This window comes from Veillonella denticariosi JCM 15641 (assembly GCF_002959855.1).
Classification (GTDB): Bacteria; Bacillota; Negativicutes; order Veillonellales; family Veillonellaceae; genus Veillonella; species Veillonella denticariosi.
Genome location: NZ_PPDB01000003.1, coordinates 112904 through 170574, shown reverse-complemented (window position 1 = coordinate 170574; position 57671 = coordinate 112904). Strand labels below are relative to the sequence as shown.

Genomic DNA, 57671 nt, shown 5'->3' with positions numbered 1-57671 from the left:
TGCGCTCCAAGGTTTCGATTTCCTCCGCCGTGATGCGTTCCGCCGCAAGACCCGCCGCGAGTTCTTCCAGGGCGGATCGAATTTCAAAAACCTGCGTAATATCCTTTAAGGAGATGTTCGCCACATAGGTGCCGCGGCGCGGTATCATAACGACGAAGCCTTCCAGTTCGAGTTTGCGGATGGCTTCGCGAATCGGTGTACGGCTGACGCCCAGTTCCTCTGCCAGAGGAATTTCCATGAGCCGTTCACCGGGCTTTAAAATGCCTTCCTGGATGGCCTGTCGTAATGTTTCACTTACAACTTCCCGTAGCGGTTTGTACGCATCGAGGCGTATGGGTTGCAACCGTTTTGTCATGGTAAATCCTCCTCTGTGCATGTTTTTGTAATGAGTGAGAGCCAGTCGTGGCCCGCTTTTGAGATTTCGTCCTGCAGGTGCAAGGCATCTGTCGCTTTCTCGAGCAGTACGACCATCGTCGGACCGCTGCCGGTCATGATGGTCGGATATCCGCGGGATATAAAGAACTCCTTACATTGGGCCAATTCCTCGTGTTCGGGGAACAATAGTTCTTCGAAGGTGTTGATACTGCTGGTGAAAGCCGCATACATATCGTTGTTTTCGATGTGTTTCCGCACCGTATCAATCGTTTCGGATGTGGCCTTTGAGTTACCTTTGAATTGATTATATGCAGCTGCCGTTGAAACAGATGTTGTCGGTTTAACCAATAGGAGCCAATGCGGTTGTGGAGACCTACCGTAGGTAAGGATCTCTCCGCGACCCGTGCCGCGTGCCGTACCGCCGTGTAATAGAAAAGGAATGTCGGAGCCTAATTGAGATCCTAATGTCAATAATTCATCTTGCGTCAGACGCAGGTCCCAAAATTTGTTTAATCCTTTTAACATCGCCGCCGCATCGGCGCTGCCGCCGCCTAGGCCGGCCTGAACGGGCACGCGTTTTAACAGGTGAATGGCGGCACCCGCCTTACATCCCGTATAGGCCTGGATGGCGCGTAACGCCTTAAGGGCGAGATTGCTTTCACCATATGTGACGAGGTTCTGCATATAATCGGGCAGCTCCGGAGCCCCTCCGGAAAATACGACGGAATGGTGTTTGGCAAAGTAGATGGAATCACTGAGACGGATGGATTGAAAGATGGAATCGATATCGTGATAACCGTCATCGCGCTTACCCGTGATGGCGAGTCCTATATTAATTTTACTGCAACCGAGTTGCTCGAAACTTTTACTCATGAAATCCTCGTTAGTATATGTATATAGTTAGATTCTGAAATATGCTTTAATATGCTTTGCAACAGGATTGTAACCCTTATCGACAAAGCCTTGAATGGATATGTGATATATGCATTTCATATGTTTATTCTATACTGTTATAAAGTGATTGAAAATAACCATTAAGTGGTTTATGATGAATCTGTATACGCTAGTTGTATTATTCTTAAACGTATTGTAAATGCGTATGTTTTAGATACTCCATTATAGAATATTTATAGGGAAATGGCAATTTGGAGGGGTTATGTTAACCAAGTATAAAGCCGATATATACCAGGTTGTGATGGTCGCCGTCGGGTGTGCTGTTTTCGGCGCCGGGCTTGATGCATTCGTTCTGCCGCATAAGCTGGTGAGTACCGGTCTCAGCGGTTTGGGGCTTATATTATATTATCTTACGGGGCTATCCATCGGGACATGGAATATTATTTTGAATATACCTATATGTTGGGCCGCCTGGCACTGGTTGGGAAAACGTGTCGTAGTCAATACGATATACGGTACGTTGATGTTGTCCTGGATGATTGATCAGTTTGATTTTCTGCAATATAACATGATTATTCAGGATCCTCTGTTGAGCTCTATGATGGCCGGTGTTACGACCGGTGTGGGACTCGGTATAGTATATCGGGTTGGCGGAAATACGGGCGGCCTTGACCCTATCGCCCTTATCGTGCGGAAATATTACGGATTGCAGATGGGGTCCATTAACAGCATCATTAACTGCGTTATCCTCGCAGTGGCTGTCGCCGTTGTAGGTCTTGAGGCGGTAGCGGTGACACTTGTCAGCGTTTATGTATATACGATCATTACGAATAAAGTAGTCATCGGGTTTAACCAGAGAAAGGTTGCTTTCATCATCACCTATCGGACCGATGAAGTTTGTGAATGCATCATCAATAAGGTCGGTCGCGGTGCGACCATCATCAACGGTATCGGTGCCTATACGCGGACCCCGCGACAAATCGTCATGGTGGCGGTAAATCTGTTGCAGGTGAATAAACTGAAAGAAGTCATTCAAGAGGCGGACGAACATGCGTTTATCCTCATTACCGATGCGCAGGAGGTTATCGGAGAAGGTTTTACACGACCTACGATACCGGCTTCGGTGGAAATGCTGGCGAAAGAATGTCAGGAAAATGCACATTATGTGACAAATAAGTAAGTGCGTGGTCATGTTAGGCTAATTAATAGATTATATTATTATTTCACAGAGTATGATTTTATGGACTATGTAGACATCTATCGTTATGTAAACTGAGCAGATGTTCATTATTATTAAGATAGGTACATGTACGGTTTTATGCATGTTCGCCGTACATGTAATTGGGAGGTTCCTATGGCTCATGAGTTAGCAGGCAAGCCTGTACAAGAACAAGATATTATTGATTTAGAGGCCTTGATAGAGGCGTATTCTGACAATACACCGGATATGAATGATCCGACGCAACTGGTGTCTTTCGGCACGTCAGGACACCGCGGTACGTCGCTTAACGGGACTTTTACGGATCTTCATGTGGCGGCTATTACACAGGCTATCTGTGATGGACGTGGACAGTTCGGCGCTACCGGTCCTATATTCGTAGGTCAGGATACACATGCTTTATCACAACCGGCATTGGTGACGGTTCTTGAGGTGCTGGCCGGCAACGGTATCGTTGCAATGGTTGACAGCGATATGGACTTTGTACCGACGCCGTCTATTTCCCGTGCTATTATTCGTTATAATGAAAGCCATGATGATAAGGCTGACGGAATTGTCATCACGCCGTCTCATAATCCTCCGGATAACGGCGGCATTAAGTATAATACCGTTAACGGCGGGCCGGCGGATACATTGGTGACGAAGTGGATTGAAACCAGAGCGAATGAATATTTGCGCGCTTATTGCGAGATGGATGGATTTAAACGCATCAGTTTGGACAATATAGAACCGTCGCAACAGGAACCGTATGATTACAAAGGGCTTTATGTGGAAGAACTATCTTCCATTATTAATATGGAGGCCATTCAAAGTGCGAAACTGAAGGTCCTCGTCAATGCTCTTGGCGGTAGCGGCAGCAGTTACTGGCGCGCTATTAATGAACGATATCATTTGAATATGGACATCATCAATGATGATTACGACCCTACGTTCAGCTTTATGACCTATGACCATGACGGCAAGGTTCGTATGGACTGCTCGTCCGAGTATGCCATGGCGGATGTTATCAAGCAAATCGGGAATTATGATTTGGCTGTCGGTAATGATCCTGATTATGACCGCTACGGTGTGGTAAGTCCGGAAGGGCTGGCATCGCCGAATGCCTTTTTGGCGACTGCGGCGGACTATCTCTTTACGACGCGCGGATGGAAGGATAAAGGCGTCGGAAAGACCGTAGTATGTACTACTATGATCGATAAATGGGCTGCAAAGAAAGGCATTGAGGTCTATGAAGTACCGGTGGGCTTTAAATATTTCAGTCCTCTTTTATTCGACGGAACTATCGGTATCGGCGGCGAAGAATCAGCCGGAGCATCGTTCCTCAAGAAGGATGGCACCGTTTGGACCACGGATAAGGACGGCATGATTATGGCCTTGTTGTCCATTGAAATGCTGGCTGTTATGGGTGCTACCGTTGAAAAATTATATAAGGGTATCATTGAAGATTGCGGGGAACCTCGATTCGGCCGCATCGACGCGCCTTGCTCCAAGGCGGCAAAGGTAAAATTGAAAGCCCTTGATGCGGGTGCGATTACGGCTGTTGAGGTGGATGGTGATCCGATTACTGCGATTCGCACTACATCACTTTATAAAGATATGCCCATTGACGGGGTTCGTGTAGAAACTGAGACAGGCTGGTTTGTAGCGCGTCCGTCAGGCACGGAGGACCTGTATAAAATTTATGGTGAAAGCTATAAAGGTGACCGCGGTCTCGTGGCATTGTTGACGGCCGGTGAAGAAATTGTAACCGCTGCACTTTCAGAAGATGCATAACTATTTATAGTTTTGTGTAATCTCATGAAGAATTCACCGAAAAAAAGCGATAAATTATGATATAATATATTAATATAGTTTATCGAATGACCGTATACGGTTAGATGGTTTGTAGTCCATAGAAAAGGTGATATTATGAAATTAGTTGTTACCGTTGTCGGCGTCGACCGCGTTGGTATCATTGCGGGGGTCAGTACAGTTTTGGCTGATCATGGAGTCAATATTCTGTCAATTAATCAGACTATTTTGGATGGTCTGTTCAATATGATTATGATGTGCGAGACTGAATCCGAAGACGTAAAGGATTTGACGTCTATTCAGGATGCATTGACAGCATTAGGAACGAAACTCGGCGTGGAAATTCGCGCTCAACATGCGGATATTTTCTTGAGCATGCACCGCGTAGGATAGGGGGCACCATGTTATCTATCGATAATATTCTAGAAACGAATCAGATGATTCACGATAATAAGCTTGATGTTCGTACGATTACGATGGGTATCAGTTTGTTAGAATGTGCTTCCAGTTCCGGTAAAGAGTTATGCGACCGCATTTATGATCGCATTACAAAGGAAGCGGAACATTTGGTATCTACCGGTGAAGATATCGAGCGAGAGTTCGGTATCCCTATCATCAATAAACGTGTTTCCGTGACACCTATCTCCCTCGTGGCGGGCGGTACTGATTTAACGTCTTATGTACCTGTCGCGGAGGCCATGGATAGAGCGGCAAAGACCGTAGGTGTTAATTTTATCGGCGGTTTCTCAGCTCTCGTTACGAAGGGGGCGACACGTGCGGATCGTATCCTGATTGAATCGATTCCGGAAGCATTGGCGATGACGGATATCGTGTGCAGCTCCGTAGGTGTAGGTTCTACTAAGACCGGTATCAATATGGATGCGGTGCGGGAAATGGGCCTCATCGTAAAGAGAACGGCGGAACTCACCGAGGATAATGATGCTCTTGGCTGTGCAAAGCTCGTTATATTCTGTAATCCTGTTGAGGATAATCCGTTTATGGCGGGGGCCTTCTTCGGCGTTACGGAACGGGATAGTGCTATTTCCGTTGGGGTATCCGGTCCTGGCGTTGTGAAACATGCATTGGAGTCCGTTCGCGGTGAGCCCTTTGATGTAGTGGCTGAAACGATTAAACGGACGGCTTTCAAAATCACTCGCGTCGGCCAGCTGGTGGCACAAGAGGCGTCCCGTCGTCTCGGTAAACCGTTCGGCATCATCGATTTATCGTTGGCTCCGACACCGGCCGTAGGCGACTCTGTGGCACATGTATTGGAGGAAATGGGTTTATCTTCCTGCGGATGTCATGGTACGACGGCTGCGTTGGCACTGCTCAATGATGCGGTGAAAAAAGGCGGCCTTATGGCCTCTTCGCATGTAGGCGGCCTCAGCGGCGCATTTATCCCTGTATCGGAAGATGCGGGCATGATCGATGCCGTGGCTTGCGGCAGTCTTTCCCTAGATAAGTTGGAAGCCATGACTTGTGTGTGCTCCGTAGGGCTTGATATGATCGCTATCCCGGGGGACACGACGGCAGATACGATTTCCGCTATCATCGCTGATGAAGCGGCGATTGGCATGATTAATAATAAGACGACAGCGGTTCGCGTCATTCCTGTACCGGGTAAAACGGTCGGTGAAGTCGTTAAGTTTGGTGGACTGTTAGGCTATGCCCCTATTATTGAGGTGAGTCCTTATAGTGCGGCAGAGTTTATTGCGCGTGGCGGTCGTATTCCGGCACCTATCCGCAGTTTGACGAACTAATTCAGTGAATGTGACCCGGTTGTTGGAGGTGTCTTATGAGAGAGTTCATGCCTGATTATGTGTGGGCCTTTGTGTTGGCGCTCATCATAACATATGCATTGACGCCCCTGGTGAAACGCTTTGCGGTCGCCGTCGGGGCAATAGATAAGCCGGATGCTCGTAAGGTGCATCACGGTGCGATTCCACGACTCGGTGGATTGGCGATTTTTCTCGGTTATATGGGATCTGTTCTGCTTAACGGTTCAATCCCTCATGACCATAAATTATTCGGTTTTGTGCTCGGTACGGTCATTCTCGTTATCGTCGGTATTTGGGATGATATCAAGCAGATTGAACCTAAGACAAAGCTGATGGGGCAGATTATTGCGGCGGCTATTCTCGTGGCCTATGATATTCGAGTGGACTTTATCAACCTTCCTTGGGGCGGTGTAATCTACCTCAAATATTGGGCGATTCCGTTGACTATATTTTGGATTGTAGGCTTTACGAATATCGTAAACCTCATCGACGGTCTTGACGGGTTAGCTGCGGGTATATCCTTTATCGCCTGTATCGCCGTGTGTGCGATGACCTTACAGCTCGGTCAAATCGATCTGGCTTGTATTGCGCTTGCTTTGGCGGGTGCTACGGTAGGCTTTTTGCGATATAACTTTAATCCGGCTAAAATATTCATGGGTGATACGGGTTCTATGTTGTTAGGCTACACGTTGGCGGCTATTTCCGTTATGGGTGCCGTCAAGACGGCGGCCATGATCGCTTTAGTAGTGCCGGCTATCGTGTTAGGATTGCCGATTTTGGATACCTTATTCGCCATTGTGCGCCGCAAAATCAGCGGACGTCCGATTTTTAAACCCGATAAAGGTCATGTGCATCATCGTTTATTAGCTCAGGGCCTGTCTCAAAAGCAGGCGGTCCTCATGATGTATGCCGTAACAGCTCTTTTCGGTGGCGTATCCGTTATCGTTGCGGAGGTTAACGCCTGGGTCGGAGCGACCTTGGTCTTAGTGATTTTCTTGTGCAGTATCTATATTGCCCGCCGTCTTGGTGTTATCATGCATAGCGATGCGGCAGGGCATCCGTTACCACGTCCTACAATTGAACGCAGCGATTCGGATGATACCATATCCTTCGATCGTGATGAATTGGCCAAAGCTTTGGAGAATCCGGATGATTCTCATAAGGAATAACCATATGTGGGGCGCTTGCGCCCCTTTTTTTCTACCTTATTATATTGGAGGCAACTATGTTAAAAGTTATGACAATCTTCGGTACAAGACCTGAGGCGATTAAGATGGCCCCTCTTGTGAAAGCATTGCAGGCGGCTCCGGATATGGAGCCCATTGTAACGGTAACGGCTCAGCATAGAGATATGCTCGATCAAGTACTGCATCTATTTAACATTACGCCGGATTATGATTTGAATATTATGAGTCAGGGGCAAACGTTGTATGACGTAACAAATCGTGCGTTGTTGGGCCTCAAGGATGTGTTGGAAAAAGCGAAACCCGATGTCGTTCTCGTTCACGGCGATACGACGACAACCTTTGCGGGGGCTTTGGCGTCCTTTTATCAGGAAATTCCCGTGGGACATGTGGAGGCGGGACTTCGGACGGGAGATATCTACTCGCCGTTTCCTGAGGAGATGAACCGTAAACTCACAGGCTCTATTGCAACTTATCATTTTGCGCCTACGTCCAGCTCTGAAAGCAATCTGAAAAAGGAAAATATCAATGATGCTCATCTATATGTAACGGGCAATACAGTTATCGATGCTCTCGATACGACGGTACAGGATAATTATGTCTTTGAGGACGAAGCGATTAATGCACTGGATCCCGCTAAAAGAACAATCCTCGTAACGACTCATCGCAGAGAGAATTTGGGCGAGCCTATGCGCCATGTGTATCAGGCTATCCGCGATTTGATTGCTGAGTTTGACGATATTCAAGTGGTATTTCCTGTTCATAAGAATCCGAAGGTGCGTCAAGTGGTGCAGGAGGAACTGGGCTCCGTTGAGCGCGTGACCCTTATCGATCCTCTCGATTATGAACCGTTTGCAAATTTGATGGCTAAATCCTATCTGATTCTCACAGATTCCGGTGGTATTCAGGAGGAGGCTCCTGCGCTTGGAAAGCCGGTTCTCGTATTGCGTGATACGACGGAACGCCCCGAAGCCGTTGAAGCGGGTACGGTACGTCTCGTAGGCACGGATAAGGATGCTGTACATGGTGCGGCCTATGAATTATTAAGTAACGAAAAAGCCTATAAATTGATGTCGAACTCCGTGAACCCTTACGGTGACGGCAAAGCATCGGAACGTATCATTCAGGCGCTTCGTCATGAATTCTTGGGCGATGCGAAACGTCCGGAACGGTTCGGTAAATAAGATGGATAAGGATACTGTGAAAGCCATGGCTATGGCCACATCCGCAGGGATGACACTAGCTGCCTGTATCGGCGGCTTTGTTTGGATCGGATATAAACTGGACGGTTGGTTAGAAACCAGTCCGCTATGCATGATAATATTGGGTCTGATCGGAGCCGTCACAGGATTCTATATGTTGTACAAACAGGTTATGTAGTGAGGTGTATATGAATCAATATGTAAAATTCATAGTGCGCGTGCTACTGACTTGTTTTTTTATTGCCTTTTTAGGTGTAATAATACAGGTTGCATGCGGATTACAACACTATGTATGGGGCTGGTTGTGGGGCGTTTTCATAATGGTACTCTACTTGCTTAGCCTTGCATTACATGGTCAAGCAATTATATTAGATGATCCTTATAAGGCTGTTCGTAAGGCGCGCAGACAGATGATATGGCGTCTCTTATTAGTAGGCTCTTTAGTGGTCTTAGGATTGAAAATCCAAGGAATAGAGGCTATTAGTATGTTTATTGGTATTGCACTGATACAACCTGTATTATATGTAGTGTACTGGTTGCTTAGTCGACATTTCTAATCTCATGATTATATGTATTAAATGATATGTGTATTCCAATAATGCATTATGCACAAAATATTTATGAGTAATTGGAATTGTTTACCCCTCAAGTGTTGATTATATATCTATAACGATGTATGATGATACATATATATTATATTTATATTAATGTAAATATATTAGGTTTTATTATGTTTATGGAAGGGGTTGAGAACGTGGAATTACATGCGGGACACCATGAGGTCGTGCAGTGGTTGGGGTTGACATTTAATATGGATACTTTAATTGCTACATGGGTTACTATGGCTATTGTAATACTGATAACAGTATTAGCCACCCGGGGACGTAAATTGGTGCCTGTAGGCTTGCAGAATATAGTGGAATCTATATTAGAAGGCTTAGAGGGGCAATTAGCTCCGAATTTGGGTCGCCATTGGCCGATGGTGAGTTCCTTGTTATTTACGTTTTTCTTATTTATTTTTGTAGGAAATGAGTTAGGATTAATGCCAACATTCAAGGCTTTAACATCACCAACATCCGATATTAACACTACAATTGCTTTAGCTTTATGTAGTACATTAGTGGTATGGGTTATGGGGGTTAAAGTTAAAGGCTTATCTTATTTTAAGCATTTTGTACGACCTTATAAGGCTTTGTTAATACTCAATATTTTTGAAGAAATTGCTAGACCTGTTACACTTGCTTTCCGTCTATTCGGTAATATCGTAGCTGGTGAAATTTTGTTAGAAGTATTATATAACTTGCCTTGGTTTGTGCCGGTACCATGGGTTTGGATTGCTTTTAGCTTATTTATTGGTATTATTCAAGCCTTTATTTTTACTGTTCTTACTGCATCCTATTTGGGGATGGGGCTTAGTGAGGAACATTAATTAATTTATATGGAGGATATATTATGGAAGCTCAAGGTTTATTCGCGTTAGCAGCGGCAATCGCAGTAGGTTGTGGTGCCATTGGTGCAGGTATCGGTGATGGTCTTGTATCTAGCAAAGTTATTGAAGGTATTACACGCCAACCTGAACTGCGCGGTCAATTGATGTCTACTATGTTCGTAGCGATTGGCTTGATCGAAGCGATGCCTATTATCGGTGTAGTAGTAGCATTTATTTTGTTATTCAGATAATAACGAGGAGGAATAACCTTGGTTGACTTAAGCCTTGGAACGATTCTTGCTCAAATGTTGAACTTTTTTATATTAGTTTGGCTATTGGCTCGTTTTGCATATAAACCATTATTGGCTATAATGACAGAACGTAAAGAACGAATTGCTAAAGACTTAGAAGATGCAGAACAAGCTCGCGCAGAAGCAGAAGGGTTTAAAGCTGATTATGCAGCTCAAATTGCTAATGCTCGTGTAGAGGCACAACAAATTGTGGAAAAAGCAGTTCAAGAAGCAGAAAATACAACACGTGAACAATTGTCAAGAGCACGCGAGCAAATTGAACAAGAAAAAAATCGTGCTCGCCAAGATATTGCTATTGAACGCGATCGTGCTATGAATAGCTTGCGTAACGAAGTGGTATCTTTATCTGTAGCTATGGCTGGGAAAGTTGTTGCTAAAGATATGAACAGCGAAACTAATACAAAATTGATCGAAGACGCTATTCGTCAACTTGATAGTAAAACGATAGGGTTGTGATACGATGAGCATAGAAATTGTAGCAGATAAATATGGTTCGGCTATGTTTGAATTAGTTCAAGAACAAAATAATTTGGAACTCATGGAGGAGCAATTAGGTTATGTAGCGTCCGTTATGGCGGAAGAGTCTGAACTTCGTTCATTCCTTGAAAATCCAATCGTTACAGAAGATGCAAAGATTAAGTTAGTTGGTTCTATCTTTGAATCTAGTATCGACAAAGTTGCTTTACACTTTATCTATGTGATGATTAAACGCGGGCGCCATCGTTATATTGCACAGGCCATTGCAGCGTTTATTCAAAAATCACGAGAGGCTCGTGGCATTTTGGACGCTACTGTGACTGTAGCAGAACCAATCACAGCTGATGTAGAAGCATCTGTACAAGCTAAATTACGAGAAGTAACAGGGAAAGATGTTATTTTATCTGTGCGCCAAGATCCATCCATTATGGGCGGTATCGTTATCCAATTAGGGGATAAGCGTATAGACGGATCCGTATCTCGCCGGTTACAGGAATTAGAAAAATCTTTATTGCGAACGAACTCTATTAGATAGGGGTGAATGGGTATATATGAAAATGAAGCCTGAAGAAATCACTGCTATAATCAAACAGCAAATTCAGGACTATGATGTTGATCTCAATGTCGATGACGTGGGTACAGTTCTCGACATAGGGGACGGCATCGCCCATATTTATGGTCTTGAAAGAGCCATGGCCGGTGAGTTGTTGGAATTACCTCACGGTGTTTATGGCTTGGTTTTGAACTTGGAATTGGATAATGTCGGTGCCGTACTTTTAGGTGATGACTTCCTGATTAAAGAAGGCGATGAAGTGCGTCGTACCGGTAAAATTATGGATGTTCCGGCAGGGGATGCCTTGATTGGTCGCGTTGTGAATCCATTGGGACAACCGCTTGACGGCAAGGGCACCATCCATGCTACGGAACGTCGTCCTATCGAGCATCCTGCACCGGGTATTGCGGATCGTCAGTCCGTAAATGAACCGTTGCAAACGGGGCTTAAAGCCATTGATTCGATGGTACCGATCGGCCGTGGACAACGTGAACTTATCATCGGTGACCGCGGTACCGGTAAAACGGCAATCGCCTTGGATACAATCTTGAACCAAAAGGGCAAGGACGTTATCTGTATTTATGTAGCCATCGGGCAAAAGGAATCCACCGTTGCGCGCGTGGTTCAGAAATTAGAAGAAGCCGGTGCGATGGATTACACTATCGTAGTATCCGCAAGTGCATCCACAGGTGCGCCGCTTCAATATATCGCACCATATGCGGGTGTTGCCATGGGTGAATACTTCATGTATCAAGGCAAACACGTATTGTGCGTATATGATGACTTAACAAAACAGGCGGCTGCATATCGTGCTATGTCGCTATTATTGCGCCGTCCACCGGGGCGTGAGGCATATCCGGGTGACGTATTCTACTTACATAGCCGTCTGTTGGAACGTGCGGCGAAGCTTTCACCAGAACTCGGCGGCGGTTCCATTACGGCATTGCCGATTATTGAAACGCAGGCCGGCGACGTATCCGCGTATATTCCGACAAACGTAATTTCCATTACGGACGGTCAGATATTCTTGGGAACCGATATGTTCTACTCAGGTGTTCGTCCTGCCGTTGACGTAGGTTTGTCCGTATCCCGTGTAGGCGGCAGTGCACAGACTAAAGCGATGAAACAGGTAGCGGGTCAATTGCGTTTGGACCTTGCTCAATATCGTGAACTTGCGGCATTTGCCCAGTTCGGTTCCGATCTTGATGCGGCGACTCGTGCTCAGCTCGATCGCGGAGAACGGTTGACGGAGATGTTGAAACAGGGTCAATACGAACCGATGAGCGTTGCTGAAATGGTTATCTGTTTATATGCAGGTACAAAGGGATATTTATCATCTATTCAGGTTGATGATGTATTGGCGTTCGAGGCGGAATTATTGCGCTATGTGAAAGCTAATTATCCTGAAATTATCAGCAATATCGATACGTCTAAGAAATTAGAGGAAGAAACAGAAAACCTATTGAAGCAAGCAATTCCGGAATGTGTGGAAGCATTTGGCTCTACTCATATGTTAGTGTCTCATAAGGAGGCGTAATGTATGGCTAGTGCACAAGATTTGCGAAAGCGCATAAAAAGTGTTACCAATACGCAACAAATTACAAAAGCGATGAAGATGGTAGCGTCAGCTCGACTCCGTAAGGCTCAGACAAAGGCGGAAGCAACCCGTCCCTATGCGGAGAAGGTTGGGCAAATCTTGCGTCATATGTCGAATAGTGACTTGGAAGGTTTTGAAAGCCCTCTCTTGGAGGTACGCTCCGTAGAGAGAACCTGTTATATTGTAGTAGGCGCCGATAAAGGCCTTGCCGGAGCGTTCTCGTCGAATGTGTTGAAGTTTGCTATGGAGCAGCTTCACGGTAAAAGCCCGGAAGCGTACCGTGTCATCACGGTGGGGCGAAAACCTCGGGACAGCATGAAATCCAGAAGTATCCATATCGATAAATCCTTTAGCGGATTTTCCGACAAGCCATCCTATGAACATGCGCGCGCTATTATGAATGAGGCGCTTTCACTATACGAACGTCATGAAGTAGACGAAGTCATCATGATTTATACACGGTTTGTAAATTCTATGACGCAAATTGCACAGGCTGAACGTTTGTTGCCGATTGAGCAGCCGCAAGACGAGGTACAGGGCGAGGAATATGATTTTATGCCGTCCGCTGTATCCGTTTTGGAAGCGCTATTGCCGAAGTATTTAGAAATTACCGTATATAATGGATTGTTGCAATCCGCTGCCAGTGAACTGGGCGCTCGTATGACGGCCATGACATCCGCAACGGATAATGCGGGGGAACTCATTGATTCCCTAGGGCTTGAATATAATAAGTTACGTCAATCCAGTATTACAAATGAAATTTCTGAAATTGTTGGCGGCGCTAACGCCTTGCAATAGATAAGGAGACATCTGTCGATGAGTAATAATATTGGTAAAGTTGTGCAGGTCATCGGACCGGTTGTAGACGTGCGTTTTGAAGCGGGTCATTTACCAGCCATTTATAACGCTATTTACATCTACCATGATCATAAAGCACACGATAGACAAAAAATTGTAGTAGAGGTTATGCAGCATTTGGGGGACGATACCGTTCGCTGTGTTGCCATGAGTTCTACTGACGGTATGACCCGTAATATGGAGGCTGAGGATACTGGTGCACCTATTTCTGTTCCTGTAGGGGATGGCGTATTAGGTCGTATCTTTAACGTCCTCGGTGAAACGGTGGACCATGATCCGGCGCCTGTGGTAGCTGATGCAAAATGGCCGATTCACCGTCCGGCACCTAAATTTGATGACCTTTCTCCGGACACACAAATTCTGGAAACCGGTATCAAGGTCGTTGATCTCATCGCCCCATATGTAAAAGGCGGTAAAATCGGTCTTTTCGGTGGTGCCGGTGTAGGTAAAACCGTATTGATTATGGAACTGATCCACAACGTTGCGACTGAGCACGGCGGCTATTCCGTATTCTCCGGCGTAGGGGAACGTACCCGTGAAGGTAATGACTTGTGGAATGAAATGAAAGAGTCCGGCGTTATCAATAAAACGGCCCTCGTATACGGCCAGATGAATGAACCGCCAGGAGCTCGTATGCGTGTAGGTCTTACAGGGCTTACAATGGCTGAATACTTCCGTGATGTGAAGAAACAAGACGTGCTCTTGTTCATCGATAACATCTTCCGCTTTATCCAGGCGGGTTCCGAAGTATCCGCCCTCTTGGGCCGTATGCCGTCTGCCGTAGGCTATCAACCTACATTGGCTAATGACGTAGGGGCGTTACAGGAACGTATCACATCTACAAAAGAAGGTTCCATTACCTCCGTACAAGCTGTATACGTACCTGCCGATGACTTGACTGACCCGGCACCGGCTGCAACATTCGCTCACTTGGATGCGACAACTGTATTGTCCCGTTCCATTGCGGAATTAGGTATTTATCCGGCGGTGGATCCGTTGGATTCTACAAGTCGTATTCTTGATCCTCATGTGCTTGGTGAAGAACATTATGCGGTAGCTCGCGGCGTACAGGAAGTATTGCAAAAATATCGGGATCTTCAAGATATCATCGCAATTCTCGGCATGGAAGAATTATCTGACGAAGATAAGCTTACCGTATCCCGCGCACGTAAGATTCAACGTTTCTTGAGTCAACCGTTCTTCGTAGCCGAAGTATTTACCGGTTCTCCCGGCAAATACGTACCATTGTCCGAAACATTGAGAGGCTTCAGAGAAATCCTGGACGGTAAGCATGATGATTTGCCGGAAGGCGCTTTCTACATGGTCGGTACCATTGATGAAGCCGTTCAAAAAGCAAAGGAAATGCAAGAGAAGGGGGAATAATCCATGGCGGAACCTATGACCCTACAGATTATTACGCCTGATTCGGTTGTATATGATGGACAGTCTACATTCTTTGTGGGCCGTGCTATCGACGGAAGCTTCGGGATATTACCCAATCATGCACCCATGATTATCGCTTTAGATGTGGCCCCGTTACGCATTGATGAGCCCGGCGGTACATCAAAGGAATATGCCGTATTCGGCGGTTTCTGTGAAATCGAACATAACAAGGTGAATATCGTAACGCCTGATTGTCAAGATCCGGACGTGATTGATATTGAACGTGCTCGGCGTGCGAAAGAGCGTGCCGAAGGTCGTCTGTCCCATCCGACACCGGATATTGATGTGGAACGGGCGCAGGCTGCTCTGAAACGGGCGCTGTTGCGACTACATGTAACAAAACAAATATAATAAAAGAGGGCTTATAGGACAGAACGTGTTGTTTTGTCCTATAACTCTAAAAGGGCTAACCAATCGGTTAGCCCTTTGTTATGTATTATGCGATTTTATAATACGCTGACCCCTTTGAGGGAATATGCCGTATTTTTAGGTTGTTCAACTTGAAAGTCCAGCACTACCGGTGATTCCGCATTGACGCCGGGCGCCTGATAGCGGTCTTGGTCCGTCGGGATTCGCTTGTATGGTAATTGATCGAGCAACATGGATACAACCTTGTTCCAAATCATTTTATGCGTTGGCATAGTCAATGTGTCGTCCGTTTGATTGAAGCCGCTACGTACCGTATGAACTATTTTGTCATTTATATCATAGTAGTATAAAAGCCCGCTTACCTTTGCAGTGATGTAGATTTCATCGTTATCGGCTGGGGGAATTTTATTGATGGAGTTTAACTGGACATATGTATCCTGAATCGGAACCGGCATGATTACGATATTGGAATTTTGCGCCGCCGCAATTTGAGTTAAATCGGTAGCCGAAATATTTGCAGTCGGCGTATTTGTGCTGACGATGGTCGTATCATAATATGGATATTTTAATAGGCTTGATACGCGTTCCGTCATATATTGACCGAATTGAGCGGTTTTTTCATTTTTCAATGTGGCGGGAACAACGATGGTCACCTTTCGGCTCGGGAAATTTTTTAGGTGACCGTCATAATTTGCTGTGGAATCGTTGATAGTCGCTTTGTCCTGTGCACTGGCATTACCGGCAGCAGTTGGTATCTGGTTTATTACATTCGCATCATACGGTGCTATAGAAGCCTTTTGAGTTGAAGCGGACAGTATAGGGTGTTGTTCCCTTGCTTGAACTGATGTTTCAGATTGGATTGTTGCCGCCTGGGCAATGCTCGCAGCTGAAATAACTGCCACAGCGCCTAGGATGAGTAATGGATGAATAAAGCCTTTAAATCTATGTGTCATGATTCCTCCACGAATTTAAATAACAATATGAAAGGTTGATATTAATAACTATTATATCATAGTGTAATAAAAAAGAAGCAAGCCTTGAGCTTGCTTCTTTAGCTGGTGGACGATGACAGGATCGAACTGCCGACATCCTGCTTGTAAGGCAGGCGCTCTCCCAGCTGAGCTAATCGTCCATGTTGGTGACCCGTCCGGGAATCGAACCCGGGATACCGCCGTGAAAGGGCGGTGTCTTAACCGCTTGACCAACGGGCCAAAAGTGGCTCCCCGAGTAGGACTCGAACCTACGACCGATCGGTTAACAGCCGATTGCTCTACCGACTGAGCTATCGAGGAATGGTACGTTTGTTATTATATGTTAGATTTATTATAAAAGCAAGCATTTTTTTCGGCTAAAGTCGCCAAATTTCGTGTTAAATGATATGACTAAAAGACATAACATTATGAATTATATAACTCATAACAAAAAAGTGATGAGTTAATTAGTAATTTTTATAAAACTTATTAAGAGGAGAACATACAGTTATTTACTGGGATTGTCGGTGTTTTATAATAGGAATATAGGTAAGAGTTAGCAATATATCTATATTGAAGATAATCGGTATAGATATGCAAGATTAAAAAGTTTAATCAAAGTTGTTGAAAGATAATATCAATTAATATAATTAGTGTATTTATCTTATTAGATATAGACTGCTTTCACAAGGTTTTTAGAAGATATTGTATAGGTTTTAAAAATTTTATATAAAGCATTCTATAGAGCGGGAAGACTGCTGTATATGTATGACTTTTATCACACCTATAAAATAGAATGATTATGGAATAAATCATGAAAAAATACTCGCAGAAGGGCCTTAATATATGTAGAATTATGCGTGAAAATAATTCTCAAAACATTGAAAAGCATTGAGAAAACTGTATAGGTGGGGCGTTGAATCCCCCTATATTGTGTGCTACGATTTATGTATAGAGTTAATCTCAATCGGTTTGAGATGGATATTCTCTCATATGCTTGAGAAATGTAATTCATCTCATCGGTATTAGAATTAATATTCAACTATTTTCCTGAGGAGGGATTATCTTGCGCGAGATTCAAGTATCTGAAATCACAAAAACAGTCCGTCAAATGTGTATGGACGCAGCTTACCACTTGCCAAAAGACATCTATGAAGGTTTGAAAAAAGGCCGTGAAACAGAAGAGTCTCCGGTAGGTTGTATCGTTCTCGATCAAATCATCAAAAATGCAGAAATTGCCGATGCTGAAGATCGTCCTTACTGCCAAGATACCGGTATGACAATGGTATTCTTAAAAGTTGGTCAAGACGTACATTTTGTTGGCGGAGATCTTACAGAAGCTATCAATGCCGGTGTTGCAGCCGGTTATGTTGAAGGTTACCTTCGTAAATCCGTTGTAGCTGAACCGTTGTTCAACCGCAAAAATACACAAAATAACACACCTGCTATTATCTACACTGAAATCGTTCCTGGCGATAAAGTAGATATTCAAATAGAGTTAAAAGGTTTCGGTTCTGAAAATAAATCCGATGTAGCTATGCTCGTACCTGCTGATGGCGTGGAAGGCGTTAAAAATGCAGTTCTTGAAATCGTAAAACATGCAGGTCCTAACCCATGCCCTCCAATCGTACTCGGTATAGGTATTGGCGGTACTATGGACCAGGCAGCTGTTATGTCCAAAAAAGCATTGCTTCGTGACATTAGCGTACCTCATAAAGATGCAGACTATGCGAAATTGGAAAAAGAAATCATGGAAATGGTTAACAAGACCGGTATCGGACCACAATTGGGCGGCACTACAACTTGTATCGGTGTAAACATCGAATGGGGCGCAACTCATATCGCAGGTCTTCCTGTTGCAGTTACTATCATGTGCCATGCTGCTCGTCATGCTCACGTAGTACTTTAATCGATAGGAGGTAAAAACAATGGCTGAATCAATTCGCATTAATACTGAAGAATATAATGAAGAGTTTTCCCGCAAATTAAAAGTTGGTGATAGCGTTCTTATCACCGGTAAAATTTACTCCGCTCGTGATGCTGCTCATAAAGTTATGACTGAAGCTTTAGCGCGTGGTGAAAAATTGCCAATCGACTGGACGAATAAATTCGTTTATTATCTTGGACCAACACCTGCAAAACCTGGTGATCCAATCGGTTCCGCTGGTCCTACAACTTCCGGTCGTATGGATGCTTACACACCGACCATGCTTGATCAAGGTATCAAAGGCATGATCGGTAAAGGTTCCCGTAAACCGGAAGTAGTTGAATCTATGAAGAAAAACGGTTGCACATACTTCGCAGCAGTGGGTGGCGCTGCAGCATTGATTGCAAAATCCATCAAAAAATACGAAGTACTTGCTTATGGTGAACTTGGTCCAGAAGCTTTGGCTGAATTGACTGTTGAAGATTTCCCTTGCATCGTAGTCGGCGATACTGAAGGTAACAACTTCTACGAATTAGGTCAAAAACCTTACAGAAAAATCTAATCGTCGCCACTGAGCGATTGAAAGAGGCTTGCTTTAGCGAGCCTCTTTTTTGTTGCCTTTAAATGTCTCCGGCGGTTTAGGGCGATACTTTCAAGATTTATACGGTATTATCATGCGATGTTCACCTCAAATGTGTAGAGTATAGTCTATCGAATCTATCGATTTTGTGATAACATACATTATAGATTTTATATATTCATTATCGAGTGAGGCGATGATATGAGTTCCTTAGAAGATATCCGTCAGTCTGTCCGTGTGGCGATGATTGAGTTATTAGATTTAGCAAAAATTCATGCGGGGCAATTATTTGTTGTCGGTTGCTCCACCAGTGAAATTATGGGTAAAAAAATAGGCACTGATTCCCACGTCGATGTGGCTCATGCCGTATTTGATGAAATATATGATGCCGTTAAGGCTCGTGGGCTTAATTTAGCGGTTCAATGTTGTGAGCATATTAATCGCGCTCTGGTGATGGAGCGTGGAGCCGTTACATGGGAGGAAGAGGTGAATGTGGTTCCTCAGCTGCATGCCGGCGGTGCTATGGCGGTAAGGGCCTATGAACAGTTCACAAATCCTGTGGTGGTCGAGTTTATTAACGCCGATGCCGGTATAGATATTGGCGATACTTTTATCGGTATGCATATGAAACATGTGACAGTGCCGGTGCGTCTCAGTATTAAGGAGATCGGTTCCGCTCATGTGACCGCGTGTCGTGTTCGTCCTAAGAGCATTGGGGGCGGACGTGCTGTATATAATGAAACGTTGATGTAGGGGGAGAGTTATGTCAAGCGTAGTACCTTATTTTGTTTTGACCATTGTGGCATTGGGCTTTTTTGCGGTTTGTTACGCCGTATTTAATCGTGGTGATGGTAAAAGTCAAACACGTGATACGAAGCGCGACACACGTGTTCGTCATACGCGGCATAATACGGATACAGGTCATGGCAGTAATGCATATCCGGAAATACCATTTTTAAATAAGGAACCCGGTGCGGATTCTTATCAGCGTGAACCTCAGTATGATATTCCGCTTCAAAATAATGGTTCCGGTGTAGATACGTATCAACATGAGTCTTTGCAGGATACGTCGTTTCATAGCGACAGTCATAATGCAGACGGATATCAAGATGAGTATTCTCGCGTTCCGTCCCCTCAAAATCAACAATTTAATGTAGACGACAATCAAGAGGCGTTGGCTCAGGATACACAACCTCAAAATGAATATGCTCTTGCCCTTGTGGATTCTCGTGAAAGCGATTTGATTCCTGATGAGTATGTCGCTTATAAAACATCATTAAAACTAGGTGATCCGGAGCGTGAGGATACATCGGCTACATCAGATGTGCCTGATACACAGGATGCAGCTGATTCCCCGGAACAGTCGGTTGTACCGAATTTGCAGGCTACATCAGATACAATTATTCTTGATGCTGTTACGGATGAAATGCGTCAGCAATCTGAAGGTGTTGAGGATACGATTGCCATGGGTGAATCCCTGGAAGCCCTTGCGGCGGATAAAGAGGAAGCTATTGACTCCACACAGATGATCGGCGGCGTTATAAAAGAAAAGCGGAATGATCAGGAACAGGCCGCACCTCAGGCGTTATCCGCCTTGGAAGAAACACGCCTCTTTGATGCTGCGGAAATCAATGAGCAGCTGGCTGCTACTGAACGGTTACATGAAGAGTCATCCTCTCATGCTGTACCGCAAATAGATTACGAAGATAAGTATCTTGAAATGGCGATGGCTCCTTTTACTCATGCCTTTGGTGTTTTGTCGGGTGACACGCATCAGTATGTTGAATCTATCACACGGGATGCATTGGCGGCTCTCAACGTTACAACTGTGGCGGAGGTCAATGTATTATTGGATAATATCGTCATTCAAGAGGCGTTGATGAGTATGCAGAAAGCCTATGCGGGTACGACGACGGAGTGGATGAAATCCGCCGCATTGGGTGCGTTCCTCGATGTGGTACAGTCTCCGAAGTCTAGCACACCTTATTTAGTGGCATTTGATGCGTTGCGCGTGTTACCGCATATGACATTGGGGCACTTTCAGGTGATGGCCTTAACTTTGCTGTTACAGTATTCTCGTAATTCAAATAACTATGGGCTCATTCACTTTCAACATTATGTGGAAAAATATATTGAGCCGTTTATTTCCGATTTGCCTCAAAATCCGTCGTTTTATCGTCAGCTGGAGTATCTCCGCTGTACGCAGGAGGAACGTGAACCGATTACATTGGCTCAGGTGTTGTCGAACTCGTATCCGTTTGTATTTAACTATCGCGGTTTTACCAAGGAGGAATTGTTCCGAGCTACGGACGGGCATGGTGTTGATCCGCGGTATGTGGTGCGCAGCTTGAATTCCAATCTGTATAAATTGGCCCTTGTTGATGAAGCGATGGCACCGCGATTCTTTAGAGAAACGCGTATTTCTAACTTCATGGTACAGCGCGATCTGATCGCTCTTATGAAGAGTAAGCCTACCGCATTTGCAGGGCAGGAAGCGCGCGATATCATGGATGATATTTCACCGGTACTTCTCGATTTGGCGGATGTATTTGATAATACTCCGATGTCGTCCATCAGCTTGACTTTATTAGGTCTTTATTTGGGACGCGCTCATGTGAAAGCAACTATCGGTGAAGAATTTGATTTGTCTCATTGGTTCTGACAGATTTTGGATTGTAAAGAAAAGCCTCACCCGGTCGATATGACGGGTGAGGCTTTATCGATTATAATCCGTTAAATCCGAACTCTTCGATTTCATCGATGTCTTTTAAGGTTACATTGCGGCCTGTAATATCTATGATGCCTTCATTACGCAGGCGACCCAGTTCACGGCTGAGAGCAGTACGGGATACGTTGAGAACCTCCGCCATCTGTTCGCGATTATGAGGCAGGTGGATTGTCGTAGACTGCTGACGGTTATACAGATCTGTGAAATACGCGAATATTTTTTCTCGCATTCCCTTTAATGTGAGATAGTGAACCTTTCTTGTGAGAAGGATTGCTTTTTCAGATAAGTCCTGTAACAGGTTTGACAGGATTTTCGTCTGACACTGGTGACAGTCCGGCAAGGTTTCGATGAATGTTTCTAACGGAATAAACATGATTTTTGTTGCTTTCACAGCCTTGATCGTAGCAGGCCAGAGCGGATGTTTGCTGAATAGCAGAGCCTCGCCGAAGATGGCGGATTCGTCGAGGTTCGCCATGATGACACGTTGGCCCATCACGTTTTCCCGTGTTAAGAGCGTACTGCCTTCGAGAATAACGCCGATACCCTCCATCGGATCGCCGGAGAGGGCGACAAATTCATTTTTCTTGTAGCTGTGTACGATAACCTTTGCGTTGTTCAAGTAGCTGCGCAATTCCGTTTCCCCTAAGTTGTTGAAGAGTGGACATTGTGTGAGGATAGGCATGTATTGGTTGATAATATCGTTTGAAAGTATTTGTTTCATAAGCGCCTCCTGTGTGATAAATCGTATATGTAATCCTAAATAGGTTTTGTATAATCATAATATGGGGACTGATGTCCGACCTGTTCCGTAAGGGGAGTCAGGTAAATTTTTTCAAAAAAGTTTTTATTTGTTGCTCAAGCTACAGAAATTGTATCACCTTTAGGATATACTTTGCAATGTAATCAATCGGATATCCGATAATTATCGGTATATCGTACAGGTTTTATAGATTTTAAGCTTGACCGCGAGAAAGTCTCGCAAAGGAGGATTTTCAATGAGTATGTTCTGTTATCAATGTGAACAATCAGCAGCACCGGGTGGCTGTACAGTACAAGGTGTATGTGGTAAAACTGCACCGGTTGCAAACAAACAAGACGAATTAACTGCAGCTTTGGTGGGCTTGGCTCGTGCGTTAGACGTAAAAGGTCACACTAAAGAAGGTATCGATTATATTATGCGCGGTTTGTTCATGTGCGTAACAAACGTGAACTTCTCTGAAGACCGCGTTCAAGAATTCATTGACGAAGTGAATGCTTATCATGCGAAAGTGGACAGCGTTCAACAAAATTTCGATTGGGAACAATTGTGGAAGGGTGAAGAAGACATCGTATCCCTTCGCTCCACATTATTGTTAGGTATGCGCGGTATGGCTGCATACGCATGGCATGCTGCTCGCCTTGGCTTCCACGATGCTGATGTTGACGCTTGGTTCGTTAAAGGCATGGTGGAATTCGCTAAAGATCACAGCGCTGAAGAATGGCTTGATCTTTTGATGGAATTCGGTCATATCAACTTGAAATGTATGGCTGTTCTTGATAAAGCTAATACTGAAACATATGGTACACCTGTACCGACTACAGTTCCTTTGACTGTAGAACCGGGTCCTTTCATCGTTGTAACCGGTCATGACCTTCATGATTTGAAACAATTATTGGAACAAACTGACGGTAAAGGTGTGAATATCTATACTCACGGTGAAATGTTGCCTTGCCACGCTTATCCTGAATTGAAGAAACATCCTCAATTGAAAGGTAATTTCGGTACAGCATGGCAAAATCAACAAAAAGAATTTGTTGACGTTCCTGGCGCATTCTTGTTCACTACAAACTGCATTATGCCACCAAAAGAAAACTACAAAGCTAATATCTTCACTACAGATATGGTAGGTTTCGACGGCTGTGCACACGTGGAAGAAAAAGAAGACGGCACTAAAGACTTCTCCGCAGTTATCAACCGCGCTATCGAATTGGGCGGCTACAAAGAAGCTCAACACTTCACAGGAATCAACGGCGGTCATGAAGTAACCACTGGTTTCGGTCATGGTACAGTATTGGGGATTGCTGATAAAGTAATCGATGCTGTAAAAGCCGGTGCTATTAAACACTTCTTCTTGGTAGGTGGTTGTGACGGTGCTAAAGTTGGCCGTAACTACTACACTGAATTCGTAAAACAGACTCCAGATGATACTGTAGTATTGACATTGGCTTGTGGTAAATTCCGTTTCAACGACCTTAACATCGGTGAAATCGGAGGTATCCCTCGTATCCTTGATATGGGTCAATGTAACGATGCTTACTCCGCTATTCAAGTAGCAGTAGCCTTGGCCGGTGCATTTGAATGTGACGTAAACGACTTGCCATTAACTTTGGTATTGTCCTGGTACGAACAAAAAGCGGTATGTATCTTGTTGACATTGTTGGCATTGGGTATCCGTAACATTTACATCGGACCTTCTTTGCCTAAATTCTTCTCCAGCAATGTATTGAACATTTTGGTAGAAAAATTCCAATTGCATCCAATTACAACTCCGGAAGCTGATATGAAAGCTATCTTGGGCTAATCGGATCTATTAACTAGGTAACTGCAGTCCTATTTCCCCTCTCTTTTATGATTTAGGACTGTTGTTATATATATGGCGCACCCTAGGCCTCTCTCCCGGGGTGTGTTTTTTTATTCCTGTGAAAGTTATCTGTTAGTGGTATGTATATTGATGGGGCCCAGATTTCACTACTACATTTTAATTAAAAAGGAAGGACTATACTTCTTTGCTCCTCGTGACCTGATGTCGCTGCATAAGTATAGTCCTTCCTTTTTATAACTGTAGATGTGAAGGTGTCCCATCAATATATGATCCTTCCAAGATAACTTTCACAAGAATAAAGAGAGTCTATTGAAGACATACAAATATGCCGTCGATGTACATATAGACAGTCCTGTAATTTCATTGTTATACTATAGATGAATAAGGATAATTGCTGTTAATTCCTGTGTTTTCGTGGAATTATAGATGACGTTTTCATTCATGGTTATATGAAAATGGTACGACATGGTAATTATCGTTGTACATTGTTTTGTATATCTACTATAGAGGCGATTATGAATAGTATTTTTGATATTATAGGGCCCGTGATGATCGGGCCGTCCAGTTCGCATACGGCAGGGGCTGCGCGGCTGGGGAAGATGGCGCGCTGCATATTCAGGTCTACGCCGAAGCGGGTGGCCCTCACATTATACGGTTCCTTCGCTAAGACGTACAAGGGGCATGGTACGGATAAGGCGCTCTTAGGCGGCTTATTGGGCTTTAAGGAGGATGATACGAATATTCGCATTGCCGATACAATGGCGCAGCAGGAGGGCATGGAGTATAAGTTTATTGAGTCTCCGCTTGATGTGGGGCATCCGAATGTGGTGCGATTTGATATGTATGATGAGCATAATCGTCATATGGCTGTTGTGGGACGCTCGCTCGGTGGCGGTCAAATCATGATTACCGAAGTGGATGGCAATGATATGTCCATTACGGGGGATGAATTTACGCTCGTCGTATTTCATGAGGATCGTCCCGGTGCTATTTCTCTTGTCAGCCAGGCGCTTAGCGAATCGGATATCAATATTGCGACGATGCGCGTATTCCGCAAGGGCAGGCATAAGGATGCGGTTATGGTTATTACTACGGACACCGTGGTCAATCCCATTACGGTTCAGTTTATGCGCGAGTGCCCCGGTATTCAGGATGTTATGACCTTTGAGGCGTTATAGGAGGGCGAATTATGAGTTATGCATATGATACAGTTGCAGATATTATTCGCCTGGCGGAGGGGAATAAGATTTCCTTTGGTGAAGTGGTACTGCGTAATGAATTGGAAAATTACGACCGCACAGAGTCGGATGTGTTCAATGAAATTGAACGTCGCCTGGATATTTTTGAAGAATCTATTCAAGCCGGATTATCTTATACCGAAAAAACGACATCCGGAATGTCCGGTGGTCAGGCGGCTCATCTGAATGGACAAAGGCCCCGCTTTATGAGCGAGATTGCGTATAAGGCGATGACCTATGCCATTGCCGTTAACGAGGCGAATGCGAAAATGTTTCGCATTGTCGCGTGTCCTACGGCCGGATCCTGCGGCGTTATGCCCGGTGCGGTGAAAGCCATAGTTGAGCACTATAAATTGGATAAGGTTACGGTGATAAAGGGCTTTTTAGCGGCGTCAGGCATCGGAAATGTGGTGGCAAACCGCGCCTGTGTGGCCGGTGCCGTTGGCGGATGTCAGGCGGAAATCGGTACTGCTGCGTGTATGGCGGCCGGTGCCATCGTGGAAATGATGGGCGGTACACCGCGTCAAGTGGGGGATGCGGTTGCTTTGTGCATGAAAAATTTATTGGGCCTTGCCTGTGACCCTGTAGCGGGACTTGTAGAGGTGCCGTGCGTAAAACGTAACGGTTTCTATGCGGTCCATGCTATTACCGCTGCGGAAATGGCTTTAGCAGGTATTGAAAGCCAGATTCCGCCGGATGAAGTTATCGAAACAATGAATAATATCGGTCGTGCTATGCCTGTAGCATTGCGAGAAACGAGCGATGGCGGTCTTGCGATAACACCGACGGGACTGGCAATTACAAAACGGGTGCAATCCTTATAAGGGTTGCATCTTTTTTCATGCCTCCATTTGTAGTAAAATAAAGGTTAGACTAGCGTGGAAAGGAGGGCGTCAGATGGAACAGGCGAAACGCATATTGTCCATATTGGAAGATGCCGGCTATGAAGCTTATATCATAGGCGGTGCTGTTCGCGATGTATTGTTACATCGTGAACCTCATGATATAGACATTGTTACATCTGCACGCCCCGATGCGGTTATCGATACATTGCGCAGTCATGATGTGCAGACGACAGACCTCGTAGGAAAGTCTTTTGGGGTCGTCGTGGCCACTGTCGGTGAGGCGCATTATGAAATTGCGACATTCAGAAAAGAGCGATACGGTACAGACAGTCATCGACCCGAGGAAATCACCTATGCGAATACCCTTGAAGAAGATGTGGCACGGCGTGATTTTACGGTGAACGGTATGGCCATGAACCGGCATGGTGAAATCATTGACCTTGTCGGAGGCCGTCGAGACATTAAACATAAAACATTGCGTACCATCGGCAATCCTGTGGAGCGGTTCGAAGAAGATGCGTTACGACTTTTTCGGGCCTGCCGTTTCGTGGCAAAGCTCGATTTTCTGCCGACCAAGGAGTTACTGGATGCAATGCCGAAGGCGTTTCATCGTGTGTCGGGGTTATCACTGGACCGGGTCCGAGGTGAACTGGACCGACTCATGCTGGAGCCGGCTGTGGCGAAGGGCTTGGATGTGCTCGTTCAATCACGTCTTGCCGAATGCTCGTGTCGCGTTGTGGAAAATGGTGTGGCGAGAGAAGTACCGATTTTGCCTGAATTGTATCACTTGGTGAATCTTCCTCAAGAAAAGGACTTTCACGAGTTCGACGGTTGGTATCATACATTGGCCGTTGTTGCCCATACGGAGCCGGATTTAACGGTCCGTTGGGGGGCCTTGCTGCATGATGTGGCAAAGGGAATGCCTATGATTCGCGCCGTTCATAATGGGCGGCTCACAGATCGCGGTCATGATACATTAGGTGCCGAGATGACGGAGACCATATTAACCCGGTTGGGTTATTCTAAAAATTTTGTGCGTCGTGTTGCGTGGATTGTAAAGAATCACATGCGCTTTCACTATTTTGCTCAGAACGGTGATGCGGATGAACGAAAGTGGATCCGCAAGGAAGCGCGAAGCGGTGAATTTAGGGATAGTCAAATTATGCGTGAGGCCTGGGAACAGCTGGCCAAGGTGTGCGCCGCTGATGTATTGGGCTGCGGAAAGCCTAATGCGGCGACGGACGGCACATTGGCGTTTGGTGAATGCATGGCGGATTTGAGCTTATCCATGCCTGTACATACTAAGGACCTGAATTATGATGAACGGGTGATTGAATTGGCGGGAAAGCGGGCCGGAGAAGGCTTGCAGTATCTGTTGCAACAGGTGCAGAACGGTGTTATTCCGAATGAGCCTGATGCTCTATATAACGCCTTGGATCGTAAACTGCGCCGTCCATTGGAGAAATGATGAATATAGTAGAAAAAATATTGAAACGAATGAGTGGCTGGAACAGAACGACATGTTGTCTGGCGATTCTCATGGGGGTGGCCTTCGCACTCGTAGGCCGACTGGCACAACTACAAATTTTTGATACCTTTGATTTGCAGGCAAAGAATTTGTCGCAGGTACAGGTGGATAGAAAACTGCAATCGCCGCGTGGCACCATTTATGATCGCAATGGCAAACCGCTGGCCATGAGCGTGGTGACAAAATCCTTATATGCGGATCCGAAAATGATCAAGCAATCGCCGCAGGAAATCGCGGAACTGATTGCGCCGCATGTGATGATGTCCGAATCGGATATTGTAAAAGCATTGCAGGAGGATTCCGCATTCGTCTGGCTTGACCGGATGATGGAACCGGAGCACTCCAAGGCGGTGGCGAAGATCATTAAGGATAACAATATTGTGGGGCTCAACTTTGTAGAAGAGTCCAAACGATATTATCCGAACGGTATCCTGGCGGCTCAGATTCTCGGCTTTGTCGGTACTGATGATAAAGGTCTGGACGGCCTTGAAATGGTGCTGGACGATGAACTGAAGGGCGGAGTTCAGCAGGAAATCGTTGCAACGGATAACAAGGGAAACGCTATTTTCGGCTCCGTATTATCCAAGTTTTTACCTGATAAGGGTAAAAGTATAACATTGACGATTGATGCTACGATTCAGTTTATGGCGGAACGAGCTTTGGATAAGGCCATGGCCGATACGGGGGCGAAGCACACCAGCGTCATCGTTATGGATCCGAAGACCGGTGAAATTCTAGCCATGGCAAACCGTCCGACCTATGATCCTAATCATTACAATCAGGGAACGGAAGAAGACTTTAAAAATATCGCCGTTACGAACTTGTATGAACCGGGTTCCACGTTTAAGCCGATTATCGCGTCTGCCGCATTGGCTTCCGGTAAATGGGAGCTCGATAAGGTGTACAACGATAAAGGTGCCTTTTTAGCCAATGGACATATCATTCGCAACTGGAATGGTGAAGGCTATGGTCAGGTACGCCTTTTGGATATCCTGAAATATTCCATCAATACGGGGATGGCGGAAGTCGGTACGACAACCGGTGCCGAAATCCTCTCAAAATATGTTCGCGATTATGGGTTCGGTTCCACTACAGGCATTGAATTGCCCGGAGAAGGGGAAGGTATTTTATATGATCCTCAGGATATGAGTAAACTCGACGTGGCGACGATGTCTATCGGTCAAGGTGTAGCGGTAACGCCGCTTCAAATGGTGCGTGCCTTCGGGGCCATTTCCAACGGGGGCACCATGATGAAACCTCACATCATCAAGTCCTACAGCAATGCTCAGGGCGAGGTGACGAGTACGACGGAGCCCACTACCGTAGGTCAACCGATTCCGACTGAAACGGCGAAAACCATCGTGGATATCCTGGAAAAAGAAGTCTCCGAAGGGGGCGGTACGAAAGCGATGGTTGAAGGGTATCATTTCGGCGGTAAGACGGGGACTGCCGAAAAACTGGATACGAAAAACGGCGGTTATCTGGATGGACAATATATTGCGTCCTTTATCGGCTTCGGTCCTGTAGAAGATCCTAAATTCGTAGTCCTCGTAGCCATTGATGATCCGAAAAAAGGTTCTATTTACGGCGGGCAAATTGCGGCGCCGGTATTTAAGAACATCATGGCGCAGCTCGTGCGATATTATCAGATCAGTCCTTATGTCAAGGATGGTGCTGAAGTAGCATCCGCACCGAGCATTTCGTTGCCGCCGGTGAATCCGTCTGGTGATGGTTCTATGGTATTGCCTAATTTCGGGGGCTTTACATATGGCGAAGTGCGCGACTGGCTCCATAAGGCCGGACTTGCATTTAAGCCGGACGGTACGGGTATCGCGGTTTCTCAGGATGAAAGTCCCGGTTCTACCGTCAAAGCGGGCGATGCTATTACAGTTCATTTTAGTCGCTAATAGTTTAGCGGTAATTTTGTTAGAGCCTTTGAAATGGAGATAGTTATGATTGAATTACGCGGTAAGTCGGTGGCCGATGCCCATAAGACGGCATTGCAGAATAAAATCGCAGCGGTTGGTGATGCGGTGATTACCATGGCGGTATTACTTGTCGGAAATGATCACGGTGCTCACATGTATGCCACATTCATGGAAAAAACGGCGAAGAATTTCGGATACGGATTTGTGCTGAGAGAATTACCCGAAACAGCCTCTCATGATGAAGTGGTGACGGCATTACGGGAACTGAATGATGATGACACCGTTCACGGCATTTTGCCGTTGATGCCGATGCCGAAACATATTGATACGGAAGCGCTCATCGATGCGCTTGACCCTAAAAAGGATATCGACGGCCTCACTACGTATAATATCGGACTCGTAACGGCCGGCAAGGGCGGTTTTGCACCGTGTACCGCAAAGGCGTGTATGGCGATTCTGGATCACTATGATATTTCTGTAGAAGGAAAACATGTGGTCGTTGTAGGACGCAGCCAGGTTATCGGTAAGCCCGTAGCGTTCATGACCCTCGCGGCACACGGCACCGTCACGATTTGCCATTCCAGGACTCCGGATCTGGCAAATTATGTAAAACAAGGTGATATCGTTATTGCTGCGGCCGGTCGACCTCATATGATTACTGCGGATATGATTAAGCCTGGAGCCGTAGTTATCGATGTAGGTATCAATGAATTGAACGGGAAAACGGTGGGCGATGTGGATTATGATGCGGTGAAGGATATTGCTTCGGCCATCACTCCGGTGCCGGGCGGTGTCGGATCCGTTACGACAACGATAATGCTCGAGGCTGTATACGAGGCATATCATGCATGAAATGTCCATAGCTGAAGGCATCCTCGATATTGCCCTTGATACATTGCGACAGCATGAGGCGAAAGTCGTTCATTCTGTGCAACTTGATCTAGGCCTTATGAGCGGTGTCGAGCCGGATGCATTGCTGTTCTGTTGGGATGCGGTAACGAAAAATACCCCTGCAGAAGGGTCTCGTATTGAAATTAATACCATTCCTATTGAAGGAAGGTGTTTGGATTGTGACCGTCACTTTCACGTGGCGGATTATAAATTTATCTGTCCCTATTGTGACAGTCATTTTGTACAAACCGTAGGAGGTCGTGAATTACAGGTGACCTCTATGGATATAGATTGAGAGAAAGGAAGGCCATGCAAGTTCAAGTTAAAACGGATGTACTGGCGAAAAATGATGCCATTGCAGAGTCCTTACAACAGCTGTTTAAGGAAAAGAACATATTTGTATTTAATCTGCTGGGCTCTCCGGGGTCGGGCAAGACCTCTCTTTTAGAGGCGACGTTACAGGACCTTGCTAAAGATTATCGTCTTGCCGTTATTGAAGGCGATCTGTTCACCGCTAAAGATGCGGAACGAATCCACGCACTGGGTGTACCGGTTATTCAAATTAATACGGTAGGCGGTTGTCATCTGGATGCGAAAATGATTCAAGATGCATTGGGGGACTTGAATCTGGATGACCTCGATATGATTATCATAGAAAATGTAGGTAATCTTGTGTGCCCGGCGGAATTTGATATCGGTGAAAGTATGAAGGTCACTGTTCTATCCGTTACGGAAGGAGAGGATAAACCTCTCAAATATCCGTTGATTTTTAAAGAGTCGAAAGCGATTTTACTGAATAAGATTGATTTGTTGCCGTATATACCGTTTAAAAAGGATAAGGCTTTACAGGATATACGGAACTTGAATCCCGCAGGGGAAATTTTTGAAGTGAGTTGCACTGCTCGCGATGGGCTAGAACCATGGCTCTCGTGGTTGCGTGCACAGTTGGAGAATAATCGATGAACCATTCTATGAAGCGTCGCATTGCGGCAACACTTTTGATAGGACTATCTGCAACCGGCATCGGATATGCGGAGGAACCTGCTGCTACAAAGACTATGCCCGTGGCAACTACGAAAAGTCCGGAACAGTCCAAAACGGGCTGGCTTGCGGAACAGATGGCCGTTACAGATTTCGGTGATTCTATTCAGTATTGGCAGGCGGCCAGTGAAAATGAGGGGCCTTTGCCGAGTGTGACAAAGAATAACCTGGCTGACATCGGTAAGTCCTATACGGCTAATAATTTACCGGCTCTCGGCGATACGGCGGATGATTATGCGATTGAAGGATACCGTTTGGGTGATCACTTTACAGCTCCTAAAGATGTAGAACGCACTTCCGTGCGGGATAATTTCACCACCTATTTCATGAAGGATTTTGATGTTACCGTTTATACGGGTCCTGCAAAGGAACGATTGGTAGACAATCAGTTGCGGGGACAAGGGGCTAATTACTTCTTTGAACCGAATACCATTACTAATATTCATAGTACGAAAAAGGGCATCGCTACTGTACGCGATATCGGTCCGGGCAGCACGCGTATGGAACTCGTTTTTGCTTATGGCAGTCCCAATGCGATGTGGCGTGACCAAAAGAATGAGACCTATATTTTCCTATATGAAGGTCATGAGGAAAATTCATGGGACCAAAAAAAGGAGTTTACCACCTCTGTAGAGAATACAAATAATAATAGCCAAAAAAAATCCATGTTAGATGATCGTAAAAACTATATCGCTTTTACCATCAAAAACAATACGGTGGAGGCTGTCGATTTTATTTCCGGACAGGTATGGCCTCGTTTCGGATTACCTAAAGCGCCTGTATATAATTTCGAGGCGGGAAAATTGACGGCTGATGACTTTGTACTGCGCGGCTTTCAGTTGAACGATCATTTCGTCAATGATCCGAATAATGAATGGAAGACGCAAGGTATGTTGTTCGGTTCCACCTTTATCGGCTATAACGAATACGGTGTCAGCGTTGATAAAAATTCCTTGATCAATCGGGTGTTACTCAATATTTATACGCCTACTCGTCGCGGTATCGCGATGGGGGATACAAAATATCTATTGCTCTTTGTTTACGGGATGCCGACACGTATCGTTGAATCTACAACGAATACAGGCACTGCTACCGTATACGAATATAAAAATCCGGCGGCAAGCAATTCTTACCTACAGTTTGCCCTAGATGATAAAAACCAATATATCAAATCCGTTATGTTATCTGACCGTCCTGTTAAATAGAGACGGTCACAGCGAGGAGGCAAGGGATATGGTTACTGTTCAAGATGTAAAGGAACGATGGGAACAAATTCAAGGTGACGATGAACGCATACTGTTTATCGTCGGGGGCCCCGGATCCGGTAAAAGTTTGCTAATTCGTGAGTTATCTGAACAAAAGGGTTGGAAATATCTGGAAGCGAAACAATTGATCGAAGAGGAATTTCTGTTGGTTCCTCGTGATGAACGTCCGAAGCTTGCCGAGGAGGCCGTTCGTCGCGCCCTCAGCCGCAGCGATACTGAGGTCGTATTATTGGACGGAATTAATGTGTTCTTCGCACCGATTTTAAACTTACAACCTTTTGAACTATTGAAAACTATCAGTAAAACATATCCTATTGTTGTCGGTTGGAGAGGTCATCTTGAAGGCGACAAATTGTATTTGGAACATAATAATGATCCGAAACATGCTTCCGTAACGGTTACACATCCGAGTCATGTCTTGGAAATCGATTAATCGGACCAGAATTGATCATAAATTATGTAATCGGAATCAATTTTAATCTGTATTATATTTAATTATGATAGAGAAGCACTTTTGTTGAATTTTAGCGATTCTTTCAACAGAAGTGCTTTTTCAATAATTTTTGATAAAATGCTTGCATAGGTCATGGTTTCATGATATTATGATTAAGCACAAAGAGGCACCTTGGTAAACAGGATTAATTTATCAAAAAAATCTTGACACTGAGTGCGACGGATGATAGAATACATCTTGTCGTGAAAATGCTGGCGTAGCTCAATAGGTAGAGCAGCTGACTTGTAATCAGCAGGTTGTGGGTTCAATTCCTATCGCCAGCTCCATTTTATTTCGGAGGGATTCCCGAGCGGCCAAAGGGAGCAGACTGTAAATCTGCCGTCTTCGACTTCGAAGGTTCGAATCCTTCTCCCTCCACCAGTTATAGCGGGGTGGAGCAGTTGGTAGCTCGTCGGGCTCATAACCCGAAGGTCGCAGGTTCAAGTCCTGTCCCCGCAACCATGTTTTTACAGTGACGTGAACGTTCATTGTGCTGGTGTAGCTCAGTCGGCAGAGCGTATCCTTGGTAAGGATAAGGTCACCGGTTCAATCCCGGTCACTAGCTCCACATATGGCGGCATAGCTCAGTTGGCTAGAGCAATCGGTTCATACCCGGTGTGTCCGCGGTTCAAATCCGTGTGCCGCCACCATATACCCTCACCTGGTGAGGATTTTTTTATATCCCAATTTAATACATCTATGCTTTTGCCTGTGATGAGTGAATCAGGTGAAAGCATTTTTTGTTTATCAAGCTTTATAGATTATGATATAATACTTTGTAAGGATGTTAATTCCGTTGATTAAATTAGTTTAATATATTATATTAATATTAGAATGTAATTTGTTTTTGTGAAGGAGGATACAATCCTAAATGGCAAAAGAAAAATTTGAACGTACGAAACCGCATGTTAATATCGGTACAATCGGTCACGTTGACCATGGTAAAACTACTTTGACTGCTGCAATCACTAAAGTATTGGCTGAAAAAGGCCAAGCTGACTTCCAGGATTACAGCATGATCGATAAAGCTCCTGAAGAACGTGAACGCGGTATCACAATCAACACTGCACACGTTGAGTATGAAACTGAAAATCGTCACTATGCACACGTTGACTGCCCGGGCCATGCTGACTATGTTAAAAACATGATCACCGGCGCAGCGCAAATGGACGGTGCTATCTTGGTTGTATCCGCAGCTGACGGCCCTATGCCTCAAACTCGCGAACACATCTTGTTGGCTCGTCAGGTTGGCGTTCCTGCAATCGTAGTATTCTTGAACAAAGCCGATATGGTTGATGACGAAGAATTGATCGAATTGGTTGAAATGGAAGTTCGTGAACTTCTTTCTTCCTACGAATTCCCTGGCGACGAAGTGCCTATTATCGTAGGTTCCGCATTGAAAGCTTTGGAAGGCGATGCTCAATACGTAGCAAAAATCGACGAATTGATGGCGGCTGTAGACTCCTACATCCCAACTCCTGTTCGTGATACTGATAAACCTTTCTTGATGCCTGTGGAAGACGTTTTCACAATCACCGGTCGTGGTACAGTAGCAACTGGCCGTGTTGAACGTGGTGAAGTGAACGTTGGTGACACTGTAGAAGTAGTAGGCTTGAAAGAAAAAGCTGAACAATATGTTGTTACAGGTCTTGAAATGTTCCGTAAAACATTGGATTCCGCAGTAGCAGGTGACAATGTGGGCGCATTGCTTCGCGGCGTTGACCGTAAAGACATCGAACGTGGTCAAGTATTGGCTAAACCGGGTTCCATCAACCCACACACTAAATTCAAAGCAGAAGTATACGTTTTGACTAAAGAAGAAGGTGGCCGTCATACGCCATTCTTCTCCAACTACCGTCCACAATTCTACTTCCGTACAACTGACGTAACAGGTGTTGTAAACCTTCCTGAAGGTGTAGAAATGTGTATGCCTGGCGATAACGTAACAATGGAAATCGAATTGATCACTCCAATCGCTATCGAAGAAGGTCTTCGTTTCGCGATCCGCGAAGGTGGCCACACAGTAGGTGCCGGTGTAGTAACACAAATCGAAGGTTAATATACCTTTTATGCTCATCGCGGTGATGCGCTGAGTACGATAACTGAATCATAGATTCTATAAAGGGACCCGTCGGGTCCCTTTTATATTTGTCTTATGTATTGATTGAAAAAACAGGATTGAATGGCCGAATATATAATCTTGATAGATATAGATATAGATATAGATATAGATATAGATATAGATATAATATATCCGATACCCTGTAATATTCTAAATGTTTTATGTTGAACATTGATCCGGTTATAATGAGATGGTACGTGGAATTTATTTGTAATGATTTGTAGTGAGAAAAATTTTTAATACATTGTAACTTAGGATACAGCTTTATCAATGGATTTAGTGTATAGTATATACGAGGAGGGCATAGGCCCTCTTTTGTGCTTTTATAGAAAAGGAGGTAATGTGATGGGTGAATACAAAAAGTATTGGATAGCCGTGGTAGCAGTTCTTGTTATCGGATTTTCGATTCTCGGTTATCTGGGTACTGATGTGTATCATCAAGCACCGCCGGTGCCGATAGCGTATGTTTCTCGGGATGGACAGGTCTTATTTACTAAAGAGGATATTCTGCATGGTCAATCGGCTTGGCAATCTACAGGCGGTCAATCCGTAGGGACCGTATTGGGGCATGGTGCATATCAGGCGCCTGACTGGACAGCTGACTGGCTGCACAAAGAGGTGTCCGTTATGCTCGACATCAAGTCTCAACAGGCTTTTGGTGTTCTTTATGAACAGTTAGGTCCTGCTCAGCAGGCTGCTGTTAAAGAAGTCGTTAAAGCGGAGTATTTCAAGAGCGCGGTTCGCGAAGACGGAACTGTAGTGCTTTCACCAGAACGTATTGCAGCGATGAATATAACGGGGCAATATTTTGTTGAACTTTACGGAGACAACCCGAAATTATCAGAAACGCGTGATCATTTCGCGATGAAGGATAATACGTTGCCGGAATTACAGGACCGTATCGATATGGCGCGGTTTTTCTTCTGGACTACGTGGATGGCATCCGCTCAACGTCCGGGGACAGATGCGACATATACGAACAACTGGCCGCATGAACCGTTGTTAGATCACAACCCGACACCGGAAAGTATTGCATGGTCCGTTGTGAGTGTTATTATTTTACTTTGCGGTATCGGTATCGTTGTATGGATGTGGGCGTTCGGTCGCAAACAGGATGACCATGAATTGACACCTCCTGCGGAAGATCCGATTTCCAAATTAAATCTCACCCCGTCTCAGCGGTCTTTGGGAAAATATTTGTTTACGATTTTGGCATTATTTTTACTACAGCTCGGCATGGGCGGTATCATTGCGCATTACACCGTAGAGGGGCAGGCCTTCTATGGGATTCCGTTGGCGCAATACTTTCCGTATTCTATTGCCCGTACATGGCATATTCAGGCGTCCTTATTCTGGATTGCAATGTCCTTTTTGAGTGCCGGTTTATTCTTGGCGCCGATTATTAACGGCGGTAAGGATCCGAAATTCCAAAAACTTGGGGTGGATATTTTATTCTGGGCGCTCGTCGTTCTCGTAGTGGGTTCGTTTGCGGGCACATACTTGGGTGTCGCTCATGAAATCCCGGCGGCTTTGAACTTCTATCTGGGACACCAGGGATATGAGTATATCGAGCTGGGCCGCGTATGGCAATGGATTGAATATATCGGCATTCTGTTCTGGCTTGTGCTCATGGTGCGCAGCATCATCGGAGCTTTCAAAAACAAGGGGGATAAAAACCTCATAGCCGCGTTTATTTTCTCGGTTGTCATGGTCGGTATTTTCTATGGGCCCGGTCTTTTTTACGGGGAACATAGCCACTTGGCAATCATGGAATACTGGCGCTGGTGGGTGATTCATCTCTGGGTAGAAGGTTTCTTTGAAGTATTCTCCACTACTTTGATGGCATTTATCTTTGTAACCCTCGGGCTTGTATCGTATCGTGCCGGTACGATTGCGGCGATTTCGTCCGGTGCTATTTACCTCATCGGCGGTATTCCGGGAACCTTCCATCACCTTTACTTTACTGGCGTTACATCGACTGTGGTGGCCACAGGGGCATCGTTCTCCGCATTGGAAGTGGTACCTCTCGTTCTTTTGGGGTATGAAGCGTTTGAAAACTATACGCGCCTTCACAGTGCGCCTTGGATGCACCGCTTAAAATGGCCTGTATACTGTTTCATTGCAGTATCTTTTTGGAATTTGGTGGGTGCAGGTATCTTCGGTTTCCTTATCAATATGCCGGTTTCCCTGTTCTATATTCAAGGTTTAAATACGACAGCCGTTCATGCTCATACGGCGTTATTCGGTGTATACGGGTTCCTTAGTCTGGGCTTTGTATTCCTCATCGCCCGTTACATTCGACCTGAGGTGGAATTCAACGACAAATTGATGAAATTCGGCTTCTGGGCGTTGAACTGGGGACTTGCGTTAATGGTTCTTATCAGCTTGCTGCCGATCGGCTTGATTCAAGGCTGGGCAAGCGTTACACAAGGCTTGTGGCTCGCTCGCAGCGAAGACTTCATGCAACAGCCGCTGTTACAAAATCTGCGTTGGCTTCGTATGGTAGGCGATACCATCATGATATTGGGGGCTGTGGCCTTCTTCTGGCAGATTGTGAAAGTCATCTTTATTAAGAAAATCAAACGATAAGATTTAGGTTATCTAATAAACAGAGCTCCTTACCCGGACTTGGGTAAGGAGCTCTGTTTTCATTATAGCTATTTGACTACAATAATTTCGTATCGCTAGAAAATTGCTGTCACGGCTGCCGCTAAGCTAAACCGAAAAATATGGTAAACTGAAAAAATGTGATATGTAATATGTACACCGATGTGATATGTAATATGTACACCGATATGACCTGTGCATTCTCTTCTTGATATAAAGTATAGACATGAGGTGTTATAATTTGTTATACTTACTTTGTCAGGCACACGTGCCTGGCTTTTTTGAGTTGCTTAAATTCTTGACATCACTAGACTCATATGATATAGTTTTTTAGTATGTAGTCGAGCGATTTCGAGTGCAAAAGACAGATTAGTAAATATAAAGCGAGGTGTATCCGGATGCGTAATGCCATTACTTTAGCTTGCACAGATTGCAAACAACGTAATTATCAGACGAACAAGAATAAGAAAAATAATCCTGATCGTATTGAAATGATGAAATATTGCAAATTCTGCGGTAAACATACATTACACCGTGAAACAAAATAATTCTTATCATTCATTACCTGTTGATTTGAGGATGTGAAACAATGGCAAAGTCTAACTCAGCGGTGCAGCAGCGTGGTGGATTTGGAAAATTCTTCCGCGGTGTGAAAGCTGAACTAAAAAAAGTAGTCTGGCCAACAAAAAAAGAACTCATCAATTACACAATTGTAGTATTCTTAGTGACCATTTTTATTGCTGTGCTCATTTATGTATTTGATGCGATTTTTGCCCAACTTTTTAATACGTTGTTGCACTTTGTTGGATAGGGGGCCATTACATGGAAGCAGATAAGAAGTGGTATGTAATTCATACCTATTCAGGCTACGAAAATAAAGTAAAAACCACTCTTGAACTTAAGGTTCAGTCTATGGGTTTACAGGATGTTATCAGTCGTATTCTGGTGCCTCTTGAAGACGAAATAGATGAAAAAGACGGGGTTAAAAAAGTAGTAAAACGCAAAATCTTTCCTGGGTATGTGTTGGTGGAGATGGAGGTTAACGACCGTTCCTGGTATGTTGTGCGTAACACGCCGGGCGTAACGGGTTTCGTCGGATCCGCCACAAAACCAGTTCCACTTTCTGATTCCGAAGTAGAACATATACTTAAGTCTCAGGGCTTGAATAAGAAGCCGACCGTCAATATTGATATTGAAGTCGGTGAAACGGTACGCATTACATCCGGGGCCTTTGAAGATAGACTTGGTGTTATTACAGAAATTAACCCTGAAAAGGAAACATTGAAGCTCAATGTGGAAATGTTCAATCGAGATACCGAAGTAGAGGTAGAGTTCTCTCAAGTTGAGAAAACTCTTTAATATATACATATAACTCTAAAAGCGCAATCGATTTTGGTTGCCAGTGGGAGGATGTACATCCGTTACCACCACAGTATAAGCATAGGAGGTTTAATTACCCATGGCTAAGAAATTAGTTAAACAAGTAAAACTACAAATTGAAGCCGCTAAAGCTACTCCAGCACCACCAGTTGGTCCTGCACTAGGTCAGGCAGGTGTTAATATCGTTGCTTTCACAAAAGAATTCAACGAACGCACTGCTAAGCAAGCTGGCTTGATTATTCCGGTAGTGATTAACGTATATGAAGATCGTAGCTTCGATTTCATTACAAAAACTCCACCGGCTGCAGTATTGTTGAAAAAAGCTGCAGGCATCCCTAAAGGATCCGGTGTGCCTAACCGCGATAAGGTGGCTAAAGTAGGTCGCGATAAAGTTCGTGAAATTGCGGAATTGAAAATGCCTGACTTGAATGCTAATACCGTAGAACAAGGTATGCGCATGGTAGAAGGTACTGCTCGCAGCATGGGCATTGAAATCGTTGACTAATAAGCGTAGGATTGGCGCAATGCGCTGATCGGTGGGAGGGAATTCCCGTTTGACCACATAAGGAGGATATTATAATGGCAAAAGTAGGTAAGAAATACGCTGAGGCGGTAAAACTTATTGAAGCTGGTAAATTTTATGAGCCGGTAGAAGCAATTGAGCTCGTTAAGAAAACTGCAACTGCAAATTTCGATGAAACAGTTGAAATCTCTTTCAACTTGAATGTCGACCCTAAATACGCTGATCAACAAGTTCGTGGTGCAGTAGTATTGCCTCATGGTACTGGCAAAACTAAACGCGTTCTTGTGTTCGCTAAAGGCGACAATATTAAAGCCGCTGAAGAAGCTGGCGCTGATTACGTAGGTTCCGAAGAGTTGGTATCTAAAATTCAAGGCGGTTGGAGCGACTTCGATGTAGTTGTGGCAACACCTGACATGATGGGTCAAGTTGGTCGTCTCGGTAAAATCTTGGGCCCTAAAGGCTTGATGCCGAATCCTAAGGTTGGTACTGTAACTCCGGACGTTGCTCGTGCAGTAAACGAAATCAAAGCCGGTAAGATTGAATATCGTACTGATAAAGCGGGTATCGTTTCTTGCTCCATCGGTAAAGCGTCGTTTGATGAAGAAAAATTACTTGACAACTACCGTACAATCGTTGATACTATTATCAAGGCTAAACCTGTAGCAGCTAAAGGTCAGTACATTAAATCTGTAACCCTATCCGCTACAATGGGCCCTGGTGTGCCTTTGAACGTGTTCAAATTGAGCGCTGTTTCCAAAGAGCAATAATCACATATGTCTCTTAGCTGTAGACGGCTGGTATGTATAATGGATGAAAATCCGCCCGCTGAGGCTGACACTAGAACAACCTAGGACTAGTTACGACCTCATCGCGTGCGATGGGGTCGTTTTTACGCTAAGATAGTACATAGAGCACCAAAAAATCTACAAGGAGGTAATCTAATGGCTGTCACTGAACAAAAGAAAGCAATCGTTGCTCAAATGAAAGAAACTCTTTCTGAAGCAAAAGGCGCTGTATTGATCGGTTACTCCGGTTTGACTGTTGCGCAGGCAACTGATCTTCGTCGCAAAATGTTGGCTGAAGGTGTTGAATACAAAGTAATCAAAAATACATTGACTCGTATTGCTGCAAATGAATTGAACCTTGAAGGCTTTTCTGAACATTTAGAAGGTCCAACTGCGTTGGCTACTTCTAAAGATGATGCTGTTGCACCTGCTCGCGTTATTGAGCAATTCATTAAAGCTGTAGAAGGCGACGTTGTCACTGTAAAAGCTGGTATCGTTGAAGGCGAAGTTATGGACGCAGCAGGCGTTAAAGCAATCGCAAGTCTTCCAAATCGCGAAGGCATGCTTTCCATGTTGCTTTCCGTTTTGCAAGCACCTGTTCGCAACGTTGCATACGCTGTCAAAGCTGTTGCAGACGCAAAACCAGCAGAATAATCATTACTGCAAACTACTTGTCGGCTGCATGACACCGGCATACTAAACTAATTTATGGAGGAAATCTAAAATGGCATTGAACATTGAAAACATCGTTGCTGAATTGAAAGAAGCAACAATCCTTGAACTTAATGATCTTGTAAAAGCAATCGAAGAAGAATTTGGCGTAACTGCAGCAGCTCCTGTAGCTGTAGCAGCTGCTGGCGGTGCTGACGGCGGCGCTGCTAAAGATTCCTTCGACGTAATCTTGAAAGAGGCTGGCGGGTCCAAAATCAACGTAATCAAAGTTGTTCGCGAAGCAACCGGTCTTGGCTTGAAAGAAGCTAAAGCAATCGTTGACGGCGCTCCTGCACCTGTAAAAGAAGGCGTAGCTGCTGATGCTGCTGAAGCTTTGAAAGCTCAGTTGGAAGAAGCTGGCGCAACTGTAGAATTGAAATAATTCCGGACATATTAAAAGGCGTACCCACGGGTACGCCTTTTTGTTTCTTATTGAACCTTGTAAATCTTAGCTGTTGCGGTTTTGCCGATTTCTTTCGTCATTGGATAAGCTGACGATTCAATAAATTTTTTATTGTATTTATCGGGAACGATGATAATCGCATCGTGTTCATTTGGTACTGTCTGATAGAATTCGTCTTTTGTAATAGTCGGCATTAATGTTTTACCTTCCGTCCACAGCGGATTATCGGTAGTATGCACGAATACCTGTGTAGGTGTAGCTTCTGTATAATACCGGATTGATGTGAAATATGTACCATATACATAGATCTTTTGGTTACTTGATTCGATGTATGGTTTAAATTGAATCCCCGATTGATTGAGTAGAATAGGAGGGACTGTGACAGTTACCGCACTATATAGGATAACTATCGGTGTAAGCAGGTAAATAGTCTGCTGCCAAAGATTTTTAATGAAATGTTTTGATACTGTCAGCAACAACGGGATTATTACTGACGTGATCATCAACGGTGCAGGCCATAGTTCCGGTGTTGTATAACTGGCAGTCAGGAAAATACCTAAATATATGAAAAATGGGATGGATATAATATATGTAAAGGTTTTATCATTTTTATTGATAATAGTTATGAAAGCTTCCGCACCCCATATGATACATGGAATGATGGCGAGTAATGTATAGGTTATATATTTTGTAGCTACCATTGAATAGAAGACGACGATAACCGCAAACCATAGAATACCTAATATATCGAAATTATCTTTCCAGCTGATACTTTTAAGACGATAGATTATGGCCGGCGTCCATGGCAATAGGGCGAGAGGAATAAGGATTATGTAGTAGTACCAAACATTAAACTTCGGATGTTCTGATACGATGGCCCGATCAATGTTATGAAGCCCTAAAAAGCCGGTGATAAAATCCTGACCATGTATAGCATACATAGCTATATACCAGGGACAACCGATGATGAAAAACAGAATAAGGCCTAATGGATTAAAAAGTAATTGTATATCATCTGCAAGGTGGTGGTCTGCATTTTCTCTATGAGCGAACCACCTCATACAAATAAATAGCAGTAAAATCAGTCCCGGCAATACGATGCCTACAGGCCCTTTCGTGAGGACCGCAAAAGCGGCCGCCACATAGGCTTTCACCATGGAAGTTCTGTCACGATTCTCAAAGGCTAAATAAGAATAGCCGAAAATACCGAGTGAGAAGAAAAATAAAAACCCGTCTGTTATGATGGCGTGCGAAATATACCAGAACTGTAATGTGCTGAAAAGCAGTATGGCGCTTGTCACGGCAAGATGTGTTGATTGTTTTATACGAAATACAAGATGATACATCAGGGCTACGCTGGCGCCTGCAATCAACGTATTCGGCATGCGCGATGTAAAGTCAGATACACCGAACAGTTTGTATGTTATCATGAGAGCCCAATAGGTGAGAGGCGGTTTATCATACCATACCTGGTCATATATCATGGGTGATATCCACGAGTTATGCTTCAGCATCGTGATGGCGGACAGAACATAGTTGGATTCCACCGGATCCGTTACAGGTAAATAGGCATTGTAAAAGCCGTAACTGATGACGGTCAACAAGAACAGCGCGCCTATTCGTAATTTATGATTATCAATCATGTAGTTGTACTCCTTACTTACATAGTCTATCTTATTGTACTATAGGGGCGGGAATTATTAAATATAGCTTTTGTTTAATATATTTATTCATTAAAATAGATTTCTATACATTATATAGAATATTGTTTGCAAGGAATACTTGAAATGACTTTTGTGTATACAAGATACATGTTATAATGAACCCATAAATGAAGTGTACGTTATCAAAATTTTACCGTTTTCAAAGACATAGTACATTGGAAAGAAGGCTTATTATGAGAAAAGAACACGATTTTCTAGGTGAGTTAGAAGTAGCTGATGAGCTATACTATGGTGTACAGACAATTCGTGCATTAGAGAATTTCAATATTACGGGAAAACATTTAGACCAGGATTTTATCAAATCTCTGGCGATGGTAAAGAAAGCATCCGCATTGGCGAATATGAAGACGGGTCGCTTAAATGTATCTATCGGTAAAGCTATTGCGCAGGCGGCAGACGAAGTTATCGCCGGTAAATTTGCGGATCAGTTCCCTGTAGATCCGATTCAGGGCGGAGCCGGTACATCCGTCAATATGAACATGAACGAAGTGCTGGCGAATCGAGCTCTTGAAATTTTAGGCCATCCTAAGGGCAGCTATGATATCGTCAGCCCTAATAACCATTGCAATATGGCGCAATCTACAAATGATGCATTTCCTACGGCTATCAAGGTATGTGCCATCTTGAAGACGAAACCGCTTCTTGAAGCGTTACAACGTCTCGTGGAGGAATTGGAAAAGAAAGCGGAAGAATACAGTGAAATCTTGAAGATGGGCCGTACTCATCTGCAAGATGCGGTGCCTATTACATTGGGTCAAGAAATGGGTGCCTATGCATCCGGTATACGCCGCGGTATTAAGCGTATTAAATCCGCCGTTGAAGGCGCTCATGTCATCAATATGGGGGCTACTGCGGTAGGCACGGGCCTTAATGCGGAGCCTAGTTATATTCATGATGTGGCATATGAACTCAGTGAAGTGGTGGGGGAACCGTTCTACACGGCGGATAACCTTATCGATGCTACGAATAATACGGATATTTTCGCGGATATCTCCAGCGGTATTAAAGTTACCGCATTGGTGCTTATCAAGATGGCCAATGATTTCCGTTTGATGGCATCCGGCCCTCGTTGCGGTATCGGCGAATTAAAACTACCTCCTCGTCAACCGGGTTCATCCATCATGCCGGGTAAGGTTAATCCTGTTATCGCAGAAGTATTGAACCAGGTGTGTTACCAAGTTATCGGTAATGATCTTACCATCACGTTGGCGGTGGAAAACGGTCAGTTTGAATTGAATGTAATGGAACCTGTATTGGCATATAATTTATTTAACAATCTTTGCTACCTCAAAAACGGGGTTAATACATTTGTAGATAAATTATTGGTGGATCTTGAAGTCGATCGGGAACAATGTGAGTACTGGCTCAACCGTTCCGTAGGTATCGTGACGGCATTGTTACCGCATTTAGGATATGAAACGGCATCGGCTCTTGCGAAGGAAGCGTATAAATCGGGCCGTGCTATTCGGGATATCATCTTGGAACAGGGTTTGTTAACGGAAGAAGAAATTAATCATATCTTATCCCCTAAAGAAATGACACGGCCCGGCATTGCCGGTGCTAACCTTTTGAAACATAAGGGGAACTAAATATTCGTTTTTAAATTCGTAGTTAAGATGGATACGTCTATGTTTGGTATAATGTTAAATGAATGATATATGAAAATCAAAAACTGTCAACCCCTTTGGTTGACAGTTTTTTGCATTACTGATAGAATTATATATTGCAAAAGTAGCGTTTTCTGCTTTTGGATGCAAAAACTATAACACAAATAGTGATGAGGTTTTCTTCCAAGGTTGTGCTTGGTTAACGGGAAGCAAGGTTATTTTAAAAATGAAATGGACCTTGCTTTATTTGACGTTATTCGAGCAGGAAAACTGAGACCTGTAAGATGTCTTTTTCATGCCGTTATAGAAAATGGTAGACCGGTGTGTTTGATAGGGGTGAAAGCAAATATGTTCAAACCTGAACAGGTAGGCAAAAGGACTCGTTATACATATGCAAAAATTAACGAAGTTATCAAGATGCCGCATTTATTGGACATTCAGCGTAAATCGTATGAATGGTTCTTGGAGAGTGGTTTACAAAATATTTTCAACGATATTTCTCCGATTAAAGACAATTCAGGTAATCTAGTACTTTCTTTCGAAGGGTTCAGCTTGGGTGAACCCAAGTATGATATTAATGAATGTAAAAATCGTGACGCTACATATGCGGCGCCACTTCGCGTAAATATTCGCTTGGTAAATAATGATCCGGAAAATATGGACATCAAGGAACAAGAAGTATTTATGGGCGATTTTCCGTTGATGACTGATACGGGTACTTTCATCATCAATGGTGCGGAACGCGTTATCGTATCTCAATTGGTACGTTCTCCTGGGGTGTACTATGGTAAAGAAATCGATACCATGGGTAATCGATTGTATGAGTCCACCGTTATTCCTAATCGCGGTGCGTGGATAGAACTTGAAACAGATGCGAGTGAAGTGGTGTCCGTCCGTATTGACCGAAACCGTAAATTACCGGCAACGGTGTTGGTTCGTGCATTAGGCTGGGATACTAATGAAAGCATCCTCGATCTATTCTGGAACGGTGAGACCGGTGAGGACGGATTGCCGGTATATGACGAACGCATCGTTCGCACACTGGAAAAAGACACGACTCAATCTGCTGATGAAGCATTGGTTGAAATTTATAAAAAATTACGTCCCGGCGAACCTCCAACTGTAGAATCCGCTCGTAATTTGTTCGATAACTTATTCTTCGATGCTCGCCGTTATGATTTGGCGCGCGTAGGTCGTTATAAATTAAATAAAAAACTCGGCTGGCGTCAACGTATGTTGGGTCAAACATTGGTGCAACCTATCGTAGATACTGAGACGGGTGAAATTATTCTCGATGCAGGCGTGCAGGTTTCCGAGGAACAATTGGCTGTAGTGGCTGAAAGCCACGTGTTTGACGGGGAAGGCTTTGCAGAGTTCTATATTCAAAATTCTGACGGCATGTCTTCCAAGGTGATTTGCAATAACTGCAATTTGCCATATGAACATCGCACGGTTACAAGAGAAGATATGATTGCTAATATTTCGTATTTGCTCAATCTTATGGATGGTGCGGGTCATACTGATGATATCGACCATTTGGGAAACCGCCGCCTTCGTTGCGTAGGTGAATTGTTGCAAAATCAATTCCGTATCGGTTTAACCCGTATGGAACGCGTTGTTCGTGAACGCATGACGATTCAGGAAATTGAATCGATTACACCGCAAGCATTGATCAATATTCGCCCTGTAGTGGCGGCAATCAAAGAATTCTTCGGTTCCTCCCAGTTGTCCCAGTTCATGGACCAAACAAATCCATTGGCGGAGTTGACTCACAAACGTCGTTTATCGGCTCTCGGCCCTGGCGGTTTGTCTCGTGAACGTGCGGGCTTCGAAGTCCGTGACGTGCATCATTCTCACTACGGCCGCATGTGTCCGATTGAAACGCCGGAAGGTCCGAACATCGGCTTGATTAACTCTTTGTCCAACTATGCAAAGGTAAATGAATTCGGCTTTATTGAAGCGCCATATCGTCGCGTTGAAAAAATTTACGGTAAAGGGAAAGAATCCGATACCGTTGTTAAAGTGCGCGTATCTGACAGTGTTGTATACATGACGGCTGATGAAGAAGAAGGAATGACCATCGCTCAGGCGAACTCGCCTATCGATGCGGACGGTTACTTCATGGAGGATCATGTTGCCTGTCGTCGCGGTCATGACGTATTGGAAGTTACACCTGATAAGGTTGACTATATGGACGTTAGTCCGAAAGAAGTTGTATCCATCGGTACAGCTATGATTCCATTCCTTGAAAATGACGATGCTAACCGTGCCTTGATGGGTGCGAACATGCAACGTCAGGCGGTGCCGCTCTTGCGAGCTCAAGCGCCTCTAGTCGGTACAGGTATGGAATATACAGCCGCAACTGACTCCGGCGTCTGCGTATTGGCGCGTGAATCCGGTAAAGTCGTACGTTGCTGGGGTAATGAAATTCACGTTCTTCGCGATAGCGACGGCCGTGTTGATACATACCGTTTGAATAAATTCCTTCGTTCCAACCAATCCACATGCTTTAACCAAAAACCGATCGTCAACCGCGGTGACCACGTTGTAAAAGGCCAGGTGTTGGCTGACGGCCCTGCTACCGACGGCGGTGAATTGGCATTGGGCTACAATGTTCTTGTAGCGTTCATGCCTTGGGAAGGTTATAACTACGAAGATGCTATCCTGCTCAGTGAAGAACTTTGCAAGGAAGATATTTATACATCCATTCATATTGAAGAATACGAATGTGATGCGCGTGACACTAAATTAGGTGCCGAAGAAATTACGCGTGAATTGCCTAATACAGGTGATGATACGCTCAGAAATCTCGACGAAGACGGTATTATCTGCATCGGTGCGGAGGTACATCCAGGGGATATTCTCGTGGGTAAAGCAACACCGAAAGGTGAAACTGAACTTACGCCGGAAGAACGCTTGCTACGTGCAATCTTTGGCGACAAAGAACGCGAAGTACGCGATACTTCCTTGCGTGTGCCTCATGGCGAATCCGGTAAAGTCGTAGACGTTAAGGTCTTTACTCGTGAAAACGGTGATGAATTACAACCGGGCGTAAATAAACTCGTCCGCGTATATATCGCTCAAAAACGTAAGATTCACGAAGGCGATAAAATGGCGGGCCGTCATGGTAACAAAGGTGTCGTTTCTCGCGTTATGAGAAAAGAGGACATGCCGTTCCTTCCTGACGGTACACCGGTACAAATCGTGTTGAATCCGTTGGGCGTACCGTCTCGTATGAATATCGGTCAGGTTCTTGAAACTCATTTGGGCTGGGCCGTTCAAGGTCTAGGCATGAAGATTAAAGAAACGGATCTTCATATTCAGAATGTGTTGAAAGAAGCGCGCACCGACAGTTCTTATTGGGATGAAATCGAAGCCGTTCGCGATTTATATGGTGAAATTGAAGCTTTGGAAGCGAAGGTTACAGAAGATGTAACGGCAGATCATTTCGATGAAAATGAAAAAATCATTGATTTGAAAGCGAAAATTCTCAAACATATAGAAAAAGCGGCACAGAAGAAATTCAAAGCTATGGGCGGTGAAGCCCGTTATCAGGAGCTCAAAGCTTTGGAAGCTAAATACAATGCACTTCATATGGAATACTTCGACTCCGAAGAAGAAGCGGCGGAAATGGATCCGGTTCTCGTAGAGGAATTGGCCGCTATCGATAAGGTTAAGAATACTCTTAATGATATTGAATCCGCCGAAGCGAAACGGGTTGAAATCCGCAAAGCATTGGAAGGACTCGGCTATGACTACAAAAAATACGGCATGCCGAAACCGGACGTAGCGGGTATTCATATCGCTACACCTGTATTTGACGGTGCTCATGAAAAAGACGTATTCGAAACATTGGCGATTGCAGACCGCCCTGATGACGGTAAAACCGTACTATATGACGGTCGTACAGGTGAACCGATGGATAATCGCGTTACGGTCGGGTATGTTTACATGCTTAAACTCCATCACTTGGTTGATGATAAGATTCATGCTCGTTCCACAGGTCCGTATTCCCTTGTTACACAACAGCCGTTGGGCGGTAAAGCTCAATTCGGCGGTCAGCGTTTCGGGGAAATGGAAGTGTGGGCTCTTGAAGCCTATGGTGCAGCCTATACACTTCAAGAGTTGTTGACCGTTAAATCCGATGATGTCGTAGGCCGTGTGAAAGCATACGAAAAAATCGTTAAAGGTGAAAATATTCCAGAACCGGGCGTACCTGAGTCCTTTAAAGTATTGCTCAAAGAACTTCAAAGTATCGGTCTTGATGTAAAAATATTGAATGAAGATCAAGAAGAAGTAGTAATGAAAGAACTTGATGACGAAGATGAAGCGGTAGAAACTGGTATTGAAGATGTTATGGACGGCAGTGCTGTTGAAACAGATGAAGTAACAGTTGTAGAACCGGAAGCAGAGGAAGAAGCACCTGCTGATAACGGCGGGGAAGATGATATTCTCAGCCAGTTGGCATATCCTATGGATCAATCCTCTGACGATGAAGACTGAAACTATCTATAGAAGGGAGCGATAGTAGTGCTAGACGTAAATGAATTCGATTCCATGCGAATCGGCTTAGCCTCTCCGGAACAGATCTTGGCATGGTCTCATGGGGAAGTTAAGAAACCAGAAACAATTAACTACCGTACGTTAAAGCCGGAACGTGATGGCCTGTTCTGTGAACGCATTTTCGGACCTACAAAGGATTGGGAATGTCACTGCGGCAAATATAAACGTATCCGTCATAAAGGCGTAGTCTGCGATAAATGTGGTGTTGAAGTTACTCGTGCAAAAGTACGTCGTGAACGTATGGGTCATATTGAATTGGCCACTCCTGTATCTCACATCTGGTACTTTAAAGGTATCCCGTCCCGTATGGGTCTGATCCTTGATGTATCTCCACGTTCCTTGGAACGTGTATTATACTTTGCTTCTTATATCGTAGTAGATCCTGCCGGAACACCATTGGCGAAACGCCAATTGTTATCCGAGCAAGAATATCGTGAATATGAAGCTCAATTTAACGAAGACGGTTATACTATCGGTGGTAAATCCGTCGTTATCGAAACGGTGGCACAACGCAACGAACGTTTGGCCATCGTGCGTGAAGCACAACGCAAAGAACGCTATAATGCGGCGCTTCGCGATGATGCGACGATTCCGGAAGCCGATAAAGAATACGAGGAACTCACTCGTGAAGAACGTTATGAATTAGGCGCTTCCGAAGAAATTCTTTTCGCCTGCATCGATATGGGGGCTGAGGCGGTAAAAGCGCTTTTAGCTGAACTCGATTTAGAAGTATTGAATGCTGAATTGCGTGAAGAATTGAACACGGCCAGCGGTCAACGTAAAATTCGTGCGGTTCGCCGTTTAGAGGTTGTAGAAGCATTCCGCCAATCCGGTAACCGTCCTGAATGGATGATTATGGACGTGGTTCCTGTAATTCCACCTGAATTGCGCCCTATGGTTCAACTCGATGGCGGTCGTTTTGCCACATCTGACCTCAATGATTTATATCGCCGTGTCATCAATCGTAACAACCGTTTGAAACGATTGCTCGATTTGGGTGCACCTGATATCATCGTGCGCAATGAAAAACGTATGCTTCAGGAAGCGGTGGACGCGTTGATTGACAATGGTCGTCGCGGTCGTCCTGTTACGGGGCCCGGTAACCGTCCGTTGAAATCCTTGTCCGATATGCTCAAGGGTAAACAGGGCCGTTTCCGTCAGAACCTGCTCGGTAAACGTGTTGACTACTCCGGTCGTTCCGTTATCGTAGTAGGCCCTGAACTTAAAATGCATCAATGCGGCCTGCCTAAGGAAATGGCGTTGGAATTGTTCAAACCGTTCGTTATGAAACGTCTGGTTGAACGGGGGCAGGCATCCAATATCAAGGCTGCTAAACGCCAGGTTGAAAGAATCGGCCCCGGCGTGTGGGAATCCTTGGAAGAGGTTATCAAGGAACATCCTGTTCTCTTGAACCGCGCCCCTACATTGCACAGACTCGGTATCCAGGCTTTTGAACCGATTCTTTGGGAAGGCCGTGCTATCAAGTTACATCCGTTAGTATGTACAGCGTTCAATGCCGACTTTGATGGTGACCAAATGGCGTGTCACTTACCATTGTCCGTTGAAGCACAGGCGGAAGCACGTACATTGATGCTTTCCAGCCATAATATCTTGTCCACCAAAGACGGCAAACCGGTAGCAGTACCGTCTCAGGATATGATCTTGGGTACATACTACTTGACGGTTGTACGCGAAGATACTAAAGATAAGGCAAAAACATTTGCTACCTACGATGAAGTCATGCTTGCCTATGAATCTCATGTCATCGGTTTACAGGATATTCTTTATATACGCATGCCTGAACATGGTCGTGTGGAAACAACTGCAGGTCGTCTGATCTTCAATAATGCGTTATTCCCTGAATTATGGCAATATGAACAACGTGAAGACGGCACTTATTCCTTGGGTAAGGTTATGGATAAGAAAACCGTCGGCAAATTGGTTGATCAATGCTTCCAGTTGTTCGGTAACGAAAAAACGGCGGAATTATTGGACAGAATCAAGTCCTTGGGCTATTCTTTTGCACGTCGCGCCGGCATGACCGTAGCGATTGCGGATATCAAAGTACCGGATGTTAAGTTTGATTTACTTGATACGGCGGAACAAGAGGTAGAAAAAGTATCCCGCTTGTACCGTCGCGGTCTCATTACAGAGGAAGAACGATATCGTAAGACCATTCAGTTGTGGACCCAGGCGACAGAAGACGTTACCGATGCCATGATGGATAATATGGCGTGCGATAAAGACGGCTTTAACCCTGTATATATGATGGCTATCTCCGGTGCCCGCGGTAATAAACAACAGATTCGTCAGCTTGCCGGTATGCGCGGTTTGATGGCGGATCCATCCGGTCGTATCATCGATTTGCCGATTAAGGCTAACTTTAAAGAAGGCTTGACCGTATTGGATTACTTTACATCCTCTCACGGTGCGCGTAAAGGTTTGGCCGATACGGCGCTCCGTACAGCTGACTCCGGTTACTTGACCCGCCGTCTCGTCGACGTATCTCAGGACGTAATCGTTCGTGAGGATGATTGTGATGTGGTAGGTATCGATCTCGTTCGTGAACGCGCTCGTTTGGCTACATCTTCCCGTCAGGCGTTGGACTTGTTGAAAGACAAGCTTCTCGGCCGCGTGTTGGATAAAGATGTGGTTAATGCGGAAACAGGAGAACTTGTGGTACCTGCGGAAACCGTTCTTGATGAACAATGCTTGACGGATATCGCTGAATCCGGTGTTACATCGATTGCTTTGCGCGGTGTGCATTTAGGCTCCGACAGCGATATCAACCATACTAATCTGGTTCAAAAAATCATTCTTGGTGAAAGCGATGACAGTATCCGTGCAACATTGAAGGAAACTATGGTTCAGAATATGTTGAACAAGGACACTGTAAATGCAATCGTCGACAGCAACGGCGTGGAAATTTTCCCTGCCGATACACGCCTTACGGAAGAAGGCATCGAAGCCATTCTTAACTCCGATGTAAAAGAAGTACAGGTGCGCAACAATGAAATCCACGGTATCGAAGTGGAAGCTATCGTTGAAGGTACCGGTGTTATCGAACCGTTAAAAGACCGTATCGTAGGCCGCATTGCAGCCGAAGAATTGGCTAATAAGAAAACAGGAGAAGTTATCGTTCCTCTTAACGGTGAAATTACGGAAGCATTGGCTGATGAAGTAGTAAAACACTATGAAACTGTCAAGATCCGTTCCGTATTGACCTGCCGCAGCCCTTATGGCGTATGCCGCAAGTGTTACGGTCGCGATTTGGGTACAGGTAACCAGGTTCAAGTCGGTGAAGCCGTAGGTATCATTGCGGCACAATCCATCGGCGAACCGGGTACTCAGTTGACAATGCGTACATTCCATACAGGCGGTGTCGCAGGTGACGATATTACACAAGGTTTGCCACGTGTCGAAGAATTGTTCGAAGCACGTAAGCCGAAACGTAATGCCATCATCGCCGAAAACGAAGGGACTGTTCGCGTTGTGCCTAACGAAGGTAAAAAAGGCACCAATACAATCTTCATCACCGGTGAAGACGGTATCGAACTTGATTATCTCATTCCTTACGGTTCCCGTATTATCGTTAAAGACGGTGATGTGGTATCCTTAGGTGCTCGTTTGACAGAGGGTTCCATCAATCCTCATGACATCATGCGTGTCATGGGTACGGAAGCGACACAACGTTACCTCGTATACGAAGTACAGAAGGTATACAAATCCCAAGGTGTAGAAATTAACGATAAACATATCGAAGTTATCGTACGCCAAATGCTTCATAAAGTTAAAATTGAAACTGCCGGCGATGCGGATATGCTTCCGGGGGATATGGTCGACGTTAATACTTTTGACGAAGAAAACCGTCGCCTTACTCTCAACGGGCGTGAAAATGCTACGGGCAAACGCACGTTATTGGGGATTACGAAAGCCGCATTGGCTACGGATTCCTTCTTGTCCGCTGCGTCCTTCCAGGAAACGACACGTGTTCTTACCGACGCTGCCATCAAGGGTAAAATCGATCCATTGTTAGGCTTGAAAGAAAACGTAATTATAGGTAAATTGATTCCTGCCGGCACAGGTATGAGTCGTTACCGTAAGATTGAAGTTGTAAAAAATACACCTGAAATCATTGATATTACGGAAGAGGTTATGTCTGAAGAGTAATCGCTTCGGACCGGCCGTTAGGCCATATTAATTGTATAGACTTGTTGCATCGTTGATACTGTGCGACAGAATAAAAAGGGTGCACCCGCGAGGTGCACCCTTTTGTTATAGGCATATATTGATTTTAAGCTCTATGATTATAGGACTATATAATTATATGCCTGTATAAATTGGGAGCTATATGATATGTGTTAGTGTCATTTGGTGAATTTAAATGATACTTCGTTGATTGCTATTTTATAAAAACTACTCGGCAGCTTCCTCCGCGTCATGAGCCATGATGTCATAACCGACGTCATCCGATAAGGTTAGATATCGTTCATATTGTCGAATGATATCGGTAATGATATCCTCGCGTGTCATATACTGCGCATCATATCCGGCGCGACCGTCACTGAAATATGTCATGGGAATTGCATTTGTGCTTTCCGTAATGTGAGGAATATTGGGATCGTCGATGAGATGATCCGATACCTCCTGTGTAACGAGCTTGATACCGTAGGTAAAGTTACGCATCGATTCCTTTTCGATGGTCAACTCCACGGAGGCATCGTTACCGTTGAATTGTTTGTCAATTCGCGTGGTTAATCCGTATTCCTCGGTTAACTCTTTATTAAGCTGGCACATGGCGGGCAATACGGTCGTTTTCATAAAGGAAATAACATCTTCCGACTGCGTTTGATTGAGTATTTTAGCGAGCCCCTGTTTCCAGTTTTTGCTGTCCCAATAGATGGATGTGGTTGAAAGTTTCGTGTTAAAGTATTGATTATCCGTCAATAATCCCTGCCATAAGCTGTAGCACATGATGACCATCAAAGCTGCAAACGGTAAGGCTAGAATGAGTGTTACCGACTGGAGTACGTTGAGTCCGCCGATGCTGAGCAAGCTGATTGCGAGGAATGCCATCACGGCACCCCACATCGGACATTGCCATTTCGGTGATGGCGTGCCTTTGTCATAAGCGGCGATATTATTTAATACATAAATTCCCGAGTCGGCAGATGTGATGAAAAATAATGCCAATACGATAATCGATAGGAGACTGGTCAAACCGGATAATGGTAAATACTCGAGAAATGCGAAGAGCAGCTGTTCCGGTTTATCGGTTAATGCACCGAGTGCGCCGTTTGCCACGCTTTCATCAATATAAATGGCGGTATTGCCGAAGATGGTGAACCAGACGATGGTGAATACGGTGGGAATGATGAGAACGCCGAAGATGAATTCTCGAATTGTGCGACCTCTTGAGATTCGCGCGATGAACATGCCGACGAATGGCGCCCAAGATAACCACCATGCCCAAAACAGTATGGTCCAGCTGAAAAACCATGGGCGGTTTTCCGGCGTGTAGATAGATGTATAGAAGCTTTGTCCCAGAATATGTGACAGATAATAGCCGAAGTTTTCCACCATGGAGTTTAGTAGAAGCAATGTGGGACCGGCACAGAGAACAAAGAGCATTAAGACTAATGCAACGGATATATTGACTTCGCTTAGCAGTTTGACGCCCTTATCGATACCTGTAACGGCTGATAAAACGGCGATGGACATAATGACGATGATGATGACCGTTTGTGCGGGAAAGTCGTTAGCGGAAATGACGTCAATATATAGAAAGCCCGCACCTAATTGGGCGGCACCGAATCCTAACGTGGTCACAATCCCTAATAGAGTTACGCAAAGTGCGATAATATCGATGATATGCCCTCGTGAACCGTTGATCTTATCTTTCCACAACGGATAGAAGCATGAGCGTAGCGCTAGGGGCAGTTTATAACGGAAACCGAAATATGCTAGTGCTAAAGCCATGATGCCGTATACAGTCCATGCGTTGATGCCCCAGTGGAAAATGGAGCGGAATAGAGCCTCCTTGGCGCTCGGTGCACCGTCGACGAGACCTATGGCGGAGTGATAATGCGAGAGCGGTTCAGCGGTACCGAAGAACATGAGACCTACACCGGTACCGGCCGCAAATAGCATGGCGAGCCAAGCTGTATAAGAGAATTCAGCTTCCTCGTCGTCGCTGCCGAGTTTAATATCGCCCAACGAACTGAGTGCTAGAAATATGCTGAAGATAAAGAAGAGACTGATTGCTAAAATGTAAAACCAGCTGAAATCTTCAAATATGATATCTCGAACCCCTTGGAGGATCGTTTGAGATATTTGCGGAATCAGAAGGGCGCATAAGCTCAGCCCTAAAACGATAGACAAGCTGCCTATGATTACAGGTGGATTGAAGTTTGAATAACGTTTGATGAGTTGGATCATATAATCTCCTTTCTATAATAATCTATAATTACAAATATTTGTTCTATATAAATTTATATCATACTAAAATGGTGTTTATATTAATTTTGCATAATTGGTAAAAGAAAAAATAATAGCGCATGTATAGAATGAGTAAATATTCGCCAAAATAATCAAATGTGAATAAAAATTCTTGCTGTGTTTATAAAATGAAGAAGTGTGAAACACACGGATGAGTGTGCATATAAAATGCAGATAAATAGCGGTGTAAGACGTTGAAAATCGTTTGACATGGTCTTGCGTAATTGATATACTTACATAGTGCTCTGGGCATGGTATGCCTAATCAGCATAATTTCGTAAGGAGAATTAGTACAATGGACATTGCCCATTTGAAGTCGGTGAACAAAACAATCGGTGCCAAGCAAACGTTGAAACAAATTGCTAAAGGTACTGTGAAGTACGTGTTCCTGGGCTGTGATAGTGATGAACGTGTGGTACAGCCTTTACGGACTGCTTGTGAAGAACAGGGAATACCTGTGAATGACGAGCACACCATGGATGATCTCGGACGTGCGTGTCGCATCAAGGTGCGCGCTACGGCGGTGGGAATCCTGCGTTGATCTCGGTAATATCCGATGTAACACTTTGTTATGGCGGATCAATTATAAATCTCAAATTTGGAAAGGAGGTGCCCAAATGCCAACAATTAATCAGCTAGTACGCAAAGGTCGCGAAAGCATGACTAAAAAGTCTGATGCTCCAGCACTTCAAGAAAGCCCACAAAAACGTGGTGTATGTACTCGTGTGTACACAGCTACTCCAAAGAAACCAAACTCCGCGCTTCGTAAAGTTGCCCGTGTACGTTTGACAAACGCTATTGAAGTAACTGCTTACATTCCAGGCATTGGTCACAATTTACAAGAACACAGTGTTGTACTTATCAGAGGCGGTCGTGTTAAAGACCTTCCAGGTGTGCGTTATCACATTGTTCGTGGTGCATTGGATACAGCTGGCGTACAAAACCGTATGCAAAGTCGTTCCAAATACGGCGCGAAAAAAGCTAAAAAATAATTTTAGCCATTAAACAAAATTAACACACATCTAATAAAGGAGGAATTGAACATGCCAAGAAAAGGCCCTGTTCCGAAACGTGATGTACTTCCAGATCCGGTGTACAACAGCAAATTAGTTACACGTTTCATCAACAAAGTTATGTACGATGGCAAAAAAGGCATTGCTGAAACTATCGTATATGATGCATTTGAAATTATTCGTTCCAAAATGGGTCAGGACCCAATGGAAGTTTTTGATCAAGCATTGAAAAATGTTA

General features: G+C 44.6%; 51 protein-coding genes and 8 tRNA genes (2 of these 59 running past the window's edge). 50 read left to right on the top strand and 9 right to left on the bottom strand.

Annotated elements, in window-relative coordinates; translation table 11 throughout:
* Positions 1-355, bottom strand: partial view of a GntR family transcriptional regulator gene (locus VEHSUH05_RS03285; RefSeq protein WP_095066459.1) — the 5' portion only. 341 nt of this gene lie to the left of the window's left edge; 355 of the gene's 696 nt are visible here — the first part of the coding sequence; its start codon is at positions 353-355; the stop codon falls past the left edge of the window.
* Positions 352-1248 (bottom strand): 4-(cytidine 5'-diphospho)-2-C-methyl-D-erythritol kinase, encoded by an 897-nt coding sequence (gene ispE / locus VEHSUH05_RS03280; RefSeq protein ID WP_105090706.1) that lies wholly within the window; start codon positions 1246-1248, stop codon positions 352-354. Before ispE ends, VEHSUH05_RS03285 begins: the two co-directional genes overlap by 4 nt.
* A gap of 283 nt (positions 1249-1531) precedes the next feature.
* Between ispE and VEHSUH05_RS03275 the strand changes: the two genes are divergently transcribed.
* The 16 genes from VEHSUH05_RS03275 to atpC all read left to right on the top strand — a co-directional run bounded on the left by VEHSUH05_RS03275 (position 1532) and on the right by atpC (position 15462).
* Positions 1532-2449, top strand: coding sequence for a YitT family protein (locus VEHSUH05_RS03275; RefSeq protein WP_095066457.1), 918 nt, complete (start codon positions 1532-1534; stop codon positions 2447-2449).
* 174 nt (positions 2450-2623) lie between these two features.
* A complete protein-coding gene (locus tag VEHSUH05_RS03270; protein ID WP_105090705.1) occupies positions 2624-4261 on the top strand; it encodes a phosphoglucomutase in 1638 nt (545 codons plus the stop codon).
* Between the two features lie 135 nt (positions 4262-4396).
* On the top strand, positions 4397-4672 hold the full coding sequence (locus VEHSUH05_RS03265) for an ACT domain-containing protein (protein WP_038116444.1): 276 nt from the start codon (positions 4397-4399) through the stop codon (positions 4670-4672).
* An 8-nt stretch (positions 4673-4680) separates the two neighbouring features.
* Positions 4681-6039: a PFL family protein gene (locus tag VEHSUH05_RS03260; RefSeq protein WP_105090704.1), complete on the top strand. Its 1359-nt coding sequence runs from the start codon at positions 4681-4683 to the stop codon at positions 6037-6039.
* Positions 6040-6074: 35 nt separating this feature from the next.
* Entirely contained in the window at positions 6075-7226 is a 1152-nt protein-coding gene (locus VEHSUH05_RS03255) for a glycosyltransferase family 4 protein (RefSeq protein ID WP_038116442.1), read from the top strand.
* Between the two features lie 56 nt (positions 7227-7282).
* Positions 7283-8425, top strand: coding sequence for a non-hydrolyzing UDP-N-acetylglucosamine 2-epimerase (wecB, locus tag VEHSUH05_RS03250; protein WP_095066454.1), 1143 nt, complete (start codon positions 7283-7285; stop codon positions 8423-8425).
* Position 8426: 1 nt separating this feature from the next.
* Positions 8427-8621, top strand: a complete 195-nt coding sequence (locus tag VEHSUH05_RS03245) for an AtpZ/AtpI family protein (RefSeq protein ID WP_038116438.1) — start codon at positions 8427-8429, stop codon at positions 8619-8621.
* A gap of 10 nt (positions 8622-8631) precedes the next feature.
* On the top strand, positions 8632-9000 hold the full coding sequence (locus tag VEHSUH05_RS03240; protein ID WP_038116435.1) for a hypothetical protein: 369 nt from the start codon (positions 8632-8634) through the stop codon (positions 8998-9000).
* A 173-nt stretch (positions 9001-9173) separates the two neighbouring features.
* The gene (atpB, locus tag VEHSUH05_RS03235; RefSeq protein ID WP_038116531.1) at positions 9174-9872 is read left to right on the top strand and encodes a F0F1 ATP synthase subunit A; all 699 of its coding nucleotides are present in this window, start codon (positions 9174-9176) and stop codon (positions 9870-9872) included.
* A gap of 23 nt (positions 9873-9895) precedes the next feature.
* Positions 9896-10123 (top strand): F0F1 ATP synthase subunit C, encoded by a 228-nt coding sequence (gene atpE / locus VEHSUH05_RS03230; RefSeq protein WP_004695064.1) that lies wholly within the window; start codon positions 9896-9898, stop codon positions 10121-10123.
* 18 nt (positions 10124-10141) lie between these two features.
* A complete protein-coding gene (gene atpF / locus VEHSUH05_RS03225; protein WP_038116433.1) occupies positions 10142-10639 on the top strand; it encodes a F0F1 ATP synthase subunit B in 498 nt (165 codons plus the stop codon).
* A 4-nt stretch (positions 10640-10643) separates the two neighbouring features.
* The gene (gene atpH, locus VEHSUH05_RS03220; RefSeq protein WP_105090703.1) at positions 10644-11195 is read left to right on the top strand and encodes an ATP synthase F1 subunit delta; all 552 of its coding nucleotides are present in this window, start codon (positions 10644-10646) and stop codon (positions 11193-11195) included.
* A gap of 16 nt (positions 11196-11211) precedes the next feature.
* Positions 11212-12750 carry a F0F1 ATP synthase subunit alpha gene (gene atpA / locus VEHSUH05_RS03215; RefSeq protein WP_105090702.1) on the top strand — a complete coding sequence of 513 codons (1539 nt, stop codon included), beginning with the start codon at positions 11212-11214 and terminating at the stop codon, positions 12748-12750.
* A 3-nt stretch (positions 12751-12753) separates the two neighbouring features.
* Positions 12754-13608, top strand: coding sequence for an ATP synthase F1 subunit gamma (gene atpG, locus VEHSUH05_RS03210; protein ID WP_105090701.1), 855 nt, complete (start codon positions 12754-12756; stop codon positions 13606-13608).
* An 18-nt stretch (positions 13609-13626) separates the two neighbouring features.
* Positions 13627-15051 (top strand): F0F1 ATP synthase subunit beta, encoded by a 1425-nt coding sequence (atpD, locus tag VEHSUH05_RS03205; protein WP_038116423.1) that lies wholly within the window; start codon positions 13627-13629, stop codon positions 15049-15051.
* Positions 15052-15054: 3 nt separating this feature from the next.
* Positions 15055-15462, top strand: a complete 408-nt coding sequence (gene atpC, locus VEHSUH05_RS03200) for an ATP synthase F1 subunit epsilon (protein WP_105090700.1) — start codon at positions 15055-15057, stop codon at positions 15460-15462.
* Positions 15463-15557: 95 nt separating this feature from the next.
* Here atpC and VEHSUH05_RS03195 read toward each other — a convergent pair whose 3' ends face one another.
* The 4 genes from VEHSUH05_RS03195 to VEHSUH05_RS03180 all read right to left on the bottom strand — a co-directional run bounded on the left by VEHSUH05_RS03195 (position 15558) and on the right by VEHSUH05_RS03180 (position 16772).
* The gene (locus VEHSUH05_RS03195) at positions 15558-16433 is read right to left on the bottom strand and encodes a hypothetical protein (RefSeq protein WP_105090699.1); all 876 of its coding nucleotides are present in this window, start codon (positions 16431-16433) and stop codon (positions 15558-15560) included.
* A gap of 103 nt (positions 16434-16536) precedes the next feature.
* A tRNA-Val gene (locus VEHSUH05_RS03190) sits at positions 16537-16612 on the bottom strand.
* Positions 16613-16616: 4 nt separating this feature from the next.
* Positions 16617-16691, bottom strand: a tRNA-Glu gene (locus VEHSUH05_RS03185).
* Between the two features lie 5 nt (positions 16692-16696).
* Positions 16697-16772: transfer RNA gene (locus VEHSUH05_RS03180), tRNA-Asn, on the bottom strand.
* Positions 16773-17517: 745 nt separating this feature from the next.
* On the opposite strand from VEHSUH05_RS03180, the gene VEHSUH05_RS03175 reads away from it, so the two are divergent.
* The 4 genes from VEHSUH05_RS03175 (at position 17518) to VEHSUH05_RS03160 (ending at position 21620) form a co-directional block, all read left to right on the top strand.
* Positions 17518-18360, top strand: coding sequence for a fumarate hydratase (locus tag VEHSUH05_RS03175; protein WP_105090698.1), 843 nt, complete (start codon positions 17518-17520; stop codon positions 18358-18360).
* A 19-nt stretch (positions 18361-18379) separates the two neighbouring features.
* Positions 18380-18940, top strand: coding sequence for a Fe-S-containing hydro-lyase (locus tag VEHSUH05_RS03170; protein WP_004695073.1), 561 nt, complete (start codon positions 18380-18382; stop codon positions 18938-18940).
* Between the two features lie 219 nt (positions 18941-19159).
* Positions 19160-19711 (top strand): TIGR01440 family protein, encoded by a 552-nt coding sequence (locus VEHSUH05_RS03165; protein ID WP_105090697.1) that lies wholly within the window; start codon positions 19160-19162, stop codon positions 19709-19711.
* A gap of 10 nt (positions 19712-19721) precedes the next feature.
* Entirely contained in the window at positions 19722-21620 is a 1899-nt protein-coding gene (locus VEHSUH05_RS03160) for an LPO_1073/Vpar_1526 family protein (RefSeq protein WP_054674360.1), read from the top strand.
* Positions 21621-21681: 61 nt separating this feature from the next.
* Here the strand turns inward: VEHSUH05_RS03160 and VEHSUH05_RS03155 are convergent, their stop codons facing one another.
* Positions 21682-22407, bottom strand: a complete 726-nt coding sequence (locus VEHSUH05_RS03155) for a Crp/Fnr family transcriptional regulator (protein WP_105090696.1) — start codon at positions 22405-22407, stop codon at positions 21682-21684.
* Between the two features lie 274 nt (positions 22408-22681).
* Between VEHSUH05_RS03155 and hcp the strand changes: the two genes are divergently transcribed.
* From hcp to rplL, 24 genes are all read left to right on the top strand, one after another.
* Positions 22682-24247 (top strand): hydroxylamine reductase, encoded by a 1566-nt coding sequence (gene hcp, locus VEHSUH05_RS03150; protein ID WP_038114343.1) that lies wholly within the window; start codon positions 22682-22684, stop codon positions 24245-24247.
* Positions 24248-24783: 536 nt separating this feature from the next.
* Positions 24784-25446 carry an L-serine ammonia-lyase, iron-sulfur-dependent subunit beta gene (gene sdaAB / locus VEHSUH05_RS03145; protein ID WP_105090695.1) on the top strand — a complete coding sequence of 221 codons (663 nt, stop codon included), beginning with the start codon at positions 24784-24786 and terminating at the stop codon, positions 25444-25446.
* 11 nt (positions 25447-25457) lie between these two features.
* Complete coding sequence (gene sdaAA / locus VEHSUH05_RS03140; RefSeq protein WP_105090694.1) at positions 25458-26330, top strand: L-serine ammonia-lyase, iron-sulfur-dependent, subunit alpha; 873 nt, start codon at positions 25458-25460, stop codon at positions 26328-26330.
* A gap of 73 nt (positions 26331-26403) precedes the next feature.
* Positions 26404-27819 (top strand): CCA tRNA nucleotidyltransferase, encoded by a 1416-nt coding sequence (locus tag VEHSUH05_RS03135; protein WP_038114332.1) that lies wholly within the window; start codon positions 26404-26406, stop codon positions 27817-27819.
* Positions 27819-29786: a penicillin-binding transpeptidase domain-containing protein gene (locus VEHSUH05_RS03130; protein ID WP_105090693.1), complete on the top strand. Its 1968-nt coding sequence runs from the start codon at positions 27819-27821 to the stop codon at positions 29784-29786. The genes VEHSUH05_RS03135 and VEHSUH05_RS03130 overlap by 1 nt, the downstream gene beginning before the upstream one ends.
* A 45-nt stretch (positions 29787-29831) precedes the next feature.
* A complete protein-coding gene (locus VEHSUH05_RS03125; protein ID WP_054674363.1) occupies positions 29832-30659 on the top strand; it encodes a bifunctional 5,10-methylenetetrahydrofolate dehydrogenase/5,10-methenyltetrahydrofolate cyclohydrolase in 828 nt (275 codons plus the stop codon).
* On the top strand, positions 30652-30993 hold the full coding sequence (gene hypA, locus VEHSUH05_RS03120; RefSeq protein WP_038114322.1) for a hydrogenase maturation nickel metallochaperone HypA: 342 nt from the start codon (positions 30652-30654) through the stop codon (positions 30991-30993). The genes VEHSUH05_RS03125 and hypA overlap by 8 nt, the downstream gene beginning before the upstream one ends.
* A 14-nt stretch (positions 30994-31007) precedes the next feature.
* Positions 31008-31661 (top strand): hydrogenase nickel incorporation protein HypB, encoded by a 654-nt coding sequence (gene hypB / locus VEHSUH05_RS03115; RefSeq protein ID WP_038114320.1) that lies wholly within the window; start codon positions 31008-31010, stop codon positions 31659-31661.
* Positions 31658-32944, top strand: a complete 1287-nt coding sequence (locus VEHSUH05_RS03110) for a hypothetical protein (protein ID WP_105090692.1) — start codon at positions 31658-31660, stop codon at positions 32942-32944. Before hypB ends, VEHSUH05_RS03110 begins: the two co-directional genes overlap by 4 nt.
* Before the next feature lie 28 nt (positions 32945-32972).
* Positions 32973-33437: a BREX-3 system P-loop-containing protein BrxF gene (gene brxF / locus VEHSUH05_RS03105; protein WP_105090691.1), complete on the top strand. Its 465-nt coding sequence runs from the start codon at positions 32973-32975 to the stop codon at positions 33435-33437.
* A gap of 271 nt (positions 33438-33708) precedes the next feature.
* Positions 33709-33784, top strand: a tRNA-Thr gene (locus VEHSUH05_RS03100).
* Positions 33785-33793: 9 nt separating this feature from the next.
* A tRNA-Tyr gene (locus VEHSUH05_RS03095) sits at positions 33794-33878 on the top strand.
* Between the two features lie 5 nt (positions 33879-33883).
* Positions 33884-33959, top strand: a tRNA-Met gene (locus tag VEHSUH05_RS03090).
* 30 nt (positions 33960-33989) lie between these two features.
* Positions 33990-34065, top strand: a tRNA-Thr gene (locus VEHSUH05_RS03085).
* Between the two features lie 5 nt (positions 34066-34070).
* Positions 34071-34147: transfer RNA gene (locus VEHSUH05_RS03080), tRNA-Met, on the top strand.
* Positions 34148-34368: 221 nt separating this feature from the next.
* Complete coding sequence (tuf, locus tag VEHSUH05_RS03075; RefSeq protein WP_095066419.1) at positions 34369-35556, top strand: elongation factor Tu; 1188 nt, start codon at positions 34369-34371, stop codon at positions 35554-35556.
* Positions 35557-35964: 408 nt separating this feature from the next.
* Positions 35965-38208 (top strand): nitric-oxide reductase large subunit, encoded by a 2244-nt coding sequence (locus tag VEHSUH05_RS03070; RefSeq protein ID WP_105090690.1) that lies wholly within the window; start codon positions 35965-35967, stop codon positions 38206-38208.
* Positions 38209-38624: 416 nt separating this feature from the next.
* Positions 38625-38774, top strand: coding sequence for a 50S ribosomal protein L33 (rpmG, locus tag VEHSUH05_RS03065; RefSeq protein ID WP_004693530.1), 150 nt, complete (start codon positions 38625-38627; stop codon positions 38772-38774).
* A 41-nt stretch (positions 38775-38815) separates the two neighbouring features.
* Complete coding sequence (secE, locus tag VEHSUH05_RS03060; protein WP_038116182.1) at positions 38816-39037, top strand: preprotein translocase subunit SecE; 222 nt, start codon at positions 38816-38818, stop codon at positions 39035-39037.
* An 11-nt stretch (positions 39038-39048) separates the two neighbouring features.
* Positions 39049-39585, top strand: coding sequence for a transcription termination/antitermination protein NusG (nusG, locus tag VEHSUH05_RS03055; protein WP_038116184.1), 537 nt, complete (start codon positions 39049-39051; stop codon positions 39583-39585).
* Positions 39586-39685: 100 nt separating this feature from the next.
* Positions 39686-40111 carry a 50S ribosomal protein L11 gene (rplK, locus tag VEHSUH05_RS03050; RefSeq protein ID WP_004693535.1) on the top strand — a complete coding sequence of 142 codons (426 nt, stop codon included), beginning with the start codon at positions 39686-39688 and terminating at the stop codon, positions 40109-40111.
* A 74-nt stretch (positions 40112-40185) separates the two neighbouring features.
* Positions 40186-40896, top strand: a complete 711-nt coding sequence (rplA, locus tag VEHSUH05_RS03045; RefSeq protein WP_038116186.1) for a 50S ribosomal protein L1 — start codon at positions 40186-40188, stop codon at positions 40894-40896.
* Positions 40897-41070: 174 nt separating this feature from the next.
* Entirely contained in the window at positions 41071-41568 is a 498-nt protein-coding gene (rplJ, locus tag VEHSUH05_RS03040; RefSeq protein ID WP_054674852.1) for a 50S ribosomal protein L10, read from the top strand.
* Between the two features lie 70 nt (positions 41569-41638).
* Positions 41639-42007, top strand: coding sequence for a 50S ribosomal protein L7/L12 (rplL, locus tag VEHSUH05_RS03035; protein ID WP_038116191.1), 369 nt, complete (start codon positions 41639-41641; stop codon positions 42005-42007).
* A 47-nt stretch (positions 42008-42054) separates the two neighbouring features.
* On the opposite strand, the gene VEHSUH05_RS03030 is transcribed toward rplL, so the two are convergent.
* Positions 42055-43671, bottom strand: coding sequence for an ArnT family glycosyltransferase (locus VEHSUH05_RS03030; protein WP_105090689.1), 1617 nt, complete (start codon positions 43669-43671; stop codon positions 42055-42057).
* 254 nt (positions 43672-43925) lie between these two features.
* Between VEHSUH05_RS03030 and VEHSUH05_RS03025 the strand changes: the two genes are divergently transcribed.
* From VEHSUH05_RS03025 to rpoC, 3 genes are all read left to right on the top strand, one after another.
* Positions 43926-45341 (top strand): aspartate ammonia-lyase, encoded by a 1416-nt coding sequence (locus VEHSUH05_RS03025; protein WP_105090688.1) that lies wholly within the window; start codon positions 43926-43928, stop codon positions 45339-45341.
* A gap of 366 nt (positions 45342-45707) precedes the next feature.
* Positions 45708-49862, top strand: coding sequence for a DNA-directed RNA polymerase subunit beta (rpoB, locus tag VEHSUH05_RS03020; protein ID WP_105090924.1), 4155 nt, complete (start codon positions 45708-45710; stop codon positions 49860-49862).
* Between the two features lie 27 nt (positions 49863-49889).
* Positions 49890-54092: a DNA-directed RNA polymerase subunit beta' gene (gene rpoC, locus VEHSUH05_RS03015; RefSeq protein WP_105090687.1), complete on the top strand. Its 4203-nt coding sequence runs from the start codon at positions 49890-49892 to the stop codon at positions 54090-54092.
* Between the two features lie 246 nt (positions 54093-54338).
* Here rpoC and VEHSUH05_RS03010 read toward each other — a convergent pair whose 3' ends face one another.
* A complete protein-coding gene (locus VEHSUH05_RS03010; RefSeq protein WP_105090686.1) occupies positions 54339-56360 on the bottom strand; it encodes a BCCT family transporter in 2022 nt (673 codons plus the stop codon).
* A gap of 355 nt (positions 56361-56715) precedes the next feature.
* Here VEHSUH05_RS03010 and VEHSUH05_RS03005 point away from each other — a divergent pair, with 355 nt between their 5' ends.
* From VEHSUH05_RS03005 to rpsG, 3 genes are all read left to right on the top strand, one after another.
* Positions 56716-56961 carry a L7Ae/L30e/S12e/Gadd45 family ribosomal protein gene (locus VEHSUH05_RS03005; protein WP_038116208.1) on the top strand — a complete coding sequence of 82 codons (246 nt, stop codon included), beginning with the start codon at positions 56716-56718 and terminating at the stop codon, positions 56959-56961.
* A 76-nt stretch (positions 56962-57037) separates the two neighbouring features.
* Complete coding sequence (gene rpsL, locus VEHSUH05_RS03000; RefSeq protein ID WP_038116209.1) at positions 57038-57412, top strand: 30S ribosomal protein S12; 375 nt, start codon at positions 57038-57040, stop codon at positions 57410-57412.
* A gap of 51 nt (positions 57413-57463) precedes the next feature.
* Positions 57464-57671, top strand: the start of a protein-coding gene (gene rpsG, locus VEHSUH05_RS02995) for a 30S ribosomal protein S7 (protein WP_004693556.1). It continues 263 nt past the right edge of the window; the window shows 208 of its 471 coding nt (coding positions 1-208); the start codon lies at positions 57464-57466; its stop codon lies off the right edge, out of view.

Coding starts and splice junctions, on each gene's coding strand:
- ispE (WP_105090706.1), bottom strand. CDS start 1,248: ATGAGTAAAAGTTTCGAGCAACTCGGTTGCAGTAAAATTAATATAGGA.
- VEHSUH05_RS03275 (WP_095066457.1), top strand. CDS start 1,532: ATGTTAACCAAGTATAAAGCCGATATATACCAGGTTGTGATGGTCGCC.
- VEHSUH05_RS03270 (WP_105090705.1), top strand. CDS start 2,624: ATGGCTCATGAGTTAGCAGGCAAGCCTGTACAAGAACAAGATATTATT.
- VEHSUH05_RS03265 (WP_038116444.1), top strand. CDS start 4,397: ATGAAATTAGTTGTTACCGTTGTCGGCGTCGACCGCGTTGGTATCATT.
- VEHSUH05_RS03260 (WP_105090704.1), top strand. CDS start 4,681: ATGTTATCTATCGATAATATTCTAGAAACGAATCAGATGATTCACGAT.
- VEHSUH05_RS03255 (WP_038116442.1), top strand. CDS start 6,075: ATGAGAGAGTTCATGCCTGATTATGTGTGGGCCTTTGTGTTGGCGCTC.
- wecB (WP_095066454.1), top strand. CDS start 7,283: ATGTTAAAAGTTATGACAATCTTCGGTACAAGACCTGAGGCGATTAAG.
- VEHSUH05_RS03245 (WP_038116438.1), top strand. CDS start 8,427: ATGGATAAGGATACTGTGAAAGCCATGGCTATGGCCACATCCGCAGGG.
- VEHSUH05_RS03240 (WP_038116435.1), top strand. CDS start 8,632: ATGAATCAATATGTAAAATTCATAGTGCGCGTGCTACTGACTTGTTTT.
- atpB (WP_038116531.1), top strand. CDS start 9,174: ATGTTTATGGAAGGGGTTGAGAACGTGGAATTACATGCGGGACACCAT.
- atpE (WP_004695064.1), top strand. CDS start 9,896: ATGGAAGCTCAAGGTTTATTCGCGTTAGCAGCGGCAATCGCAGTAGGT.
- atpH (WP_105090703.1), top strand. CDS start 10,644: ATGAGCATAGAAATTGTAGCAGATAAATATGGTTCGGCTATGTTTGAA.
- atpA (WP_105090702.1), top strand. CDS start 11,212: ATGAAAATGAAGCCTGAAGAAATCACTGCTATAATCAAACAGCAAATT.
- atpG (WP_105090701.1), top strand. CDS start 12,754: ATGGCTAGTGCACAAGATTTGCGAAAGCGCATAAAAAGTGTTACCAAT.
- atpD (WP_038116423.1), top strand. CDS start 13,627: ATGAGTAATAATATTGGTAAAGTTGTGCAGGTCATCGGACCGGTTGTA.
- atpC (WP_105090700.1), top strand. CDS start 15,055: ATGGCGGAACCTATGACCCTACAGATTATTACGCCTGATTCGGTTGTA.
- VEHSUH05_RS03195 (WP_105090699.1), bottom strand. CDS start 16,433: ATGACACATAGATTTAAAGGCTTTATTCATCCATTACTCATCCTAGGC.
- VEHSUH05_RS03170 (WP_004695073.1), top strand. CDS start 18,380: ATGGCTGAATCAATTCGCATTAATACTGAAGAATATAATGAAGAGTTT.
- VEHSUH05_RS03165 (WP_105090697.1), top strand. CDS start 19,160: ATGAGTTCCTTAGAAGATATCCGTCAGTCTGTCCGTGTGGCGATGATT.
- VEHSUH05_RS03160 (WP_054674360.1), top strand. CDS start 19,722: ATGTCAAGCGTAGTACCTTATTTTGTTTTGACCATTGTGGCATTGGGC.
- VEHSUH05_RS03155 (WP_105090696.1), bottom strand. CDS start 22,407: ATGAAACAAATACTTTCAAACGATATTATCAACCAATACATGCCTATC.
- hcp (WP_038114343.1), top strand. CDS start 22,682: ATGAGTATGTTCTGTTATCAATGTGAACAATCAGCAGCACCGGGTGGC.
- sdaAB (WP_105090695.1), top strand. CDS start 24,784: ATGAATAGTATTTTTGATATTATAGGGCCCGTGATGATCGGGCCGTCC.
- sdaAA (WP_105090694.1), top strand. CDS start 25,458: ATGAGTTATGCATATGATACAGTTGCAGATATTATTCGCCTGGCGGAG.
- VEHSUH05_RS03135 (WP_038114332.1), top strand. CDS start 26,404: ATGGAACAGGCGAAACGCATATTGTCCATATTGGAAGATGCCGGCTAT.
- VEHSUH05_RS03130 (WP_105090693.1), top strand. CDS start 27,819: ATGAATATAGTAGAAAAAATATTGAAACGAATGAGTGGCTGGAACAGA.
- VEHSUH05_RS03125 (WP_054674363.1), top strand. CDS start 29,832: ATGATTGAATTACGCGGTAAGTCGGTGGCCGATGCCCATAAGACGGCA.
- hypA (WP_038114322.1), top strand. CDS start 30,652: ATGCATGAAATGTCCATAGCTGAAGGCATCCTCGATATTGCCCTTGAT.
- hypB (WP_038114320.1), top strand. CDS start 31,008: ATGCAAGTTCAAGTTAAAACGGATGTACTGGCGAAAAATGATGCCATT.
- VEHSUH05_RS03110 (WP_105090692.1), top strand. CDS start 31,658: ATGAACCATTCTATGAAGCGTCGCATTGCGGCAACACTTTTGATAGGA.
- brxF (WP_105090691.1), top strand. CDS start 32,973: ATGGTTACTGTTCAAGATGTAAAGGAACGATGGGAACAAATTCAAGGT.
- tuf (WP_095066419.1), top strand. CDS start 34,369: ATGGCAAAAGAAAAATTTGAACGTACGAAACCGCATGTTAATATCGGT.
- VEHSUH05_RS03070 (WP_105090690.1), top strand. CDS start 35,965: ATGGGTGAATACAAAAAGTATTGGATAGCCGTGGTAGCAGTTCTTGTT.
- rpmG (WP_004693530.1), top strand. CDS start 38,625: ATGCGTAATGCCATTACTTTAGCTTGCACAGATTGCAAACAACGTAAT.
- secE (WP_038116182.1), top strand. CDS start 38,816: ATGGCAAAGTCTAACTCAGCGGTGCAGCAGCGTGGTGGATTTGGAAAA.
- nusG (WP_038116184.1), top strand. CDS start 39,049: ATGGAAGCAGATAAGAAGTGGTATGTAATTCATACCTATTCAGGCTAC.
- rplK (WP_004693535.1), top strand. CDS start 39,686: ATGGCTAAGAAATTAGTTAAACAAGTAAAACTACAAATTGAAGCCGCT.
- rplA (WP_038116186.1), top strand. CDS start 40,186: ATGGCAAAAGTAGGTAAGAAATACGCTGAGGCGGTAAAACTTATTGAA.
- rplJ (WP_054674852.1), top strand. CDS start 41,071: ATGGCTGTCACTGAACAAAAGAAAGCAATCGTTGCTCAAATGAAAGAA.
- rplL (WP_038116191.1), top strand. CDS start 41,639: ATGGCATTGAACATTGAAAACATCGTTGCTGAATTGAAAGAAGCAACA.
- VEHSUH05_RS03030 (WP_105090689.1), bottom strand. CDS start 43,671: ATGATTGATAATCATAAATTACGAATAGGCGCGCTGTTCTTGTTGACC.
- VEHSUH05_RS03025 (WP_105090688.1), top strand. CDS start 43,926: ATGAGAAAAGAACACGATTTTCTAGGTGAGTTAGAAGTAGCTGATGAG.
- rpoB (WP_105090924.1), top strand. CDS start 45,708: ATGTTCAAACCTGAACAGGTAGGCAAAAGGACTCGTTATACATATGCA.
- VEHSUH05_RS03010 (WP_105090686.1), bottom strand. CDS start 56,360: ATGATCCAACTCATCAAACGTTATTCAAACTTCAATCCACCTGTAATC.
- VEHSUH05_RS03005 (WP_038116208.1), top strand. CDS start 56,716: ATGGACATTGCCCATTTGAAGTCGGTGAACAAAACAATCGGTGCCAAG.
- rpsL (WP_038116209.1), top strand. CDS start 57,038: ATGCCAACAATTAATCAGCTAGTACGCAAAGGTCGCGAAAGCATGACT.